We start from the raw sequence: 56246 nt of genomic DNA on the forward strand, positions 1-56246 counted from the left end.
CCGCCACCGCGCGCGGCGGGTCGCAGGCAGACGCGGTGCGGCATCCGCCAGCCACCACTGCGCGAATGCCGATGCCGATGCCCGCCTGACCAGGCGGAGCGGCGCGGGCTTCCCGCCAGAACCCCTGACCGACGCATGTGCTTCCGGGACTTCGGTCCCCGGCGGGCAGCGTGCGTCCGGTCGGGGCGCCGCGCACCCACACCACGAAGCCGGCTACCCAGAACAAACGCAGACCGGCTGCAAGGAGGAGACTTCCATGCTGTGCAAATGCTTTGCTTCAAGACGGGCCCTGCAAGGCGCCCTGCCCCTGCTGCTGTGCCAGGCGCTGACCGCGCAGGCGCAGACGAGTGCCGGGGCCGAAACCACGCTGGCCGTGGCGCCGGTGCCGCAGGTCACGGCTACCGTGCCGCCGGCCGAGGCCGCATCGCCCGCGCCGCTGAGCGCCAACCTGACGCTGACATCGCAATACGTATCGCGCGGTTTCCGCCAGACCTGGGGCAAGCCTGCGGTGCAGGGCGGCATCGACTACGCCCACCCCAGCGGCTTCTCCGCGGGTACGTGGATGTCGAGCATCAGCGACAAGTTCATCGAGGGCGGCACCGTCGAATGGGATCTGTATGCCGGCTACACCGGCACCGTCGGCGATTTCACCTATGCCGGGCAGGTCTACTACTACCTGTACCCGGGCGCGAAGCTGCAGTACGCGCAGACCAGGTACAACTACGGCGAGGCCGTCGCGTCGCTGACGTACAAGTGGTTCAACGTCAAGTACTGGCTGACCTATACGCCCGACTACTTTGGCTACAACAGCGCCTCGCTGCTCGCCGGCAACGACCTGCACAGCCGCGGCTCGGGCTACCTGGATATCAACGGCACCTTCGACCTGGGCCACGGCGTCTCGCTGCTGCTGCACTACGGCCAGGAGCGCGTGCGCAACTTTTCCGCCTACAGCTTCCGCGACGTGCGCGTGGCATTGTCCAAGGCCTTCGAGGGCGGCTGGACCGTGACCGGCGCCTATACCCGCGGCTGGGGGCGCACCGACGTCTACGACAAGTACACCACCGGGGCGCTGGATTCGTCCGGCAACCCTTCCGTTTCCAACCCGCTGAAAAGCACGTTCCTGGTCTCGCTGACCAAGACGTTCTGACGGCAATCTTCAACCGCTGTTTTACCGCTTCCTACCACCATGGCCTCCCTGGGTCTTACCGACGCGACCGGACTTGTCGGCGTTGCCGCCTACGTTGCCGCGCATTTTGCCGTGCAGGTCCTGCACAAATCCCCGACCGGCAGGCTGGCCGTCGTCCTCAACGTGATCGGGCCGAGCTGCATCCTGGTCTCGCTGACCGGCGCCTTCAACCTGGCCTCGTTCCTGACCCAGTGCTTCTGGCTGGGGCTGACGCTGGTGGGCTGGTGGCGCAACCGGCGGGCAGGGCATGCGGTGGTGGAAACGCTGGGCGGGCCGCGCCCGGGACAGCCAGCGCAGCAGTAAGGAAGAGGCGGCCGGGACGCTTTGCAACGCGATACAAATCTTCCGTTGCCTTGGCTCCCAGCCGTTTCTATACTCACCTCGAAACACCCTTGGTAACATAATTAACTACTGGTGAATCGACGAGATACCGGAAAGCCTGAGACCCCGTAACGGGCCGCATGGCAACCCGGGATGACAACAGGAGACAAGGATGAGAAACGCCCCCAGAATCCCCGCCAGACATTCCCGACCGTCGTAACCCCGGCAGGCAGTACCGCAACGTACCCACCCAGACCGCAGACGGCAGACCGTGACGGAGCGCAGCTCCAGATAAACGGCAACCCGGGAAGCAAGGAGACATCGTGTATTCACAGAAAGACGTGCTGTCGATCGGCGCGCAGGCGCCGCTCGCCCCCGCCCAACCACAGCAGCAAACCCAATCGCATGAACTGCAGCGCACCCTGACCTGGAAGGATGCCTTCTGGGTCACCAGCGGCGTGCCAGCGGGCGTGCTCTTCACCATCGGCGGCGTGTCCGCCACCATCGGCAACCCGGCCTGGGTGATCTGGATCCTCGCCATCCTGGTCGGCTTTGCGCAGTGCTTCGTCTATGCGGAGATCTCGGGCCTGTATCCGCACAAGTCCGGCGGCGCCTCGGTGTACGGCGCGCTCGGCTGGGTGCGCTACAGCAAGTTCGTCGCACCGGTCTCGGTGTGGTGCAACTGGGTAGCCTGGTCGCCGATGCTGGCGCTGGGCACCAGCCTCGCCGCCGGCTACATGCTGAGCGCGCTGTTCCCGCCCGACTCGGTCATCAACACCTGGCAGCTGACGCTGCTGGACCTGGGCGTTGTCAGCAAGGGCCTGACGCTGCGGGTGAACTCCATCTTCATCCTGGCCACCGCCTTTCTGCTGATCACCTTCAAGCTGCAGCACAGCGGCGCCTCGGCCGCGGCCACCACGCAGCGCATCCTGGGCATTGCCTCGCTGACGCCGCTGGTGCTGATCGCGCTGGTGCCGATGTTCACCGGCGACATGCCGTCCACCAGCTTCCTGCCGCTGCTGCCGCTGACCCATGACGCGGCCGGCGCGCCGGTGCTGGGCGGCTGGAACGCCGCCGGCATCAGCACCGCCATGGGCGCCATGTTCCTGGCCTGCTGGTCGACCTTCGGCTTCGAGACCGCAGTGTGCTACACGCGTGAGTTCAAGGATCCGCAGAAGGACACCTTCAAGGCGATCTTCTGGTCCGGCGTGCTGTGCCTGTTCATGTTCATCGCGGTGCCGATCGCCTTCCAGGGCTCGCTGGGCCTGTCGGGCATGCTGGAACCGGCCATCGTCGACGGCTCCGGCGTGGGCGCGGCCATGGCCAGGTTCGTCGGCGGCGGCGCGGTGGTGTTCAACGTGATCGTGGTGATGCTGGTGCTGGCGATCCTGCTGATCGTGATGACCTCGATGATGGGTTCGTCGCGCACGCTGTACCAGGCCTCGCTCGACGGCTGGCTGCCGCGCTACCTCTCGCACGTGAACGAGCACGGCTCGCCCACGCGCGCCATGTGGACGGACCTGGTGTTCAACCTATTCCTGCTGCTGATGTCGAACTACATGGCGGTGCTGTCGATCAGCAACGTCTGCTACATGATCTTCGTGTTCCTGAACCTGCAGTCGGGCTGGATCCACCGCATGGACCGCCCGGACTGGGCCCGGCCCTACAAGTGCAAGAACTGGCTGCTGGCACTGGGCGCGTTCTTCGGCTTCTTCGACCTGGCATTCGTCGGTGCCGGCGCCAACTTCCAGGGCGAGCACACACTGCGCAACGGCCTGATCGCCGCGCTGCTGATCGTGCCGGTGTTCGTCTACCGCCACTACATCCAGGACAAGGGCCGCTTCCCCGAGTCGATGCGCCGCGACATGGAGCTGCCCAATGCGCGCGCTGGCGCGCTGCCCTACGTGGCGCTGATCGTCGGCGGGCTGGTGGTGTGGATCGCTGCCAAGCTGACGGTGATCACCTGACGGCTCCGGCAGGCCGGCCCGGTGCCGGCCTGACCCCCTTCCCGATTTCCCTGCTTTTCCTGAATTCCGAGGTACCGCCATGACTGACACGCTCCGCGTGCGCGTCGGCCGCGTCGAGCCGCTGGCCGCCGGCATCAAGCGCTTCACCCTGCAACCCTGCGAAGGCGGCGCGCTGCCCGCCTTCGACAGCGGCAGCCACGTGGTCGTCCATATGGACGGCGGCCGGCTGCGCAACGCCTATTCGCTGACCAGCACGCTGGGCGAGCCCGGCCACTACCAGATCGCGGTGCGGCTGGAAGAGGCTTCGCGCGGCGGCTCGCGCTATATGCACGAGCAGGTCAGCGAAGGCGACGAACTGCATATCGGCGCTCCCGGCAACCTGTTCAGCCTGGACCACGGCGCCCGCCGCCACCTGCTGATCGCCGGCGGCATCGGCATCACGCCCTTCATGACGCATATCCAGGCGCTGGCCGCGCGCGGCGCGGCGTTCGAACTGCACTACTGCTTCCGCAACGCCCAGTCCGCCGCCTTCCTGGACGTGCTGCCCGCCACGCTGCAGCCCGGCCAGCTTCACCTGTACGAGAGCGACAGCGGCACCATGCTCGACCTCGCCGCGCTGATCGCCGCGCAGCCTGCCGACACGCACGTCTATGTCTGCGGCCCGGTGCCGCTGAACGACGCCGTGGTCAACGCCGCGCGCGCCGCGGGCTGGGACGCGGGGCGCATCCACTTCGAGCAGTTCCGCAACGAGGTCGACGCCACCGGCGGCGCCTTCGAGGCCGTGCTGCAGAAGAGCGGGCTGACGCTGCAGGTCGGCGCCGACGAACCGCTGCTGCGCGCCATCGAGAAGGCGGGTATCAAGGTGGACTGCATGTGCCGCGAAGGCATCTGCGGCTCCTGCGAGACCGCCATCGTCGAAGGGCAGGCCGATCACCGCGACCAGTACCTGTCGGATGCCGAAAAGGCCGCGCAGAAGACGATGATGCTGTGCGTGTCGCGCTGCAAGGGCCAGCGGCTGGTGCTGGACCTCTGAGCATACCGCGGTCATTCGCAACCTTTTGGTTGCATTTCCCCGTCCGGTCTCCTAACATGCCACCACGAAGTTGCCTATTCATGCGTGAACAAGGAGACCGGACATGGCTTCATCCACCGACCGCATCGAGCGCAGCGTCCTGCTGGCCGCCCCCATCGAACGCGTCTGGCACGCGCTGGCCGACGCCGACACCTTCGGCAGCTGGTTTGGCGTGAAATTCGACGGCGTGACCTTCGCACCCGGTCAGCGGGCCGTGGGCAGCATCACCTATCCCGGCTATGAATACCTGAAGTTCGACGTAGAGGTCGAACGCATGGAGCCGCCCCGGCTGTTGTCCTGGCGCTGGCATCCGGCGCCAATGGAGCGCGGCCGCGACTATTCGGCCGAACCGCCCACGCTGGTGGTGTTCGAGCTGAAGGAAGCCGAAGGCGGCACGCTGCTGACCGTGGTCGAATCCGGCTTCGACCAGATCCCGCCCGAACGCCGCATGGAGGCCTTCCGCATGAACAGCGGCGGCTGGGACGGGCAAATGGAAAATGTCCGGAAGCATGTCAGCGGCGCAGCCTGAAACCTCCCCCGCGCTGGAACTGCGCGATGCCGCGACCGTCTTCGCCGCGCTTGGCGACGAAACCCGGCTGCGGCTGGTGGCAGCGCTGTGCGCGGGCGGCACGATGTCGATCGCGCAGCTGACCGCGGGCAGCGCCATGACGCGCCAGGCGGTCACCAAGCACCTGCAGGTGCTGGCGCAGGCCGGGCTGGTGCGCGACAGCCGCGCCGGCCGCGAGCGCCTGTGGCAGTTCGAGCCCGGCCAGGTCGAAGCCGCGCGCCGGTCGCTGGAAGCGATCGGGCGGCAATGGGATTTCGCGCTGGCGAAGCTGAAGCTGGCGGTGGAGACCAGTCACTAGCTGACAACGTTGATTGCGCAGCCGGTTTGCTCCCCTCTCCCGCCTGCGGGAGAGGGGCAGAGGGTGGGGGAAGGCGCTGGCAAACCACCGGCTGTACTCCGTGGATGCTCCGGCCCTCACCCTAGCCCTCTCCCGCAAGCGGGAGAGGGAGCAAACAAGTGGTTCTACTCCCGCTCGCTGACCATGGACACCCTTTCACTCGCCGCTATACTGGGAGCCCCGCCCATCACAGCGAGAGGAAGCGCGCAGTGGCTGACCATGATCTGTCCAGGCTGAAAATCGACCGCGGCGCCGCCGCGGCCGGCGCCAGCATCCGCCCCCGGCGCAGGTGGCTGCGCTACGCAGTGATCACGCTGGCCGTGCTGGCCCTGGCCGGCATCGCCATGAAGCTGGCCGGGCCGCGGGCGGTGCAGACCGTCACCGTCACCTCCGCCTATCCCACGCAGAATTTCACCGTGCTCAATGCCACCGGCTATGTCGTGCCGCAGCGCAAGGCGGCGGTCGCGTCCAAGGCGCAGGGCCGGCTGGAATGGCTGGGCGTGCTGGAGGGCTCGCATGTGAAGAAGGACGAGATCATCGCACGGCTGGAGAGCAAGGACGTCGCCGCCTCGTTCGCGCAGGCGCAGGCACAGGTCCAGGTGGCGCAGGCCAACCTGGCACTGCAGCAGGCCGAACTGAAGGACGCCGAGGTGAACCTGCGCCGCTCGAAGATCCTGATCGTGCCGAACGCCATCTCTCGCACCCAGTATGACGCCGACGTGGCGCGCTTTGACAAGGCGCGGGCCTCGGTAAACAGTTCGCGTGCGTCGATCGCCTCGGCCCAGGCCAATGCCCGCGCGGCCGAGGTCGCGGTGGAGCAGACCGTGGTGCGCGCGCCCTTCGATGGCGTGGTGCTGGTCAAGCATGCCAACGTGGGCGACAACATCACCCCCTTCTCCGCCGCCGCCGACACCAAGGGCGCGATCGTGACCATCGCCGACATGGAGACGCTGGAGGTGGAAGCCGATGTCGCCGAATCCAATATCGGCAAGATCCGCGCCGCCCAGCCGTGCGAGCTGCTGCTGGATGCGCTGCCGGGATTGCGGCTGGCGGGGCAGGTGTCGCGCATCGTGCCGACGGTGGACCGCTCCAAGGCCACCGTGCTGGTCAAGGTGCGCTTTGTCGACCGCGATGCGCGCGTGCTGCCGGACATGAGCGCCAAGATCGCCTTCCTGTCGCGCGCAGCCTCGGCGCAGGACCGCCAGCCGGTGGTGGCGGTGCAGCCCGCCGCCGTGGTCACGCGCCAGGGCCGGGAGCTGGCCTATGTTGTGAAGGACGGCCGTGCGCATGAGGTGCAGGTCAAGACCGGCGCCAAGCTGGGCGAACTGGTGGCCGTGCAGGGCGTCAAGCCCGGCGACGTGCTGGTGCTTTCGCCGGCCGACAATCTCGGCGACGGCGACCGCATCACCGTGGCCAAGCCGTAGAGAGGACCGCATGAGCGCAGCACCGCTGGTGCAGATCAGCCACGTCGCCAAATCCTACCGGCGCGGCGTGCAGACCGTTCCGGTGCTGACCGATATCTCGCTCGATATCGGCGAAGGCGAATTTGTTGCGCTGATGGGGCCGTCCGGCTCGGGCAAGAGCACGCTGCTGAACCTGATCGCCGGCATCGACCGGCCCGACAGCGGCACGCTGCACGTGGCGGGGCTGGACATCACGCGGCTGCCGGAAGCCGAGCTGGCCGACTGGCGCGCCGCCAACGTCGGCTTTATCTTCCAGTTCTACAACCTGATGCCGGTGCTGACCGCGTTCGAGAACGTGGAGCTGCCGCTGATGCTGACCAGCCTGCCGCGCGCGGAGCGGCGCGCGCGCGTGGAACTGGTGCTGGGCATGGTCAATCTGGCCGACCGCATGAGCCACTACCCGTCGGAGCTGTCGGGCGGCCAGCAGCAGCGCGTGGCGATCGCGCGCGCGCTGATCACCGACCCCGCGCTGATCGTCGCCGACGAGCCCACCGGCGACCTCGACCGCACCTCCGCCGCCGAGATCCTGGCGATGATGCAGCGGCTCAATGCCGATGCCGGCAAGACCATCATCATGGTCACGCACGATGCGCACGCCGCCGCAGCGGCGGGGTCGCTGGTGCACCTGGAGAAGGGGGAGCTGATCCGTGGCGAGATTGCCTAGATCGTCATGTACGCACTCAAGCTGATCACCCGCAATGCACTGCGGCACAAGTTGCGCACCGCGCTGACGGTGTTCGGGCTGGTGATCGCGGTGCTGGCGTTCGGGCTGCTGCAGACGGTGATCGACGCCTGGTATGCGGGCGCGTCTGCGGCGTCCAGCGCGCGTCTGGTGACGCGCAATGCGATCTCGCTGGTGTTTCCGCTGCCGCTGAGCTATGAAAGCCGCATCAAGGGCGTCGACGGCGTGGCCTCGGTGGCGCGCTCCAACTGGTTCGGTGGCGTCTATCGTGATCCCAAGAACTTCTTCGCGCAGTTCGCGGTATCTGACAACTACCTCGACCTCTACCCGGAATTCATCGTGCCCGACCAGCAGCGCGCCGACTACCAGCGCGACCGCAAGGGCGCGCTGGTCGGGCGCCAGCTGGCCGACCAGTTCGGCTTCAAGCTCGGCGACGTGGTCCCGATCAAGGGTACCATCTACCCCGGCACCTGGGAGTTCGTGGTGCGCGGCATCATGGAGGGGCGCGACGAGAGCACTATCACGCGCCAGATGGTGTTCCACTGGGAATACCTGAACGAGACCGTGCGCAAGCGCACCCCGCGCCAGGCCGACCAGGTCGGCGTCTTTGTGCTGGGCGTGGACAACCCCGACAACACCGCCGCGATCTCGCGCAATGTCGATGCGGTGTTCCGCAATTCGCTGGCAGAAACGCTGACTGAGACCGAGCAGGCCTTCCAGCTGGGCTTTGTCGCCATGTCCAACCAGATCATCGCGGCGATCCGCGTGGTGTCCTACGTGGTGATCGTGATCATCATGGCGGTGATGGCCAACGCCATGGCGATGAGCGCACGCGAGCGCACCGTGGAATACGCCACGCTCAAGGCGCTGGGCTTCGGCCCCGGCTTCCTGGCGCTGCTGGTGTTCGGCGAGTCGCTGGCGATCTGCGTGGCCGGCGGCGCGCTCGGCATGCTGGCGACGCCGCCGGTGGCAAGCGCCTTCAAGCAGGCCGTGGGCGGCGTGTTCCCGGTCTTCACCGTGTCGCCCCAGACCATGCAGCTGCAGGCGGCCTGCGCGCTGGCGGTGGGCGTGTTTGCCGGCATCGTGCCGGCGGTGCAGGCTGCGCGCGTGCGCATCGTCGAGGGCCTGCGGGCCATCGGCTAGCGCACGGAGGCTGACGTGGCGATCCCGCTGACCTATATCGCGCGCAACCTGTGGGCCAGGCGCCTGACCACCGCCCTGACCGCGGGCGGGCTGGCGCTGGTGGTCTTTGTTTTTGCCACCATGCTGATGCTGGACGCCGGCCTGAAGAAGACCCTGGTCACCACCGGCGAGCAGAACAACGTGGTAGTGATCCGCAAGGGTGCCGAGACCGAGATCCAGAGCGCGGTCGCCCGCGACCAGGCCAGCATCATGGAGATGCACCCGGCCGTGGCCATGAGCGGCGCGGGCCGGCCGCTGGCCTCGCGCGAGGCGGTGGTGCTGATCTCGCTCACCAAGACCAGCACCGGGCAGCCGTCCAACGTGGTGATCCGCGGCATCTCGCCGCCGGGCATGGACCTGCGCCCGCAGGTGCGGCTGGTGGCCGGGCGCATGTTCCGGCCGGGCTCGTCCGAAATCATCGTCGGTAGCAGCATCGCCAGCGGCTTTGCCGGGGTGCAGATCGGCGAGCACCTGCGCTTTGCCCAGCGCGACTGGACCGTGGTCGGCCACTTCGACGCCGGCGGCAGCGGCTTCGACTCCGAGATCTGGGGCGACGTGGACCAGCTGATGCAGTCGTTCCGGCGCAATGCGTATTCGTCGATGGTGGTGCGGCTGGCGGATACGGCGCTGTTCGACCGCTTTCGCGCCGATATCGACGTCGACCCGCGGCTGGCGGACGAGGCCAAGCGCGAGCAGACCTTCTACAGCGACCAGTCCAAGGCGCTGTCCAGCTTTATCAATATCCTGGGCTTCACGCTGTCCACCATCTTCTCGGTCGCGGCGATGATCGGCGCCATGATCACCATGTACGCCTCGGTGGCCAACCGCGTGGCGGAGATCGGCACGCTGCGCGCGCTGGGCTTCAAGCGCGTCAACGTGCTGGCCGCCTTCCTGATCGAAGCCGCGCTGCTCGGGCTGGTGGGCGGTATCGCGGGGCTGGCATGCGCCGCGCTGATGCAGTTCGCCTCGTTCTCGACCACCAACTTTCAGACCTTCGCGGATCTTTCGTTCCGCTTCATCCTGACCCCGGCCATCGCGCTGCAGACGCTGGCGTTCTCGATGGTGATGGGGCTGGCAGGCGGCTTCCTGCCGGCGGTGCGCGCGGCGCGGATGAATATCGTGGACGCGTTGCGGGCGCGCTGAGCCGACGCCCGGGGCGGCCCCCGTCCCATCCTTTCCTTGCCTTATTCCACCCGCGCGTCTACAACCCGTAGTGATGCATCCTCCCCGTCAGGCACTGCCGGCGGCCAGTGCACCCCCGGCACGGCCAGCGGCGCCCGATGGCATTACCCCGCAACCCTCTCCGCCAGGACGGCCCGATGAACCTCGACCTGCTGAGTTCGCTGCTGACTGCCGTCGTGGTGCTGCTGATCGGCACGCTGGTCAACCGCAGCGTCGGCGTGCTGGCGCGCTACAACATTCCCGACCCTGTCACCGGCGGGCTGCTGTTCGCGATCCTCGCCTCCGTGGCGCTGGCGGCAGCGGACTTCCGCGTGGTAATCGATCCCGGCATGAAGCCGGTGCTGCTGCTGATGTTCTTCGGCGGCGTCGGGCTCTGCGCCGACCTGCGCATGCTCAAGCGCGGCGGCAAGGCGCTGGTGATCTTCCTGATCATCCTGCTGCCCTATATCTTGGTGCAGAACGTGGTAGGCGTGGCCATGGCCCGGACGCTGGACCTGCATCCCATCTTCGGGCTGGTGAGCGGATCGATCACGCTGGTGGGCGGCCACGGCACCGGTGCCGCCTATGCCGAGCGCTTTGCCGAGGTCAACAACCTGCAGGCGGTGATGGACCTGTCGATGACGGTGGCCACCATCGGCCTGATCGTGGGCGGCATCATCGGCGGCCCGGTGGCGCAATACCTGATCTCGCACTACAAGCTGCGCTCGACCGCGCGCGAGGCCGGCGACACCGAGGAAGAAGCCGCCGCCATCTCGCCCATCACCACCGTCGGTGCGCTGGCGGCGCTGGCCGGCATGCTGGCCGCGGTGATCGGCGGGCGCTGGATCGCCGCGCAGATGCCCGCTGGCCCCATCACCATCCCCGGCTTTCTGTGGTGCATGATGCTCGGCATCGCCATCCGCAACCTGCTGCCCTTTATCGGGCTGCGCTTTGACGACCGCGCCACCGACCTGATCACCAATGTCTGCCTGTCGCTGTTCCTGGTAATGACCATGATGGCACTGGACCTGGCCGAGGTGGCGCTGTCCGCAGGCCCCTTCCTGCTGATCATCGCCATGCAGGTGGTCTTCATCATTCTCTATGTGGTGCTGGTGTGCTTCCGCTTCATGGGGCGCGACTACGAGGCCGCGGTCACCTCGGCTGCCTTTATCGGCTTCAACATGGGATCGACCGCCACCGCCATGGCCAATATGCGCGCCATCACGTCCCGCTACGGGCCGGCACCCACCAGCTACCTGATCACGCCGCTGGCCGGCGCGTTCTTCGTCGACCTGATGAACGCCTTCGTGCTGACCATGCTGCTGGCATTGCCGCTGATCGGAGGCTGACATGCGCCGCGCCCTCCTCACCCTTCTCTTTGCCTTGCTGGCCAGCGCCTGGCTGGCAGGCTGCGGCGGCGGCCCGCCCGCCGACGGCATCCGCACCGGCATCAACGAGCGGCTGGCGCAGGCGCTGCCGCCGGGCACGGTGGAACTGGCCGGCCTGGACCGGCGCGGCTCGCAGGCCGACACCAAGGCCCCGGCCGGCGAGACCCGCCGCGTGGTGTATTTCGATGCGGAACTGAAACTGCTGCGCGACTACGACTTCGGCGCGTGGGACTCGCCCGGCGTGGCCGGGCTGGTGTCGGCACTGGGCGCGGGCCCGCGCGGCATCACCGGCATCACCAGCGGCGGCAACAAGGCCGGCGACATCATCCGCGCGCATGGCACGGCGCTGTACCGGCGCGACGCCGAGCGCTGGGTCGGCGTGCTGCCGGCCGGCTACCGCCCCGCGGAAGCCCCGGCCGTCGCCGCCGATGCGCAAAGGGGCCCGGCGGCGATCCTGGACGCGATGCGCAAGGTGATCGAGTCCGTGCAGAAGGATGCCTCGCCGGCACAGCGCGCCGTGATCGAGCAGGAACTGACCACCGCGCACGCCAACATCCGCGCGCGGCTGGCACGGGTCAACGAGGGCTATGCCATTGCCGCCGGCGCCGAACACGGCCAGTACCTGCGCTTTGCGAAGGCGCTGGTGGACGGGGCGCGCGTGCGCGCGATCCCACTGGTCACGCACGGCGGAGAAGAGAACCTGCGGCTGCTGCGCGCCGGCAAGGTCTCGGTGGCGCTGGCGCAGGGCGATGCGGCGCTGGAAGCCTACGAGGGCAAGGGCGCGTTTGCCGCCGACGGCCCGCAAGCCTCGCTGCGCGCCATCGGCAGCCTCTACCCCGAGCCCGTGCACGTGCTGGTGCGCGACGCCGATCCCGCCCGCTCGGTATCCGAGCTGCGCGGCAAGCGCATCGCCGTGGGCGAGCGCGGCTCAGCCTCGCGCGTGACCGCGCTGCGCGTGCTGGCAGCGCACGGCCTGACCGACAAGGACTTCAAGGCCGAGGAAGTCGGGCTGAGCACCGGGCTGGTGGCGCTGCGCCAGAACCAGGTCGACGCGGTGATCCAGGTGATCGGCGTGCCGGCCGACAGCATCCGCGACGCGCTGGGCGAAATGCCGCTGCGGCTGCTGCCGCTGGATGAACGGGTCATCACCGCGATGGTTGGGCAGAAAGCGGGCTATTTCAGCGCCACCATCGCGCCGGGCACCTATCCCGGCCTGCACACGCCGGTACGCACCATCGCCACGGCGGCGATCCTGGTGACCGGGCCGGACCTGTCCGATACCGAAGTGGCCGAGCTGACGCGGCTGGTCTACCGCCACGGGCGCGACTTTGTCGCCCGCGGCAGCGCCCAGGGCGCACAGATCGCCGTGGCAACGGCGCGTGAAGGGCTGATGATCCCGCAGCACCTGGCGGCGGCCAAGGCGCTGGACGCGCTGGCGACACCCGGCGGGACGCCCGCCAAGCCCGGCGGAATGCCCGCGAAGCCCGTTGAAACGCCTGCGGCTTCGGGCACCCGGACGCAGTGAGGCCCGGCGCTGGCCGCCGATCAGCCCGGCGCGCTCGACAAGCCTTCGGCCAGCCGGCAGCGCCGGTCCAGGAAATCGCTGGCGTGGCCGTTGCTGCCAGCCGCCGTGTCGACGGGCTGGTCGATCACGACAAAGCCTGCCCCGCCCTGCCGTTCCTGCACATAGGTGACAAAGATGCCACGGTCCGGTGGCGCTGCGGCGGCGCTCCCCCTGGTGCCGTCACGCACAAGCTGGAAAGGGTCGACCGCCAGCCGCGGCGCGCCGGCCGGCACAAAGATCGCGCGCACCGGCTTGCCCTCGAGCCGCAGCGCAGTCCAGCCGGTGCCGATCGGCCCGGCCGCGCCATTGACCACGGCGCGCGCGGCCGCGCTGATGCAATCGAGATGGATATGCAGCTGGTCCTGGCTGCGCGAGGCGCGGGAATTGATCGCCAGGCCCAGCATGTCGTCAGGCACGGCCTTGCCAAGCGAGCGGCCAACGATGCCGCGCGCGGCCCAGCCGAAGGCCCAGGGGTTGGCGCCTGCGCCGTCCCAGGCTTTGGCATCGTCGATGCCGGTCACCGTCCGTGCCGGGATCACCAGGTAATGCGACTTGCCAATCGCGTCCTTGTAGAGCACCAGTCCCTGGGACCGGTCCACTTGCGCGCAATCGGGATGCGCCGCCGCAGTATTGCCAAGGCAGCGCTGCTGCACGTTGCGCCACAAGCCATCGCGACCGCCCGACAGGAAGCCGACGACGTTTTCGGCGGTGCAGCCGGCCAGGGCCAGGATGGCCGCCAGCCACAACGCGGGGGCACCGCGCCAACCGCGTGCCGGCTTCAGCGCCGGCACGAAACTCCGTAGAAAGTCCCGGCGCGTGGATTAGACACCACATAGGCGTGGCGCTGCGCCCAGAACTGCGCGGTACGGAAGGCCTCGGCCTCGCGCTCGCTCCAGTCCGTTGCAAGCAACGGCAGAGCCTCGGCATCGGTGGTGAGATAGACGCGCGCCTGATAGCGGGCGGATTGCAGCGTGCCGGTACGGATGGTGCGGATCGTGACGTGGAGGGTCATAGGCAGCTTCTCGACAAGGCGACTACCAAATCATAACCACTTCCGTGTGTTGGATTGGTGAAACCGTTGCGAATGTGCTAAGGCACCACAGATCTGTCAGGATCCGGCCCCGGCATCGACTTACCCGCATCCTCATGCCTTCGGGAGAAAAACATGCCGGCCAACCCGCTCCGCAAGCCCGCCATCCTTGTGCTGACCCATCTTGCCGCGCTGGCCGTGGGCTTTGGTGCGGGCATCTATGTCTTGCCGATCCTGACGGAACAGGCCGGGGCCAGTGCCGAGCAAGTGCAGATTGTGGCACAACAGTCGCGCTACACCGGCACCTTCCGCAAAGACCTGGCGGGGAGCGACGCGTTGCACTGGGCCAGCGGCCAGCTCCATGTTTCGCCGCACGCGCTTGCCTTTGAAGGCAGCGTTGCGCCGGGGCCGGATTATCGGATCTACCTGGCGCCGGAGTTTGTCGACAACAAGGAGGCCTTCCTTCGGATCAAGGACCGGTCGCTGCAGGTTGGTGAGCTGAAGACCTTTGGCAACTTCACCGTGGCGTTGCCGGCTGGCGTGGATCCGGCGCGGTATGGGGCGGTGGTGATCTGGTGTGAGAGGTTTGGGCAGTTTATTGGGGCGGCGGGGTATCAGTAGTCATCGCCAACAAAAACACCCCGCAACCAAGGGCGAGGACCAGAGAAAAAAGAGCCGATCAAACCAACCGGCCCAACGAACCCCGCAATGCAATCCGCAGGTGTCGATATGACAGTTAATCGCCCACCCATGCAGGCATCACCCCCTGCCAGGCGGGCATCAGGCGATTACGCTCAGAAGCGATGACGCAGGCCAACGGTAGCACCAGTCTGGTTCTCACCAGCCACCACCGTACCAACCCCATTCAAGCCCAGCGCCGAACCCGACTTGTTCTTCGAGTAGCCAACATTCAGGTACACATCCGTACGCTTGGACAGCGAGTAGTCCGCCGACAGCACGAACATCCACGGATCCGCATCGCTATTGCGGGTGTCGTTGTAGTAGGCCGCGCCGGTAAGCTGGAAGGCAGGCGTGAAGCGGTACTGCGCGCCAGCCCAGTACACGTTGCTGCGGGTCGAAGCGGCGCTGGCGCTCGACACGCCGTCGTCCTTCAGCCAGCGGTAGCCGGCAAACACCTTGGCGTCGCCGAAGGCATAGGCGGTACCCACCGCGGCGCGCTTGGCGGCACGGTCCTGCAGCGCCACGGTGGCGCCCTGGTACTGGTCGTAAGCCGCGCCGACCGAGAAGCCGCCCGCGGCGTACGACAGGCCGCCGCCGAAGTTGCGCGCGACCTTGGGCTCGCCCGGGACTTCGCCGTTGTTGTCGCGGCCGAAGCTGTAGAAGCCGGTGGCGGTCAGGCCGCCGAACTTGCCGGTGTACTTGATGGCGTTGTCGGCGCGGCCGTTGAAGGCCGAGTCAACGCTGTTCAGCGAGTAGCGCGGGCCCACGCCCATCGGGTCGAAGGCGCCGAACAGGTCGTACAGCGAATTCTGCTGGCGGCCCAGCGTGACCGCGCCCCAGCCGCCCTGCAGGCCGACGTAGGCCTGGCGGCCGAACAGGCGGTTGCCCTGGCCCGAGGTGCCGGTATCGATGTCGAACCCGCTCTCCAGCACGAAGATACCCTTCAGGTCGCCGCCCAGGTCTTCGGTGCCGCGCAGGCCCCAGCGCGAGCCGGACAAGTTGCCAGAGTTCAGGCGCGTTGCCGTACCCTGGGCGCCGTTGCTGCCCGGCACGTGGCTGATCACTTCGACGCCGGCATCGACGATGCCGTAAAGCGTAACGTTCGACGCGGACTGGGCCGACGCCACCCCGGATACGGCCGACGCAGCCGCTGCTGCCGTCATTGCAAGGAGAGCTTTCTTCACTGTAATTTCTCTGTGTTCTGTTTGAGGCACGACACCGCGCCGGACCCAGGCCGGGTCGGCAAGGCCAACCCGGTCCAGCCGGGCAACCCGGCAACGGCGCATCGTCCGCACAAGTTGCGGACTCGGCATTGTCGCGGCGCAATATGAAACCTTTGTGACCCATGCTTTGCAGCAGGAAGTGGCGGATAGCCGCAAATGGGGGTTTTCCCTGTAACCAAGGGGAACGTTTTGGTACGATGCATGCTTTTCCGACGACGGTAATGCCAGTGCCCCGTGCCGCCATGTGCCTGTGCCTCGACCGCTTCGCCTCATGAGGCTGGCTGAGATCAAGACCCGGCTTGCCCCGCTGCTCGCCTCGCTGCAGGCTTCATTGCCTGCCCCCCTCCAGCAACGCCTGTCAGGCATGGCCGCGCGCCTTGCACGCGCCGGCCTGACCCGGCCCGGGTCACTGCGCCCCACGCGGTGCGGCGTGCTGGCGGGCCTGGCCGCCATCCCGGCCGCCTTCCTGCTCTATGTGCTGGTCCTGATCCCGTTCACGCCGGGCATCAGCGATATCCGCAAGGCCAAGTCCGAGCAGCCGGCGCAGGTGCTGTCCGCCGACGGCAAGGAGCTGGCGGTGTTCAAGTGGGCCAACCGCGACTGGGTGCCGCTGTCGCAAATCTCGCCCAATGTGGTGGCTGCGCTGATCGCCACCGAAGACCATCGCTTCTACCAGCACCACGGGCTGGACTGGCGCCGGCTGGCCTCGGCCGCGGTGCATACCTTTTCCGGCGACCGCCAGGGCGGGTCCACCATCACCCAGCAGCTGGCACGCAACCTGTATCCCGATGAAATCGGCCGCGCGCCCACGCTGACGCGCAAGCTCAAGGAAGCCATCACCGCGCTGAAGATCGAGGCGCTCTATACCAAGGACGAGATCCTCGAGACCTATCTCAATACCGTGCCGTTCCTGTACAACGCGTTCGGCATCGAGATGGCGGCGCGCACGTACTTCGACCGCCCGGCCCGCTCGCTGGACGTGCTGCAGAGCGCCACGCTGATCGGCATGCTCAAGGGCAACAGCTACTACAACCCGGTACTCAACCCCGAGCGCGCGCTGGACCGGCGCAATATCGTGCTGGGCCAGATGGTCAAGCGCGGCAAGCTGGATGCGGCGCGCTACGAGCAGCTGAAGAAGCGCCCGCTGCGCATCGACTTCGAACGCCAGACCGAGCCGCCCGGCCCCGCGCCGCACTTCGCGCAGCAACTGCGCAAGTGGCTGATCGGCTGGGCCGACCGCAATGGCTACGACATCTACGCCGATGGGCTGGTGGTGCATACCACCATCGACGCCCGCCTGCAGGCCATGGCCACGCAGGCCGTGGTGCAGCAGGGCAACCGGCTGCAGGCTATCGCCAACGCGGCCTGGGCGCCGCGCGCGGGCTGGGCCGCCAACATGCCGCTGGTGCAGGCCTTCGTGCGCGAGACCCCGGAGTACCGTGCCGCCATCGCCGCCGGCACCGCGCCGGAAGAGGCGCTGCGCCATCTGATGTCCGACAATGCCTTCATGCGCGCGCTGCACCAGCAGAAGACGCGCATCCAGGCCGGCTTCCTGGCCATCGACCCGCGCAACGGCGAGATCCGCGCCTGGGTCGGCAGCCGCGACTACACCCAGGACGCGTTCGACCACGTGCAGCAGGCTCGCCGCCAGCCGGGCTCGACCTTCAAGCCCTTTGTCTACGGCGCGGCCTTTGAAGAAGGCAAGACCCCCGACGACACGCTGATGGACCAGCCGGTGGAAATCGAACTGGCCGGCGGCGAGGTCTGGCGCCCCACCGATGAAGGCCGCCCCACCGGCCGCGCCATGTCACTGCGCGACGGCCTGGTCTATTCGCGCAACACCATCACCGCCCAGCTCATGCACGAAGTGGGGCCGTCCCGCGTCGCGCGGCTGGCCCGCGACATGGGCGTGCGCGACAGCCAGCTCGACCTGGTGCCGTCGCTGGCGCTGGGCACCAGCCCGGTCACGCTCAAGGAGATGGTGGCCGCCTACGGCACCATCGCCAACGCCGGCGACTACATCGCGCCCACCATGGTGACGCGCATCGAAGACCGACAGGGCAATGTGCTGCAGGTATTCCGGCCGGCCCGCGCCGAGCACGCGCTGCCCGCCGCCACCACGCAAACCCTGCTCGACGTCATGCGCGACGTGATCGACCGCGGCACCGGCGCCAGCATCCGCTCGCGCTTCGGCATCCGCGCCGACGTGGCCGGCAAGACCGGCACCACCCAGGACAACGCCGACGGCTGGTTCATTCTGATGCATCCGGAACTGGTGGCGGGCGCCTGGGTCGGCTTCAACGACAGCCGCGTCACGCTGCGCAGCGACTACTGGGGCCAGGGTGCGCACAGCGCGCTGCCGATGGTGGGCGACTTCTACCAGCGCGCGCTGCGCTCACGCATCGTCGACGGCCGCGCGCGCTTTGCCGAGCACGAAGAGACCAGCCTGTTCGCATCGCTGGGCACGCAGCTGCGCGGCTGGTTCAACCAGCTGTTCACGCGCGACAAGGCCAGCGAGACCCCGGCGCCGCGCCCGGCACCGCGCCGTCCGGCGCTGCCCGCGCCGGAGGCCGAGGTCGCGCCGCCGGCCGGCACGGCGTCGTCTGCCGCGGGGGATGTCGGCCCGGATGATTCCAGCCTGGCGTTGGACCGGGGGGAGACGGTGATTGCGGTGCCGCCAGATTCTGCTATGGGCACCACTTCGGCAAGCGGAGTGGAAACGCCGGCAGCATCAGCAGCCACGGCGCCGCCTGGCACATCCGTGCGGCCTGCTTATCCGAGCGCGCCCACGGTTCCGGCCGCGCCTGCCAATGCGCCAGTGGCGCCTGCGCCCGCCTCGCCGCCAGTCGATGCCCCTGCGCCGGCAAACGGCACCCCGAACAATTCTGCGCCGGGCTGACGATTTCGCTATTCCCGCCTAGCGTGAGATTGGCGCCTATGCGCTGGCCTGAAGGCCTACTTCAGCCAGTTTTCGCAGCGCAATCCGTCCACGCGAGAAAACTCCCCGATATTGTCGGTCACTAGCACGGCACCCAGCGATAGAGCGTGCGCCGCGATCAGCATGTCATTGGCGCCAATCACCCGTCCGCTGCGTTCCAGTCCTGCGCGCAACTCGCCGTAGCAAGCGTCAGCATCGCCGCCCAGCGGCAAGACACCCAAGCCAGCCAAAGCCTGGCCGACACGTTGGCTCAGCGCCGGAGAGCCTTTCTTGGCAGCTCCGAATCGGAGTTCGGCCGCCACAATGATGGAAGTGCACAGACTGTCAGGCTCGAGCGCGGCAATACGAGCGGCACAGGGTCCGCGGGTATTGCGAATCGCGTCGGAAATGATGTTCGTATCGAGCAGGAACAAGGACATCAGAGGTCGACATCCTCGGCAGGCAGGTTATCGATCGTCGGCCAATCGACGTCGATAGGCTCCCATTGCGCCAGCAAGGAACGCAATGGCATTGCAGCAACCGGCTCGATGATGAGGTGATTCCCTTCGCGGCGCAGAATGGCTTCCTCCCCCGGCAGTTCGAACTCGCGCGGAATCCGGATCGCCTGATTGCGGCCATTGCGAAACAGCCTGACATGGCGGATTTCATCTGTCGTGGTCATCGGGAACTCCTCAGCATATGCCAAAGCATATGCCAAATTGGAGGCAAGTGCAATCAGCCAACTCCTCGTTAGATCATCACTTTTCCCTTAAACCTGGCCCTTGTACTGACATCGGATCCAGTTGCCACGCCATTTACACCAACCCGATATCCCGCCCCCGGACCCCCGGAAACACCTGCGCCAACCGCGCGTCATCCAGCCCGTACAACCTGCGGAAGACCCCGCCCAGCACCGCCCGGTACTCATTGCGCACCGGCCAGTCGCGGTTCTGGTTGAGCGTGGCCTGTTCCACCGCCACCTGCTCGCCAGCAATGCGGCCGCCGCGCACCGCGCCGCCCGCAGCCCAGTAGACCGTGCCGTGGCCGTGGTCGGTGCCGCGCGTGCCGTTCTCGCGGAAGGTGCGGCCGAACTCGGACAGCACCACCACGGTGGTCTTGTCCCATACAGGATCCATCTCGGCGGCGAAAGCAGACAGGCCGCGGCCGAGGTTGTCGAGCAGGCCGGCCAGCTGCCCCTGCGCGCCGCCCTGGTTGACGTGGGTGTCCCAGCCGCCCACGTCGATAAAGCCGAGGTTGAAGCGCTCGCGCATCAGCCCGGCCATGCGCCGGGCCTCGACCTCGAAACCGCGCGCGCTGAGCGAGCGGCGGTTGGCGGCCTGCATTTCCTGCATGCGCGTGACCATGGTGCCGGCGTCGTTGCCCGACATTCCGGGCTGCGGCTGCGCCTGGCGCGCCACCGTTTCGCGTAACTCGAAGCCTTCATCGATCAGCGACTCAAAGCGGGTTCCGCTGTACATCTGCGCCAGCAGCTTCGCCTGGCGCGCATCGAACGGGGTGCGGCCGCTGCCCTTGAGCGAGACATTGGGCACATCGCGCGGGCCGGACAGCACCATCGGCAGGCCGTCGGTGAAGGCCACTGGCGCAGCCTGCCCGCCCATGGCCTGCGCCAGGCGGTTCAGGAAGCCGCTGCCGCGCAGCGAGGCCACGGCCTTGCGGTCCTCGCCCTCGCCGGGCAAGCCGGCCTCGATCCCGTCCTGGGTCTCGAAGTGGCTGCGCGACAGGTCGTGCGTGCCGGCGAACGGCACGAAGGCCAGCTGGCCGCGCTGCCACAACGGCAGCATCGTCGCGGCCAATGCCGGGTGCAGCGCCCAGTCGCCGATGCCACGCGCGGTGCTGTCGGCCGCAAAAGCCGGCGCCAACGCCACCGCCGCGTTGGGGTCAGCGTCCGCACCGGCCACGGGCGGGCGCCGGATGGCGATATTGGGCCGCGCGGCATAATAGAAATCGCTGCCCGCCGGCACCAGCACGCTGGCGGCGTCATAGCCGCCGCGCAGGAACACCAGCAGGAAGCGCGCATCGGCCTGCGCCGGCAGCGCATAGACGCGCGAGGCGATGGCGGGCAGCGCCAGCCCCAGCGTGGCGCCGCCCATCGTTTTCAGCCATTGTCGGCGTTCCATGGTCCGCTCCCTGTCAGCGCTGCATCCACTCGGGCGAACCGAGCAGCACGGTATTCCATTCGGCCTGCGATTCGGCCTGGGCCAGCGCGGCGCGCGTGGCGGGGCCAAGGGTGGCTTCGATGGTGTCGTAGTACAGCTTGTTGCCGATCATCGGGAAGCGCGCGCCGCGCGGCCTCGCGCTATCGCCGGCAAACAGTCCCGCCGGCCCCGAGCCGATCGCGCGGGCGATCTCGAAGCGCCGCACCATCTGGCCCGAGCTGGCCCACGCGCTTTCCGACGACGGATAGCCGTCCGGCGCCACGTGGCCGTAGAGCGGCTCGCCAAGCTGGTTCAGCCAGTTCATCACCGGGCGCAGGTTGGCCACGGGACGGCCTTCATAGGCGAGCCGCATCGACGACACCACATAGACCATCGGATCCTTGAACTTGCGCGTGGGCGCGGCCAGTTGCCGGTCCAGTTCCGGCGCCAGGAACAAGGTGCGCAGCACCGCGGCGATATCGCCATCGGTGCGCGTGAAGGTCTGCGCCATGCGCTCGACCAGCGCCGGCGGCGGGTTGTCGGCGATGAAATAGGCCGCCAGCTTGGCGCTGATATAGCGCGCGGTGGCCGGCTCGCGCGCCAGGATCGACACCGCTCGCGCCACTTCGTCGAAACCGGCCGGCTCGATGCGCTGGCCCAGCAGCGTCTTCGCGCCGAAGTCGTGGCGCGCGGGGTTGAATTCGAACAGGCCCTCACTGCGATACAGCCCCGCGCGCGCCGGCGGCAGCCGCGGCGGCGGCGTGCCGCGCAGGTTGACGCCCACGCCGGTCAGCACGCGCGCCAGCTCCTGCACGTCCTGCTGGGTGTAGCGGGAGCCGCTGGGGCCGCCGGAGACGCCCATGGTATGCAGCTCCATCAGCTCGCGCGCGTAGTTCTCGTTGATGCGGTTGGCGCTGCTCTGGGCATTGTCGAGGTAGACCAGCATGGCCGGCGCGGTCACGTTGGCCATCAGCAGGTCGCGGAAGCGACCGAGCGCGTGCGGGCGGATGGCGCGTTCCTCGTAGTCGGCCAGCAGCAGCCGGACCTGGCCCTTGCCCGAGTAGACGTTGAAATGGTTCATCCAGAACCACGTCATCTGCTCGCGCAGCTGCGCCGGCGAGTACAGCGCGCGCAGCAGGTGGCGCCGCGTGGCATCGGCCACGATCTCGCGGCCCTGCGCGTTCAGCACCTGGCGGGCCTGCTGCTTGCTGTCGTCGTCGGGCAGCGCGTCGATGCGCTGGCGGGCGTCGCGCGCGGCCTGGATCTGCGCGGCGGCGTCGGCCTGCAGGTTGGGCAAGGCTGTGATGGCGGCTGCCAGTTCGGGTGGATCGGCCAGCGGCAGCGTCAGTTGCTGGTCGAGGAAGCCCTTGCGGCCCAGCCTGCGCAGGTCGTCAAGGGTGGCCTGGTCAGCGCCATAGGTGACGGTGTTGAGCCAGCGCAGGTCGGTGGCGGCGGTGCTGCCGCCAGCCTCGGCCGGCACCTGTGCACAGGCGGCCAGGCACGCGGCCAGTGCCAGTGCCGCGGCGGCGCGCCAGGGGGCGAGCCCGCCACGGCGGGGTTGTCTCGAATGCTGCGCCGGATTCATGCCCGCCTCCTCGCCTTTTTCGATCAGACCATCACTATGTTACGTGGCAAGCGCGCATCGGTTGACCCGGAGGCGCTGCGGGAGTGTTACCAATGCTTTCAGCATGCCGATTGCCGGATTTGCCAAGACAGCGGCGCGCGGCCTGGCTAGCCTTGCGCTTTGCCCATCCGATCCCGCCCAGCGGAAACGCCTGCTTGAATGTCGCGCCCCCTGTCCGCTGCCGCCTGGCTGCCCACTGTTGCCTTTGTCCTGATCTGGTCCACCGGCTTTATCGTCGGCAAGGCCATCGTGCCGCTGGCCGATACCAGCCTGTTCCTGCTGGGCCGCTTTGCCGTGGCGGGGCTGATGTTCGTGGCGTGGTCGCTGGCCGCGCGCGCGGCCTGGCCGCCGCTGCGCGAGGCGCCGCGCCACCTGCTGGCCGGCGCGCTGATGCAGGGCATCTACCTGTGCGCCGGCTACGGCGCCGTGGCCAGGGGCCTGCCGCCGGCGATCATGGCCCTGCTGGGCGCGCTGCAGCCGCTGCTGACCGCGCTGCTTGCCATTCCCCTGCTGAAAGAGCTACCTTCCAGGCGGACGTGGCAGGGCCTGGCGCTGGGTGCGCTCGGCGTCGCGCTGGTGGTCGCCCCGGCGGTGCAGGCCGGCATGCACCCGGCCGCGCCGGCCCTGTCGCCCTGGATCGTGCTACTGGGCGTGCTGGCCATTGTCTCCATCACCATGGGAACCCTCTTGCAGAAATCCGCCATTGCCGCCTGTGACCTGCGCGCCAGCTCCGCGTGGCAGAACCTGGGCGCCATGCTGGTAGCCACCGCGATGGTGGGGATCCAGGCCGCCGACGCGCCGTTACACTGGCATGGTGGCGTGGCGCTGTGGGCCGCGCTGGCGTGGGCGGCTATCGGCCTGTCGGGCGCCGGCACCTGGCTGCTGGTCAGCCTGGTGCGGCGCGGCCACGCCGCCAATGCCGCGGCGCTGATGTTCCTGGCGCCGCCGCTGGCCGCGCTGCAGGCCTGGCTGCTGTTCGGCGAACGGCTCGATGCGGTGCAGGCACTGGGCATGGCGGTGGCCGGGGCGGGCGTCTGGCTGTGCCAGACCCCTGGCAGGTTGCGGCATGCCCAAGCCCGCTGAACCCCACGCCTCGCCGCTGGTCGAGCACCGGCGCTACCGCCCGCAGCCGGACGGCCACCAGCACGGCTACCACCAGTTGCTGTTCGGCCTGGCCGGCGCCACCGAACTGGAGATCGACGGCCACGTCTATCGCGTGGATGACCGCACCGGCCTGATCGTGCCAGCCGGCAGTCATCATGAATTCCTGGGCTTCGACGGTAACCTGCAACTGGTGGCGGACTTCCCGGCGCGCTCGGTGGCGCTGCCCGCGCGGCTGATGGCGCGCCCGCGCACGTTTTCGCTGGACGGCGCCTTCGGCAGCCGCGTGCGCGCGCTGGCGGCGTGGCGCGCCGCTGCGGCAGCGCGCGGGCCGCAGACCGACTGGCAGCTGGCGGCCACGCTGGCCGCGGCGCTGGCGGACTGCCTCGGCATGCCCGGCGACGGGCAGGTGTTCCCGCTGATGGCCGTGGATGCCTACCTGCGCGCCAACCTGGCCTCGCCCCTGCGCGTGGCGGAAATCGCCGGGCATTTCGGCTGGAGCGTGCGGCGCTTCCAGACCCTGTTTGCCGAGGCCTTCGGCGATACCCCGCACCGCTACCAGACCCGGCTGCGGCTGGACCGCGCGCTGCAGCTGCTGACGCAATCCACGCTGCCGCTGGCCGAGATCGCGCTGGCGTCAGGCTACCCGGACCAGACCACCTTCACGCGCAGCTTCACGCGGCGCTTCGGACAGCCGCCCGGGGCGTGGCGGGCGGTCGCACGCGGCTAGCCTGCCTGCGCGGTAGGCGATTCCGGCACCGGACTAACCGTGGTGACCCTCTCGCGTCGAGGCGAGTTAGAGGGCGGCGCAGGTTGAACGTGCGGCGTATAAGGCTTCCGCCCCTTGCGAGATCCGAGCGCTTAGCGCCGCATTGATCTGCGTCAGACTTAGATCATGCAGGGAAGCTATTGTGTCAATGAGGGCCCCGCGAGTCCCGATATCGTATCGGACTCAACGGTCTGCTTGCCCAGTTTCCCAGGAGGGCGCCATGGCCACCCCACTCGTCACCTCGCTTCCGACTTCACCTTCCGCCGCGCTTTCCACCCCGAGCCCGACACCGCTTGCCGCCTGGCATACCGACCATATCCATTTCGCCTCAATGCTCGACCTGCTGGAAAAGCAGGTCAGCACCTTCCATCAGGGAGAGCAGCCCGACTACGGCCTGATGGCCACGATCATCCACTACATGCGCAACTATGGCGATTGTGTGCACCACCCCCGTGAGGATGTTGCCTACGCGCTGCTCGTGGACCGGGATCCCGGCACGCGGATCATCATCAGCCGGTTACTGCAGGAACATCGCGTGATCGCCACGGTCGGCGCGGAATTGCTCGACCGCCTGCGTGAAGCCCAGAGCGAAGTGGTCACCTCGCGAGCGGCACTCGAAGCGGCCGCCGCCATGTACCTGGTGTACTACCGCAACCATCTCTCCACCGAGGAGAAACAGGTCATGCCGCGCGCCGCCCGGTTCCTGACCGAAGCGGACTGGGCGGAGGTCGCCGCCATCGATCCGGCCAGTGCCGATCCGCTATTCGGCGCCAATGTGGAGAAACGCTTCGCGACCTTGCGCAAACAGATCGACAGCGAAGCGAACGCGTCCATGCGCTGAACGTCGGTGGCTGCGCGGCACTGCCGGGCCTCGGCTCAGAACTTATGCCTGCGGCGCGAGGGCACATGCCGGCCGCCGTCAGCAAGCGATCGGCGAACGGGATCCGGGCGTCTTCGCCAAGCCGTGCAGCCAACAGCACTCCGCGCCATGCTCATTGTCGTTGCCTACGGAACCGGTCTATCCTACAATACTTAGGCTCCTAATAATATGACTGGAGGCATGATGGCAGCGCACAATCCAATGTACTGGCATGACGGTCTACTGATCGGTCATTCCGCTATTGACGACGAACATCGACGGTTTGCGGCACTCATCCAGTCGTTGCGCGTAGCGCCTGTTGAGCGCCTGGCGCAGATGCTGGAGGAACTGCTGCAACTGGCACGAGCGCATTTCCTGCACGAGGACAGCCTTATGGAGGCAACGGCCTTTCCGCCGCGCAAGTGCCACATCGGCGAACATGCAGCCGTGCTGGCCTCGATATCCGGCGTGCAGGCAAGGCTCGTACGCGGGGAGGTGGCGGTTGCGCGCCGGCTGGCTGAAGAACTGGAGCACTGGTTCCCCGCACATGTCCAGCATCTGGATTCGGCGCTGGCGCACTGGATCTGCAAGCAGCACGCCGGCGCCAAGCCGGTCGTCCTGCGCAGGAACCTGGAAGCCCGTCCCGCCGCGGAGCCTGCGTAAAGCACAGACAAGCCGTGGCAGAATACGCCTTTGCCCTTGCTTCCCGCCCTTATGTCGAAAGCCTCTGCAGTCAGAGAACAGGAAATCGCCCAGCGCGTCCTGCGCCGCTGGCACGACGACGTGCCCAATGATCGCCTTGCGCATCTTGTGAAAGACGCGACGCGGGTCTTCCTGCGCGCGCTGCAGCACCGGCTCTCCCAGCATGACGTGCAGCTTGGCCACTGGACCTTCCTGCGCATTCTCTGGGAACGCGACGGCATCACCAAGCGTGAGCTCAGCATTGAAGCAGGCGTGATGGAGCCGACCACATTCGCGGCCTTGCAAGCCATGGAGGCGCTCGGCTATGTCACGCTGGAGCGCCGGCCGACCAATCGCAAGAACATCTATGTGTTCCTCACGCCATTGGGCAAGCGGCTGCGCAAGACGCTGGTACCGTTGGCCGAAGAGGTCAATGCGGTGGCGGTCCAGCATCTCGCCACGGAAGAAGTCGCCACCACGCGCCGCGCCCTGCTGGTGATGATCGACAACCTGACCCGCGACCAGCAAGGTATCGAGCAAGCGTAAGCGACTGCACGGGGAGGACTGCGGCTGGCAGTCCTGTTTTCCCCAACACATCTCCAGCCGCCCCCCTCCTCCCTCCCGCTCTCAATCTTCCAGGCTGCGACCTGCTTCGCAGCCGGCACGTATTCGCCTTTCCGCCGAGCATCTGGCAAGCCGATGCCTTGCTTCCCGTCCGTCCGCGCATTGCGCACGTGACTGTGACAGCGCACGCCCTCTTTTCATTAGCCTCCTAAGTATTTTCCCTTGGTTTTCCCAATCCCGCCTTGCCACCGATGTTTGCTCTGATTATTCTTAGGCCACTAAGTATTTTTCAAGCAAAGCCAGAACGCCAGACCGGCCAGCGCCGGAGATGCGCTGGCCAGGAGCCCCCAAATGATGACGAAGGAAGAAAACGATCTGTTGTGCCGTGTAGAAGGCGATGCGCCGATGGGGCAGCTGATGCGCCGGCATTGGACGCCGGTCTGCCTGCTCGAGGAGGTGACGGAGCCCGATGGCGCGCCGGTGAAGGCGCGCGTGTTCGGCGAAGACCTGGTCGTGTTCCGCGACAGCGACGGCCGCGTCGGGGTGATGGACGAGTACTGCCCGCACCGCAGGGCATCACTGGTCTTCGGCCGCAACGAGGACGGCGGCCTGCGCTGCCTTTATCACGGCTGGAAGATGGATGTGGAGGGCAACGTGCTGGAGATGGTCTCCGAGCCCGCATCCAGCGGCATGGCAGAGAAGGTCAAGCACAAGGCCTATCCGGTCAAGGAATGGGGCGGCATGGTCTGGGCATACATGGGACCGGCGGACGCGGTGCCGGAATTCGTGCCGCCACGCTGGGCGCCGACCGAGGACACCCGCGTCAGCATCGCCAAGGTGCTGCTGCCTTGCAACTGGGCCCAGGTGCTGGAGGGTGCGATCGATTCCGCGCACAGCTCGAGCCTGCACAGCTCGGACATGGTGCCGGCGCGCGTGGACTGCGCCAAGGCAACCGACAGCCTGTGGCTGCGCCCTTCGACCGACAAGGCGCCGCGGCTGCAGGTGCAGCGCGGCGGCTACGGGTTCCGCTACGCCGCCATCCGCAGGCCGATCCAGCAGGCGCAGACGCATGACTATGTGCGCTCCACGGTCTTCGTCGCGCCGGCAACCGCGCTGATCCCGCCGAACAACCTCTACAACGTCGCCAACATCAATGTGCCGATGGACGACACCAACACGGCGTTCTACTTCATCGCCTGGGGCCATCCGGCGCAGACTCCTGAAACGGAGACGTGGCGCAAGTTCCTGCGCCAGACCGTCGGCGTGGACCTGGACGCGTACTACCGCCCGCTGCGCAACATCGACAACCGCTTCTGGCAGGACCGCCAGGCGATGAAGGCGGGCAACTTCACCGGGATTGCCGGCTTCCCGAACCAGGACGTCGCGATGTGGCTGACGATGGGCCCGATCGCCGACCGCAGCCATGACCGGCTGGGCGCGAGCGATCTCGCCATCGTCGAGTTCCGCAAGCAGATGCTGGATGCCGTCCGGGCGTTCCAGCAAGGCGGCGAAGCGATCGGCACGGGTGCCAATGCGATTCCCGCCGACGTCTGCGCGTTCCAGGCGGTGGTGCCGAAGTCCGATGACTGGCGTACGTTCAACGTGCAATACGTCTGGGCCGGCGGACCCGAACTGCCCGAGCTGGAGCCGTCGTACTCCGTCACGGCGTGAGGAGCACATCCCCCGCTGACCGCCACCCGCATTCCCCCGAGCCCCCACTCCATCACCGATGACCAAACTCCGCCTCTCCGTCGCCATGGGCGACTATGACCGTACCCGCGCGCTACTCGATGGCCGCGTCCAGATCGACGGCGTCGATCCCGTCTACATGACGCTCAACCCGGAGGAAATGTTCTTCCGCGCCATGCGCAGCCAGGACTTCGATATCAGCGAGCTGTCGTTCTCGAGCTACCTGGTCAAGCATGCGCGCGGCGACTGTCCGTACATCGCGGTGCCCGTCTTTCTCTCGCGGGCGTTCCGCCACACCTCCATCTACGTGCGCAAGGATCGTATCGGGCGTCCCCAGGACCTGAAGGGCTGCCGCATCGGCATTCCGGAGTACCAGCTCACCGCGATCGTGTGGGCGCGCGCGGTCCTGCAGGACGACTTTGGCATCCACCCGTCCGATGTGACCTGGGTACGCGGCGGCATCGATACGCCGGGGCGTCCGGAAAAGGTGAAGCTGCAGCTTCCCGCCGATGTCCGCGTGGAGGCCGCGCCCGAAGGCCGCACCATCTCCGAGCTGCTGGACAGCGGTGAGATCGACGGCTTTATCGCGCCGCGGCCCCCGGGCGCGGCGGCGCTGCGCAACGAGAACGTGGGCTGGCTCTTCGACGATCCGACCGCCGAGGCGAAAGACTACTTCCGGCGCACCGCCGTGTTTCCCATCATGCATGTGGTGGGCATCCGCAAGACCCTCGCCGAGGCGCAGCCGTGGTTGCCGGGCGCCGTCTTCAAGGCGTTCAGCCAGTCCAAGGCCCACGCGCTGGCGCAGCTGTCCGATACGTCCGCGACCAAGGTGACGATGCCGTTCGTGGAAGAGATGCTGAAGGCCGCCCGCGAGACGCTGGGCGAGGACTACTGGTCGTACGGCGTGCAGGCAAACCTGCGCACGCTGGAGACGTTCTCCCGCCATCACCATGGCCAGGGCCTGTCCGAGCGGCTGGTGCCGGTGGAGGAGATGTTCCACCCCGCCACCTACGAGTCCTACAGCATCTGACAAACGCGCGGGCGGGGCCATGCCGCGCCCGCGCACCTCCAGGAGCAAAGATGTTCGAGTACAACGAAACCCTTGAGCAGGCCCTGCGACGCAACGTCGACGACGCGCTGCGCGAGGACATCGGGCGCGCCGACTGGACGGCGCAGCTCGTGCCGGCGGCCAGGCGCGTGCAGGCGCGCGTGGTGGCGAAGGAAAACGCTGTGATCGCGGGCCAGCCGTGGTTCGACGCATGCGTGGCGCGGCTCGATCCGGACGCCCTGATCGCATGGCGGATTGCCGAGGGCGACGCCGTGCTGGCCGGCTCCGAGGTCTGCCGCATCACCGGTGACGCGCGGGCGCTGCTGTCCGCGGAGCGCCCTGCGCTGAATTTCCTGCAGACGCTGTCCGGCGTCGCCACCGTGACGCGCCGCTACATCGAGCGGATCGCCGGGGTGTCGCCCAATCCGAACGGCTGCGCGATGCTCGACACGCGCAAGACGCTGCCTGGCCTGCGCCTGGCCCAGAAGTACGCCGTCCGCGTGGGCGGCGGCGCCAACCATCGCCTGGGGCTGTGGGACGGCATCCTGATCAAGGAGAACCATATCGCCGCGGCCGGGGGCGTGCGCGAGGCGCTCGAACGCGCGGCGCAGCTCGGCGCCGATGTGCCGGCGCAGATCGAAGTGGAAGACCTGGAGGAGCTGGCGGCGGCACTGGCCGCCGGGGCCACCAGCATCCTGCTGGACGACTTCAGCCTCGACGACATGCGTCGCGCCTGTGCGCTGAACGCCGGGCGGGCGCAGCTGGAGGTCTCCGGTGGCGTCGACCTCAAATCGCTGCAGGCCATCGCCGCCACCGGCGTGGACCGGATCTCCAGCGGCAAGCTGACCAAGGACGTGCGCGCGATCGACCTGTCGATGCGCATCGTCGACTGACAGGAATGCGCATCATGACTACCACACCGCTCCATCCCGAGCCCCACGCAGATACGCCGATGCTGCTGCGCATCGCGCGCATCCAGGACGCCGCGCAAGGCATCCGCAGCTTTGAGTTCGTGCAGGCGGACGGCACCGAGCTGCCTCCGTTCACGCCGGGCTCTCACATCAAGGTGCAGGTGCCCAACGGCATGCTGCGCAAGTACTCGCTATGCAACGACCCCGCCGAGCGTCACCGCTACATGATCACCGTGAAGCGCGACGAACAGGGACAGGGTGGCTCGAAGAGCCTGTGCGACGATGCCAGCGAAGGCGACCTGATCCCGGTCGGCTTGCCCGACAATGCCTTCCCGCTGCTGGAGGACGCCAAGGCATTCGTCTTCATCGCCGGAGGCATCGGCATCACGCCGATTCTGTCGATGATCCGCAGCTTTGGCGAGCTTTCCACCGCAAAATGGCGGCTCTATTACTTCACGCGCTCGCCCGAGAGCACCGCCTTCCTGGACGAACTGCAGGCGCCCGAACTCAAGGGAAAGGTGAAGATCCACCACGATTTCGGCGATCCCGCCAAGGCCTTCGATCTGTGGCCGGTGCTCGAGCGTCCGAGCGACACCCACATCTACTGCTGCGGTCCGCGCGGCCTGATGGAGGCGGTGCGCGACATGTCGGGGCACTGGCCCGCCACCCGGATCCACTTCGAAAGCTTCAACGAGGGCGGCGGCGTGCGTGCCGACGACAAGCCGTTCGACGTGGTGCTCAGCCGCAGCGGGCAACGCTACGAAGTGCCGGTCGGCGCGAGCATCCTGAACGTGCTGCGCCAGCATGGCTGCAATGTGCCATCGTCCTGCGAGAGCGGCACTTGCGGCACATGCCGTACCGGGCTGGTCTCGGGCGAGGCGGACCATCGCGACATGGTGCTGATGCCGGAGGAGATGGACCACCAGGTGATGATCTGCGTCTCGCGGGCAAAGTGCGCCGAACTGGTGATCGACCTATGAGCGCCAACGCAACCCGGCAAGTGCGCCTGGGCGTGGTCGGGCTCGGCCGGGCCTTCTCGCTGATGCTGCCTACGTTCCTCGCGGATCAGCGCGTGCGCCTCGCCGCCGCCTGCGATCCCCGCGAGGCGGCACGCGTGCAGTTCGCGCGCGATTTCAATGCGCCCGTCTATGAGGACCTGGCGGCCATGGCGGCGTCGCCAGACCTTGACGCCATCTACATCGCGAGCCCTCATCAGTACCATGCTGCGCACGCGTGCCTGGCGGCGGAAAGCGGCAAGCACCTGCTCGTGGAGAAGCCGATGGCGATCTCGCTCGCGGAGTGCGACCGGATCATCGCGGCTTGCGAGCGCGGCGGCGTACGGATAATCGTGGGGCATTGCCACAGCTTCGATTCGCCATACCTGCACGCGCGGCAACTAATCGCGTCAGGGCGCTTCGGCGCAGTGCGCATGATTCACGCGCTGAACTACACCGACTTCCTGTATCGCCCGCGGCGCCCCGAGGAATTGCAGACGGAGGCCGGTGGCGGCGTGGTGTTCAGCCAGGCCGCGCACCAGGTCGACGTGGTGCGCTTGCTGGCAGGCGCGCCCGCCACACGTGTGCGGGCGACACTGGGCAGATGGGACCCGGCCCGGCCGACCGAGGGCGCCTATAGCGCCATGCTCTGGTTCGAGGACGGTGCCTACGCGTCGCTGACCTACAGCGGCTATGGCCGTTTCGACACGGACCCGTGGAACGGCGGCTTCAGCGAAATGGGATTCGCCACGCGCGAGGAGGACTACGGCCGCGCACGGCGCAAGCTGGCGTCGATCGGCTCGGCGCAGGCGGAGGCGCGCCTGAAGACGGATGGCACCTACGGCGGCCCGTCGTGGCAGGCCCCGGCCGGCACGGAACGCGCGCTCGCCAACCAGCACTTCGGGCCGGTCATCGTGAGTTGCGAACATGCCGATATCCGGCCGATGCCGGACGGCATCTGGATCTACGCCGACACGCAGCGCGAGCACATCCCCCTGCCGGCACCGGCGGTGCCCCGCTTCGAGGTCATCGACGAACTGGTCGACGCCGTCATCCATGGCCGCGACCCGCTCCATGACGGCGCGTGGGCGCGGTCCACGCTCGAGGTCTGCCTGGCGATGCTGACCTCGGCGCGCGAGGATCGGGACGTCACGCTCACGCGCCAGGCGAGGGCTTCGCCATATCCTGTCGACGTATCACCGGTCGCCTGAACCCATGGCTCGCCCAAGACCACCATCCGGGTAACCCCCGCGCAGCGAGCCCACGAATGCCGTCGTCAGAACGGCATCGCCAAGGGTCGCCGCATGCACTACGATCGTAAAGTGGAGACAACACATGAACCGCCCCCAAATCCGCCTAGCACGACGCAGGCTTTGCCTCAGCCTGGGCCTCGGCCTCACCGCAGCATTCGTTCCCGCATTGGCCATGGCCAGCACCGATGCCTGGCCCACCAAGCCCATCCGCTTTATCGTTCCCTACGCGCCCGGAGGCTTGCCTGACACCGTTGCGCGCGTTTTGTCCCAGCAACTCACCCAGCGCCTGGGCAAGCCGGTGGTCGTTGACAACCGGCCCGGCGCCAATGGCGTGGTCGCCGCCCAGGCGCTCATGACGAGCCCTGCCGACGGCTACACGTTCCTGGTGACCGACGGCTCGATGATGTCCATCAATCCGGCGATTTACAAAAACCTGTCGTATGAACCCAAGCGCGACTTCGTACCCGTCTCGCTTGCCGCCAGGTCCCCGCTCTTCCTCGCCGTCAATGCACGCGTTCCAGCCAACTCACTCAACGATTTCGTCGCGCTGGCAAAATCCAAATCTGGCACGCTCAACTATGGATCTTCCGGCATCGGCAGCACCCATCACCTGTCGATGGAAGCACTGAAAACCGCGCTCAAGCTGGATATCAAGCACGTACCGTTTCGTGGCTCCGGCCAGTCCGTTCCGGCTTTGATCGGGGACCAGGTCCAGGTGGTGTTTGCTGCCTTGCCGTCGCTGTCAGGCTTCGTCAAATCGGGCCAGGTCAAGATTCTCGGCACCAACTCCCTGCAGCGCTCCGCTCTTGCGCCTAAGATTCCGGCAATCTCCGAGGTGGTGCCAGGATACGACTTCGCTGTGACGGTCGGGTTGCTTGCCGCAAAGGGAACCTCGGACGCCGTGGTCAAGAAAATGGCCGACGCGGTTTCCGAGGCAGTCAAAATGCCCGAGGTGGTCTCGCAGTTCCACGTTGCCGGTATCGAACCCGTGGGAGGATCCAGTGCGGACTACGCGAAGGTCATTGCCGACGAGGCGGCTCGCTATGCGCAGACCATCAAGGTTGCGCATGTCGTGGCCGAGTAAGTAGCAAAGTCCATCCGACGCTATTCCTGAGCCTGATGACCAGGCTCAGGATTCACGCCTGCCGAGCGCTCTCGACAACACACCAGCCTCTGCAATCAGGAGCAGACGGCGCTGTGGCTACAGCGGCGCCGTTTTTCGATGGCGCGGATCGCGTCGCTGGATCGATCCGTATTTTCGGACCGAGTGTCTGTGTCACGCAGAGCGCCACCGTTTCGCCTGTGCTCTGCCAAAGATGCCGAAGGAAGGCTGCGCGACGTCGGCGATCTGATGTGCCGCCCATTGATCCCAAAGTGGAGAAAGCGTCTAATCATCCAGAGACAGGGACCTGAAGTGACGAGGTCTATATGCACTGCACAAACTGCGGTTCCGAGAACCCTCCTGACGCTAGGTTCTGCAAGGATTGCGGATCGCGACTGGGCCGACGCTGCCCGCACTGTGGCCACGACTCGGGTTCGGCCGACAGGTTTTGTACCGCATGCGGCGCATCGCTGATCTTACCGACTGTCGGCCCTTCTGATGGAAATCAGCCGACGACGGCGCCCGCTCCCATCGACTACACCCCACGCCACCTGGTCGAACGAATCCTGGCGCAGCAGGCGGCGATGGAAGCCAGGGGCGCGACCGCCGGCGAGCGCAAGACCATCACGGCGCTGTTCGCCGACATGGCGGGCTCCACGGCGCTGATCCACGACTTGGACCCGGAAGAAGCACGCCGACTGATCGATCCCGTGATCGCCCTGATGATGGAGGCCGTGCACCACTACGAAGGCTATGTCGCCAAGTCGCTGGGCGACGGCATACTGGCCCTGTTCGGTGCGCCCATCGCGCATGAAGATCACCCGCAGCGCGCGCTGTATGCGGCGCTGCGGATGCAGGAAGCGATGCGCCGCCACAGCGACCGCATCCGCCTGGAGCAAGGCATACCGCTCCAGATCCGGGTGGGCATCCACACCGGTGAGGTGGTGGTGCGGTCCATCCGCCGGGACGACCTGCATACCGACTACGATCCGGTAGGACACACGATCAACATCGCCTCGCGGATGGAAAGCATCGCCACGCCGTCTTCCATTCTGGTCAGCGAGGCGACCTGCAAGCTGACCGAGGGGTATTTCGACTTCAAGGCCCTGGGCGCGACCCAGGTGAAGGGCGTTCGGGAACCGCTTGCCGTGTATGAGGTGCTGCGCCTGGGCGTGTTGCGCACACGTCTGCAGGTGGCGCAACACCGCGGCCTGGCGCGGTTTGTAGGCCGCGAGGGCGAGCTGGCGCAATTGCGTGACGCGCTGGAGCAGGCCAAGGCGGGACACGGGCAGATCGTGGGCGTGGTCGGCGAGGCCGGGGTCGGCAAGTCACGGCTGTTCCACGAGTTCAAGGTGCTGTCGCAGCGAGGCTGCATGGTGCTGGAGACCTTCTCGGTGTCGCACGGCAAGTCGTTCGCGTACCTGCCACTGATCGACCTGGTGAAGAATTATTTTCAGATCGAGCCGCTCGATGATGAGCGCAGGTGCCGCGAGAAGGTCGCTGGCAGGATGCTGATGCTGGACCGCACACTGGAAGAGCTGCTGCCTTACCTGCTCTTCCTGCTCGGCATCAGCGAGCCGGGTTCGGCATTACCGAACATGGATCCCCGCATCCGGCGCCAGCGCACGTTCGACGCGATCACGCGCCTGCTGGTCCGCGAGAGCCACAACCAGCCGCTCGAGTTGATCTTCGAGGACCTGCAATGGCTGGACAGCGAGACCGAGGCGTTCCTGGATGTCCTCGCCAGCCACCTGCCAGGTGCCAGGATCCTGCTGCTGCTCAACTATCGGCCCGAGTACCGGCATGGCCGGCACCAGCAGGACGCCTATACCGAGCTCCGGCTCGATTCGTTGGGCCAGGCCGAGGCCCAGGAACTGCTCGCCGCGCTGCTTGGCGACGATCCCGCGCTGATGCCGCTCAAGCGGCTCATCCTGGACAAGACCGAGGGCAATCCCTTCTTCATGGAGGAAGTGGTGCAGACCTTGTCCGAGGAGAAGGCCCTGCTCGGCGAACCTGGCCACTACCGCATCGAGCAGACCCCTATCGCGCTGCATATTCCCACCACGGTCCAGGGCGTGCTGGCTGCCCGCATCGACCGGCTGCCCCGCCCCGAGAAGGACTTGCTGCAGAGCCTTGCCGTGATCGGCAAGGAGTTTTCCCTGAGCCTGATCCAGCGCGTGGTCTCCCAGCCGGAGGAACAATTGCAGCCGCTGCTGGCCAGGCTGGAGGCCGGCGAATTCATCTACGAGCGGCCTGCATTCCCGGATACGGAGTACATGTTCAAGCATGCGCTGACCCAGGAAGTCGCCGGCAGCTCGCTGCTGACCGAAGAGCGCACCGCGCTGCACCAACGCACGGCGCAGGCGATCGAAGCCCTGTTCCGGCATCAGCTGAAGGATCACTACAGCGAGCTGGCCCGGCACTACAGCCTGAGCGGCAACGAACCGAAGGCCGTCGAGTACCTGCAGTGTACCGGCCAGCAGTCGGTACAGCGCTCCGCGTACCACGAAGCGATCCGCCACCTGAATGCCGCGCTGGAATTGCTCCAGCGCCAGCCCGATTCGCCCGAACGCGCACGCCAGGAACTCACGCTGCGCCTTGCCATCGGGCCGGCGCTGATCGCCGCCAGGGGCTTTGCCTCGTCCGAGGTCGAAGCCACTTACAGCCGTGCCCTGGCGCTGTGCGGCGAGGTCGGGGAGACCCCACAGCTCTTTCCCACGCTAGTCGGTTTGCGCACGTATTTCTCCCTGCGCGCCGAGCATCGCAAGGCTTACAAGCTGGGCAAGCAACTGCTTGCGCAGGCCAGGAAGACGCAGGACCCGGAGCTCTTGGGCGAGGCCCATGTCTCGCTCGCCACGACCTTGTATTACTGTGGAAAATTCAGGACCTCCGATGGCCACCTGCGAGATGCGCTCGCCCTCTACGGCGCCGAACCGGATCATGTCCACGTGAATATGCATGGCGTCGATCCGGAGTCACGGGCGCTATCCTTTTCGGCATTGGTCCTGTGGAATCTCGGCTATCCGGACCAGGCCTGCAAGCGAGCACAGAATTCGCTCACGCTGGCCCGGCAGCTGTCCCATCCCTTCAGTCTCGCGCATTCCCTCTGCCTGGCGGCCGAGCTGCACCAGTTCCGCTGCGACCCAAGGCTCACGCTGGAGTGCGCCGACGCGGCCATCGCGCTCTCAAGCGAGCAGGGCTTCCCCGTGTGGCTTGCCTGGTCGACCGTCCTGCGCGGTTGGGCGCTGGCCGAGCAAGGGCAGCATGAGGAAGGCATCGCGCAGATGCGCCAGGGGCTGGCGGCGTACCACGCCACCGGTGCGGCGCTGGGACATTCGCACTTCCAGGAACTGCTGGCGCAAATCTACGCACGCATGGGACAGGTCGATTCAGCTCTGGACGCGCTAGCCGAAGCGGAAGACGCGGTGCAAAGGACCGGGGAGCACTATTGCGAAGCTGAGTGGCATCGGATCAAGGGCGAGATGATCCTTCATGGCTGCCGTTCCGATGGCCTTCTGCCTGAAGATGACGCGCAAGCGTGTTTTCACCAGGCGATCGCGGTAGCCCGCAGGCAGCATGCCAGGTCGCTGGAGTTGCGGGCCTCACTAAGCCTTGTGCGGCTCTGGCTGCACCAGGGCAGGCCCGAGCCGGCCAGGCAACTGCTTGACCAGATCCGCAGCGCGTTTACCGAGGGGCTGGACAGCGCGGACATGCGCGACGTCGTGGCAGCATGCCGTTGATGACCATGACTGCGACTGCTGCGGCAACGGTACCGCCGCCGCATGACCGGCAACGTCCCGCTGTCGCTCCGTCACGCTCTGATGACATGCGGCACCAGGCGTGGATCTATCAGGATACTCAGCGCTGGGTAGCCGACGGGTCGGCCAGCGCCGTCAACGGGCCCTGCATCCGGTAGAACGCCTTGTCCGCGGCGGTGAAGAATGCCATGGAGCGGCCGCGCACGAAGTCGTCGACATGCACCACGGTCGCGCCATCAGCTTCCTGCCACGAGATCGCATACACGCCCTCCGAGATTTCCTGCCACGCGCAACGGGCCTCGCCAGTCGCTCCGGCGTAGGGGCCGGCGACGATCGCGTAGTGGATCGACTCGCCATCCTCGGAGTAGATGTTGTGCGCCGACAGGCCGTCATAGTCGACGCGGAAGCTGCGCCCGGCGAAGAGCGGCTTCTGGGGAGTGGAATTCGTGTTCATCGGATGGCTACCGGATTGATGTTGACCTGCATGGCGAACGGCAGGGTCGCCGCCAGGGAGATTTTCGCCAGTGTTTTCATTCTGAATCTCCTGATTTCCACTCAGGCCGCCTTGGCGGCCAGTGCGGGATAGTCGGTCAGCCCGCGTGCGCCACCACCAAACAGCGTGTCGCGGTCGTGGGGGTTGAGCGTCGCGCCAGCGCGCAGGCGCTCCGGCAGGTCGGGGTTGGCAACGAACGGCCGGCCGAAGGCAATCAGATCGGCCCATCCCTCGTTCAGCGCGGCTTGCGCACGTTCCGCGGTGTACTTGCCGGCGTAGATCAGCGTGCCCCGATACACCTCGCGCAGCCGCTGCTTGAATGCGGCGGGCATATGCGGTGCATCGTCCCAGTCGGCCTCGGCGATATGGATGTAGCCCACGCCCAGCTCGCCGAGCAGCTTTGCCGCGGCAGCATAGGTGGTTTCCGGATCGGCGTCGACGCAGCCATTGAGCGTGGTCAGCGGCGCCAGGCGGATACCAACCCGGTCCTTGCTGCCCGTGCCCTCGATCAGCGCCTGCGTCACCTCGCCCAGGAAACGCAGGCGGTTTTCGAGCGGGCCGCCATATACGTCGGTACGGTTGTTGGCTTCCGAGTCGATGAACTGGTTGACCAGATAGCCGTTGGCCGCGTGCAGTTCCACACCGTCGAAGCCAGCCGCCATCGCGTTGCGCGCGGCCTGGCGGAATTCGTCGACGATGGCGTGGATCTCTTCCACCTTGAGCGCGCGCGGCTGGGATGCCTGCACGAAGCCCGGCTTGCCATCCTGTTCGGCAACGAACACGTTCACACCGTGCGCCTGGATGGCGGACGACGACACCGGCGCGTGGCCATCGAGCAGACTGATATGGCTCAGGCGGCCCACGTGCCAGAGCTGCGCGAAGATGCGCCCGCCCGCTTCATGCACGGCAGTGGTGACCTTGCGCCAACCGGCGACCTGCGCCGGCGTGTGGATGCCGGGCGTCCACGCATAGCCCTTGCCGAGCGGCGAAATCCAGGTGCCCTCGCTGACGATCAGGCCGGCACTGGCGCGTTGCGCGTAGTACTCGGCCATCAGTTCGTTCGGCACGTCGTCAGGCTGGCCTGCGCGCGAGCGCGTCATCGGCGGCATCACGATGCGGTTGGGCAGCGTGAGGGCACCCAGCGAATGCGGCTGGAACAGCGGATTGCGTGTATCGGGCATCATGGCCTCCTCAGTCCCAGGCCGGGGCCAGGCCCTCGGGGCTGACCTCGCGGCCGTTGCGCTCCAGCGCGGCGATCTGCGCCATGTCGTCGGCGTCGAGCTTCAGGTCGCGCGCCAGCAGGTTGCTGGCCAGGTTCTCGCGCTGGGTCGACGACGGAATCACCGCATAGCCGAGTTGCTGCGCCCATGCCAGCGCAACCTGCGCGACGGTGGCGTGGTGCTTGTTCGCGATCTGCGCCAGCACCGGGTCCTTCAGCACCTTGCCATAGGCCAGCGTCATGTACGACGTCACGGCGATGCCCTGCTCCTGCAGGAACGCGGTGAGCTTGTGGTTCTGCAGATAGGGGCTCAGTTCGATCTGGTTGGTGGCGATTTCGCCCTTGCCAACCGCATCGATCGCCTGCTTCGTCAGCGCGATATTGAAGTTGGAAACACCGATCTGCCGCGTCAGGCCCAGCGCCTTGGCTTCGGCCAGCGCCGCCATGTACTCGGGCAGTTCCACGCCATTGCCCGGCGCCGGCCAGTGGATCAGGGTCAGGTCGACGTAGTCGGTGCGCAGCTTGTCCAGGCTTTCGCGCAGGCTTGGCACAAGCTTGTCGGCGGCGTAGTTCGCCGTCCAGATCTTGGTGGTCACAAACAGTTCATCGCGCTTCACACCGGCCTCGGCGATCGCCTGGCCGACGTCGGCCTCGTTGCCATAGATCTGTGCCGTATCGACGGCGCGATAGCCCAGGTCCAGCGCGTTGCGCACCGAATCGATCACGGCCTGGCCGGTCAGGCGGAAAGTACCAACGCCAAACGAAGGAATGCTCATGGTGCAACTCCTATGAAGGAAATTCGAATGCACGCAGTTTGCCGCCCTTACCTTTGCGGATAAAGCCGTGTATAAGGGAAATTCATTTGATTTTAAATCAACAATGAAGACGACCATCGACGAACTGCTGGCCTTTGCTGCCGTGGTGGACACCGGCTCGATCACGGCGGCCGCCGAGCAGCTCAAGCTGACGGTCTCCGCCACCAGCCGCACCCTGGGCCGGCTGGAGGAGAAGCTGCAGACCACGCTTCTGCGGCGAACCACGCGGCGGCTGGAGTTGACCGAGGAAGGGGCGGCATTCCTGGAACACGCCCGCGCAATCGTGGCGATGGTCGACGAGGCGGAAGAGCAGATCGCGGCGCGTCGCATGCGGCCGGTTGGGCGCTTGCGGGTGGATGCGGCAACGCCGTTCATGCTGCATGTGATCGTGCCGCTACTGGAGGGCTTTTGCGCCAGCTACCCGGAAGTGGAACTGGAACTCAACTCGAACGAAGGCATCATCGACCTGATCGAAAAGCGGACCGATGTGGCGTTCCGCATCGGCCAGCTAAAGGACTCCACGCTGCACGCGCGCCCCATCGGCACCAGCCGAATCCGCATCCTTGCCAGTCCCGACTACCTGAAGCGCCACGGCACGCCCACCAAACCGGCGCAGCTCGCGCAGCATGCGCTGCTGGGCTTCACCCAGCCGGAATCGCTGAACGACTGGCCGCTGCGCGACGACGACGGCAGCGTGATGCATATCAAGCCAACCATCGCCTCGTCCAGCGGCGAGACCCTCAGGAGCCTGGCCCTGAACGGCCAGGGCATTGTCTGCCTGTCGGACTTCATGACGCGCGACGATCGGCAGGACGGGCGACTGGTGCAACTGTTTGCGAAACAGACCCTCGATGTGCGCCAGTCGATCAACGCGGTCTACTATCGCAACACCGCGTTGGCGTCCCGCATCACCTGCTTCGTCGAATATGTGGTCAAGGTGCTCGGCCAGAAGCCGTTCGAGAGCTAGTGGCACCGGTCCGTATCAGACGCGATCGACCGGCAGCGGCGCGTTCGCGGCCACCAGGTGCTGCTCACGCAGTTCGCGCCAGAAATCGGCGGGAATGACTTCCTTCAGCGCGGCCACGTCCTCGGCGATGCGCTCCGGCCGGCTCGCGCCCGGGATCACGGCCGCCACCACCGGGTTCGCCAGCACGAACTGCAGGGCCGCCGCCTTGATGCTGACGCCGTGGCGCTGCGCGACCGCTTTGATGCGCTCTACCCTGGCGATGATCTCGGGCGGCGCCTTCTGGTATTCGAAGTGCGCGCCTCCGGCCAGGATGCCGGAACTGTACGGACCACCGACGACAATCCCGGTCTTGCGTTCCGCCGCCTTCGGCATCAGGCGCTGCAACGCGCGCTCGTGCTCGAGCAGCGAATATCGGCCCGCGAGCAGGAATCCGTCCGGCTGCGCTTCGGCGAGATCCAGCGTCAGTTCGATCGGCTCGACGCGGTTCACGCCCAGGCCCCAGGCCTCGATCACGCCCTCCTCGCGCAGGCGGGTCAGCACGCGGAAGGCACCCTTGCGCGCGGTCTCAAAGTACGACAGCCATTCATCGCCATAGAAGTCCTGGGCAATGTCGTGGACCCACACAAAATCGAAGCGGTCGGTCTTCATCCGCTTGAGGCTGTCCTCGATGGAGCGCAGCGTGCCGTCGGCCGTGTAGTCGACGACGAGCTTGTTCGGGCGGCCAGCCGCAAACAGTCCGCTTTTTTCGCCCAAGGCCCGCGCACTGGCGTCCTCGACTTCGTCCAGGATCAGGCGGCCGACCTTGGTGCTGAGCACGAATTCGTCGCGCTTGTGTCGGGACAGCGCCTCACCCAGCCGGATTTCGGCCAGGCCCGCGCCATAGAACGGCGCCGTGTCGTAGTAGCGCACGCCTTGCGCCCAGGCCGCGTCCACGGTGGCCTGCGCTTCCGCTTCCAGGATGTCGCGGAACATGTTGCCCAGTGGCGCCGTACCAAAGCCGAGCACGCTGCCGGCCAGTTTGTCCTTGATGTCCATGACTGCTCCAATTGCAAAATATGTTTGGGGTGAAGGCAGTCTAGGGTTGCCAATTAAGTCTGTCCAAGACAAAATTTGCCGAACTTGAGTCCCAACAGGTCTTAAATGTTAGATATCCGCCAACTTCATTATTTCGTGGCCGTCGCCGAGGATGAGCACGTCGGACGTGCCGCCGAGCGGCTGCATATCTCCCAATCGCCACTTAGCCGGCAGATCGCCCAGCTTGAAGAGAAACTCGGGGTGACGCTGTTCGAGCGCTCGCAGCAACGAATCCGCCTGACCCGCGACGGCCGCACGTTCCTGGCCGAGACCCGCGCATTCCTGACGCATGCCAACCGGCTCGAATCGCTGGCGCGACGGCTTGGCCGCGGCGACGAAGGCGGGCTGTGCATCGGCTACCTGGAATATGCGATGCATTCGGGCGTGCTGCCGAATGCCTTGCGCGAACTGCGCGACAGCCGGCCTGCGGTGCATATCGCGCTGTACAACCAGCAGTCGGACGTTCAACTGGAGGGGCTGCGCCAGCGCAGCCTCGACATCGCACTCGTCTGCGAGCCGCCGCCACCTGACGATCCAGACCTCGAGGCTGCCCAGGTGCTCAATGATCCGATGCTGCTGGCGCTGCCCGAGGGGCATCCGCTGGCAGTGGCGCAACGGATCACCCCGGAAGATCTCGCTGCGCAGAAGTGGATCGGTGTCATGCACAGGGAAAGCGCGCTACGGCATGACACGTTCATCGCGGCTTGTGCGAAGGCCGGCTTCACGCCGACGATAACGATGGAGGCCACGGAACCGCTGGCGGCCCTTGGCCTGGTCGCCGCGGGACTCGGCGTCACCACGATCCAGCAAAGCCTGCGCCACCAAGCGCCGGCGGGTGTGGTACTGCACGATTTGTCGTGGCTCAACTATCGGACGCCTTTATGGGCGGCCTGGCACAAGATCAACCTGAGGCCCCTGGTGGAGATCTTTCGCAAGACGTTGGTACCGGCAAGCGGCGAGATACCCGATCTCACGCCGCAGGAGGCGGGCTGACGCTCCCTCTAAACATGCGCATTGTCATGCTGGCCTAGGCTTATCGAGCTGCCCGGCGGGCCGCAAACGGAGCGGCCGTGAATTCACCTACATGGGGACAGGCCCTATTCCCATGGCCCGGCACGAATGCTATCGTGCAGCGGCTTGCCGGTGCCACAGCACCCCGCATGCCGGCAAGGCGTCTACAGGATTGCGTACCCCCGATATGTCGAGACAGATTCCCCCACTCAACCCGCTCAGGGCGTTCGAAGTGGCTGCCCGGCATCTGAGCTTCACGCGGGCCGCGGAGGAATTATTCGTCACGCCGTCGGCAGTCAGCCACCAGATCAAGGCACTGGAAGAAAGCCTTGGCGTGCAGTTGTTTATCCGCGAGGCCAAGGCGCTGGTCCTGACACCCGCCGGCACCGCCTACCTGCCCAGCGTGCAGCTGGCCTTCAAGCAGCTCGCCGATGCCACGCACCGCCTGCATAGCAAGGACCGCCCCGCGCTGAAGGTCAACATGCCGCCCACGTTCGCGGTCAAATGGCTGATCCCGCGCATGGACCGCTTCATGAAGGCGCACCCGGATATCGACCTGAAGGTGTCCACCTCGAACCATCGCATCGACTTCGAGCGCGACGATTTCGACATGGCGATCCGCTATGGCCGCGGCGATTACCCCGGCCTGCACTGCGAGCTTTGCATGGCGGTCGAAGTCATCCCCGTGTGCAGCCCGGCGCTGCTGCAAGGTTCTCTGCCGCTCGAAACGCCGTCCGACCTGAAGCACCATACGCTGCTGCACGACGACAGCACGTATACGGACGTGAGCAACCCCGACTGGGCAATGTGGCTTGAGCACGCCGGCGTGACCGATGTCGATGCCAGCCGCGGGCCGTCGTTCTGGCCAAGCCACCTGGTCATCAACGCCGCGCTTAATGGCCTGGGCGTGGCGCTGGTCAAGAAGAACTGGATCGAGCAGGACCTGGCCGAAGGCCGGCTGGTGCGATTGTTCGAAGCGATCCGGCTGCCGGTCGAATTCTCTTACTTCGTGGTCTTCCCGAAGGAGAGGCTGGAGGATCGTCGCATCCGCAGCTTCACTGACTGGATCCGCGCGGAAGTGTCGGCGGACCAGCAGCAGCCGGCCCCCGTCTGAGCGCAGCTTGCGGGGCGCGTCCCGCAAGCTGCCCGTGCCCGCCGCACCGGACAGGCAAACAGCGCGGCTTCAGGCCACGGCCGGCATCGACGCCGTCTTCTTCTGCACGCGTGCGCGCAAACGCTCGACATCGACAATGAAGCGGCGATGCGTGCCGCTGCAAACCCGCTCCACCGCATCGTCGGCGGTCACGCTAAATGTGACACTGCGGCCGTCGACGGCCGTGATCTCGGCATGGATGCGCACCTCGCCGCCCAGCGGCGTGGCACCGGTGTGTTGCACCGAGACCTCCGCGCCGACCGAGCTTTCACCGTCATCGAGAAAGCCTTGCACGAAGTCGAGGCAAGTCTGCTCAATGTCGCGTACCAGCTCGGGCGTGGCGTAGATGCGCAGGCTTTCGCCGAGAAAATCTATGGTGCGCTGGCGGTCGACCGTCAGCGTGCGCGCGCAGGTCGCGCCCGGTTGCAATCCGTTCTTCATCAGGGGTTCCTTTCAGGTTTATGGACGAAGCCGCCCGGCCCGCCGCAGCGCGAGCCGGGCGGGTGGCGGATCCTTGTGATGCACTGCTACAGGCGATAGAAGCGCGCGGCGTTGTCGTGCCACAGCGCGCGCTGCTGTTCGGGTGAATAGACGGCGATGGCGGCGCGGAAGCCTGCGACGATGGTGTCGTAGCTCGCCACGAGGCTGTCCACGGGATAGTTGCTGGCGAACATGCAGCGCTCCGTGCCGAAGATGGCGATGGCATCGCGGATCACGGGCACGTTGTCGGCCTGCGTCCACGGCTTGCCCGGCAATCCCAGGCCAGAGATCTTCACGGCAACATTGGGTTGCCTGGCCAGCTCGGCCATCGCGGCGCGCCAGCCGGCCAGGCCGGCTTCACTGCGGTCAGCCGGCAACCCGGTATGGTTCAGGATCAGCTGCGTGCCCGGGAAATCCCGTGCCAGTGCTGCCGCCTGATCCATGTTCCACCACGGCGCCTGCAGGTCGAAGGACATGCCATGGCGAGCAAGCAAGGCATAGCCTCGCCGCCAGCGCTCATCGTCCATCGAGCCCGGCACGCCGCGCCGCGCGTCCTCGCGCCGCGCCGCGGTCACGGGCTTGTTGCGGATGCCGCGCATCATGGCGTAGGCGGCATGCCCCGCCAGCACTCCATCGACATCGCCTCGGTCAAGCTGGGCATGGCCGACAATCACCGTTGGCCGGCCTGTCTGCGCGGCGAGCTGCGTCAGCCACGCGGTCTCGTCGCCAGGATTGGCGCGCGCCCATTCGGCTTCCACGTGCACCGTCTTCACCGGCGCGCAGCCAGCCGTGTCACGGGCAAGATCCTCCGGAAGATAGTTCCTGCGCAGCGCCGAGTAATCGCCATAGCGGAAGTTCGGCACGGTTTCGTCCTGCAGCCACGGGTAAGGGTTGCGCGCCAGGTTCCAGAAATGCTGGTGTGCATCGATAAAAGGCTCGACGGGCGCCGCGCTCTCCGCAGGTGTGTCGCGCATGGGCCTACTCCCTGACGCTGATGCGGCTGGCGAGCTGCTTGAACTGCGCCGACTCCTTCACCATGGCGGCCTGCAGCGTCACGTCATCGGCATAGGTGTCGGTGCTGAAGTGCAGCTTCTCCAGCGTCTGGCGCATCACCGGCTCCTGCACGGATTTCGCAATCGCCGTCTTCAGTACCGCAATCACCTCGGGCGGCGTGCCCTTTGGCGCCGAGATGCCGCGCCAGATCCCCATCGACAGGTCGATATTGCGCTCCTTCAGCGTTGGCACGTTCTCGAAGCCGCCGACCCGCTTGTCCGCCATCACCGCCAGCACCTTGAGCTTGCCCGCGGCCACATGCGTGAAGACCTCCGCCGTACTGACCGTGACCGCATCGATATGCCCGCCCAGCAGCGCGAGCGTAGCGGGAGCGCCGCCGGCATAGGGAATGTGGTTGAATTTCGCGCCGGTCTTGTCCGCCAGCGCGGCGGCTGCCATATGCCACGCGGAGCCCTGCCCTGCGTTACCCACGCGGATATTGGCGTCCGGCTTGCGCGCATCGGCGACGAACTGCTCGATCGTGGTCCACGGCGCATCGGCCCGTACCGCCACGGCGGCCGGGTCCGCGTTCAGGCGAGCGACGGGGATCAGGTCCTGGTAAGTGAACTTGGCCAGCCCGAGGTAGTTCAGGAAGGTCAGCTCGCTGGACGACAGCACCAGCTTGTAGCCATCCGGCTTCGCGTGAACCACTTCGCCCAAGCCTACCGCGCCGGTGGCGCCCGGCTTGTTGATGACGACGATCGGCTGCGGCAGGTGCCTGGCGGCCGCGGCGGACAGCGCGCGCGCCACCACGTCCGCCCCGCCGCCTGCCTGCCACGGCACAATCAGTTCGATGCGCCGGCTAGGGTATGTTTCCGCACTCGCCGTGGCTGTACCGCCCAGCAGCCCCAGTACCACGGCCGCCGGCATCGCCCAGCGCCGCATTAGCGAACGTGACATCGTCATGGTTGTCTCCTGTCTTTTATCGGTATAGATGATGACCGCGGTGCGCTCAGGCGGCACCGCGTTCCAGTTCCTGTGCGCGGGCCGGTGCGCCGAACGCCCCCTGCGCACGCAGCCGCGTGACGGTGGCCGCGTCCAGGCCGAACTCGCCCAGCACCTCATCGGTATGCTGGCCCAGCAACGGCGCCGGATAGCGCACCTGCTGCGGCGTGCCGCTCAGCTTGACCGGGAACCCCAGCGCCTTGACCCGCCCTTCGACCGGGTGATCGATCTCCAGCACCATGTCCCGCGCCACCGCCTGTTCGCTGGCCAGCGCTTCGTCGTAGGTGAAGATCGGTGCCGCCGGCACACCAGCCGCCAGCAGCGCATCCACCCACTCCGCCGCCGGCTTGCGCGCGAATTCTGCCTCAATTTCAGGAATCAGCGCGGCGCGGTTGCGGATGCGGGCGGCGTTGTCGGTAAAGCGCGGATCGGCAAGCAGGTCGGGCCGCTCGATGACCTCGCACAGCGCGGCCCACAGCTTGGGGTTGGCCGCGCCGATGACAAAGTGCCGGTCGGCGGCGCGCACAGCCTGGTACGGCGCACTCATGCGGTTGGCGCTGCCGATCGGTACCGGCACGGCGCCGGTGCCCCAAAACTCGGCCGACTCCCATACCGACAACCCCAGCGCCGTCTCGAACAGCGACGCATCCACATATTGTCCCTGTCCGGTATGCTCGCGCCCCATCAGCGCGCTCAGGACGCCATAGGCAGTGAACAGCCCGGCCCCCAGGTCGGCGATCGGCACGCTAGCCTTGACCGGCGGCGCGTCCGGATGGCCCATCACGCTCATCACGCCTGACATGGCCTGCGCGATCAGGTCCAGCCCCGGGCGTCGCGACCACGGTCCGGTCTGGCCGAAGCCGGAGATGCTCGCGTAGACCAGGCGCGGGTTAATCTCGCGCAGCACCGCATAGTCGATCTTCAAACGAGCGGCCACGCCCGGGCGGTTGTTTTCCACCAGCACGTCGGCGCCGCGCACCAGTTCATAGAAAGCCTCCAGGCCGGCCGGGTTCTTCAGGTCAATCTCGACACTGCGCTTGTTACGGTTCAGCGCCAGGAAGCCGCCGCTGTCATCGCCCTTGAGCCGGAAACCCATTGACTTGCGGGTCTGGTCGCCGGCACCCGGCGCTTCGACCTTGATAACATCGGCGCCCATGTCGCCCAGCAGCATGCAGCAGAACGGACCCGCCATGATCTGGCTGACGTCCAGGACCTTGATTTTCGATAACGGCAAATTCATGGATACCACCTGAGGTTGAGGCAGCCGCATGGGAATGACGGTGCCACGGTGCTTGGAAAAAAGGTGCTTTCAACGGCCCACGAATTGCGGCCGGGTCTTGTCGATAAAGGCGCGGTGGCCGATACGGAAATCCTCGGTATCGAAGCAGACATAGGACTCGGCATGCTCTTCCGGACGCAGCGGCGTGGGGTCCGACAACCGGCGCACGAACTGCTTGTGCCAGCGCGCCACCAGCGGCGCGCCGGCGGCAATGCGGCGTGCTGTCGCGTAGGCTTCGTCAGGCACCGCCTCATCCGCCACCACTCGGTTGACGAGGCGCTTTTCCAGTGCCTCCGCAGCATCGAACACGCGGCCTTCCAGCACGATCTCCAGCGCGGTCGCCGGCCCCGCAAGCGCCACCAGCCCGCCCAGTTCGCCATACGACATCACCAGTCCGAGCCGGTTGACCGGCACGCCGAAGCGGCTTGACTCGCCGCAGATGCGCAGGTCGCACATCGAGGCGATCTCCAGCCCGCCGCCGACGCACGCGCCCTGGATCAGCGCGATGGTCGGGTGCCGGCATTCGGCGATGGCGCGCATGGTGGCGTTGGTGATCTCGCCATACTGCTGCGCCTGCGCCGCGTTGGCGCGCATGGTGTCGAACTCGGCGATGTCCGCGCCGGCGGCGAAGGCCTTGTCGCCGGCGCCGCGCAGCACCACGCAGCGCAGCGTGTCGTCGGCAGACAGGCCCTGAATGGCTTCGGTCAGGCCCTGCCACATGGATAGGTCCATGGCATTGAGCTTGTCCGGGTTATTCAGCGTGATGGTGGCGACCTGGGCGTCGCGCTCGATCAGGATCGGTTGTCTCATGGTTGTCGTTGGTGTGGAGGAGGCCCGGCATGTGCGGGCGGTGGTCCGGAATCCGGCTGGTCTGCGCCAGTCTAGGGCCCGCGTCGCGCGCCGCAAAACGAGAAAATCTCAGCGCCGTTTCAAGAAAAACTAGGCATTCGTTGCTGTGAATTTTTCTTGGGCTCCCTTCAAGTAAATCCACGTTGTTACCTGCGGGCCTTGTTTCTAGACTTCGTCACCAATGCAGCCGGCCCGCCTGCGGCGCCCGGCACACCACACACAGCACGGAGACAAGATGGCCCTCATCAACTACATCACCCAGATCCAGATCGACTTCGGCGCGATCGGGCTGCTGGCCCAGGAATGCGAACGCATCGGCATCACGCGCCCGCTGGTGGTCACCGACGCCGGCGTCAAGGCCGCGGGCATCGTCCAGCGCGTGCTGGAGCAGCTGCGCCCTGGCAGCGAAGCCGTGATCTACGACGGCACGCCGTCCAACCCGACCGAAGCCGCCATGCGCGAAGCCGTGCGCCTCTATGGCGACTACCGCTGCGACGGCATCATCGCGGTGGGCGGCGGCTCGCCCATCGACCTGGCCAAGGGCGTGGCAGTGTGCGCCACGCACGACGGCCCGCTGCGCCAGTTCGCCGCGATCGAAGGCGGCGTGGCGCGGATCACGCCTGCGACCGCGCCGGTGATCGCCATCCCCACCACTGCCGGCACCGGCAGCGAAGTCGGCCGCGGCGCGGTGCTGATCCTCGACGACGGCCGCAAAGTGGGCGTGCTGTCGCCTTACCTGGTGCCGCGCGTGGCGATCTGCGATCCCGAGCTGACCCTGGGCCTGCCGTCGATGCTGACCGCGGCCACCGGCATGGATGCCATCGCGCATTGCCTGGAGACCTTCATGGCGCCGGCCTTCAACCCGCCGGCCGACGGCATCGCGCTGGATGGCCTGCGCCGCGCCTGGCTACATATCGAACGCGCGCGGCGCGATCCACAGGACCGTGCCGCACGGCTGGCGATGATGAGCGCGTCGATGCAGGGCGCGTTGGCGTTCCAGAAAGGCCTGGGTTGCGTGCACAGCCTGAGCCATGCGCTCGGCGGGCTGATGCCAACGCTGCACCACGGCACCCTGAACGCGGTGCTGCTCCCGGCGGTGATCCGCTTCAATGCGGACGCGCCGTCGATGCAGGCAGAGGCCAAGCTGGAGCGCATCGCGCAGGCCATGGGCCTGCCCGACGCCGGCGCCATCGGCGCGGCCATCACGGACATGAACCAGCGCCTGGGCCTGCCGGCAGGCTTGCGGCAGATGGGTGTGGACCCTGCCCTGTTCCCCCGCGCGATCAACTACGCGCTGGCCGACCATTGCCACAAGACCAACCCGCGCGTGGCCAGCGCCGAAGACTACACGGCAATGCTGCAGGCCTCTCTGTAGATCGCGCGAAACACCCGCCCCCGCACGGGGCAGCACAGAGCCCGGCATACCCGACCGGGCCGCATGACAAACCAGGAGACACCATGAAACACGTTATCCCGCATATCGTGCTGGCGGCGCTATTGTCCGTCGCCGGCGTGGCCGCCGCGCAGACGCCCGTCAAGCTGCGCTTTGCCCATACCGTTCCGGAAACCGATTCGCAGCATCAGGCCGCGCTGGCCTTCAGCAAGAAGGTCAAGGAGCGCACGCAGGGCGGTGTCGAGATCCAGGTCTTTGCCAACAGCCAGCTCGGCAACGACACCACGCTGGTCACGGGCGTGCGCAGCGGCACCATCGACATCGGTGCCACCGGCAATCCCTTTGTCACCGGTCTGGTGCCGCGCCTGAACGTTCTCGACCTGCCCTACCAGTTCGAGGATGGCCCGTCGGCCTACAAGGTGCTGGACGGCGCGGTGGGCCGCTCGCTGCTCGACGAGCTGGGCGCGCACCGCATCAAGGGCCTGGCCTTCTGGGAAATCGGCTTCCGCAGCCTGGGTAACAACAAACGGCCCATCAACAAGGCCGAGGACATCCGCGGCCTGAAGATCCGCACCACGCCCAACCCTTCGCATATCAAGGCCTTCCAGCTGCTGGGTGCGAGCCCGCAGCCGATGCCGTTCGCCGAGGTCTTCGGCGCGTTGGAATCCGGTGCGGTGGACGGCCAGGAAAACCCGCCCACGCTGATGGTGTCGGCCAAGATGTACGAGGTGCAGAAGTACGTCTCGATGACGCGCCACGCCTATACGGCGCTGGTGGTGCTGATGAACAAGGCCAGGTTTGATTCGCTCAAGCCTGAGTACCAGAAGGTGCTGCTGGAAGAAGCCGCGGCCGCCGCCAACTACCAGCGCAAGCTCAACGCCGACAACGAAGCGGCCGCAATCGCCACGCTGCGCGCCAAGGGCGTGCAGGTCAACGAGCATCCCGACAACTCCGGCATCCGCAAGGTAGTGCGCGAGGAAACGCGCCAGCTGTTCGTGCAGAAGAACGGCGACGCCGTGCTGCGCGCCATGGACGCCCAGCGGTAGGAGGACGAGCCATGCCGGTGCTACCCACCGCCATCGTCGACGCCCACCACCACCTGTGGCGGCTCGGCACGGCGCGCTACCCCTGGCTGCAGGAAGGATACGACCCTGCCGCCTTCTTCCTTGGCGACTACGCCACGCTGCGGCAGGACTTCGATCCGTCGGACTACCTGCGGCAGTGGGACGGGCTGCACCTGGCCGCCAGCGTGCATGTCGAAGCCGAACGGCATGCCGACGAGTCGATGGCCGAGACCGCGTGGCTGCATCAGGTCCACGCGCGACACGGCTTTCCCAATGCAGTGGTGGCGCATGCCGATTTCAACAGTGACACGCTGGCGGCGCAATTGCGCGCGCACCAGGCCTTCCCGCTGGTGCGGAGCGTGCGGTGCAAGCCGCGCACCAGCCGCACCGCCGATGGCTGCGTGCGCGGGCAGCCGGGCACGCTACAGGATCCGCGCTGGCAGTCCGGCCTGCAGCGGCTGGCCGAGCATGGTCTGGCGTGGGACCTGCGCGTGCCCTGGTGGCACCTTGAGGAAGCCGCGGAGGCGATAGCGGCCGTGCCGGGACTGGCGGTGGTGGTCGAGCACACCGGCCTGCCGTGGGACCGCTCGGAAGCCGGCCTGGGCGGCTGGCGCCGCGGACTCACGGCGCTGTCCAGCCTGCCCGGCGTGCACCTGAAGCTGTCCGAGTTCGGCCTGCCCGGCGCGGCGTGGGACCGCGCCGGCAATGTCGGCGTGATCCAGCAGGCGCTGGAAATCTTCGGCTGGCAGCGCTGCATGTTCGCCAGCAATCTGCCGGTTTCCGGCCTGCGCGCATCGCTGCATGAAATCGTCAACACCGTGGCCGCGGGGCTGGAATGCCTGCCCGACGCCGCCGCCCAAGCGGTGTGGCACGACAACGCCATGCGCTTTTACCGGATCGAGGCGCCCGCAGCGAGCCTGCGCTGACGCCCGTCCAACCAGGAGTTCCAAATCATGAACCGCATTACGCTCCGCCTGGCCCAGGGCGCCATGGTCGCCATGATGGCCACCATGATCGTGCTGGTCTTCGGCAACGTGGTCCTGCGCTACGTCTTCAATTCCGGCATTGCCTTCTCTGAGGAAGCCTCGCGCTTCATCTTCATGTGGCTGACGCTGACCGGCGCGCTGCTGGTGATGCACGACAAGGCTCACCTCGGCATGTCCACGGTGGTCTCGCGACTGGGGGAAAACGGCCAGCGCGCCTGCCGCCTGCTGGCCGATGCAGGCGCGCTGGGCTGCTGCCTGCTGCTGGCGCACGGCGCCTGGCAGCTGGTGGCGATCGGCATGGACGACCGTGCCCCCGTCACCGGCGTGCCGCTGGGCGTGGTCTATGCCTGCCTGCTGGTATGCAGCGTCGGCATGGCGGCGATTCTTCTGCACGGGCTGTGGCGGCTGGTCAGCGGCCGCATGCCGCAGCATGAACTGGTGCCGCAGTCCGGCGCCACCGGCGAATGACCGCGAGGAGCCCATCATGACCATCTTTGTCTTTGTCGGCTCGCTGCTGGGCGCGATGTCGCTCGGCATGCCCATCGCCTTTGCGCTGCTCGCTTCTGGTGTCGCGCTGATGCTGCACCTGGGCAACTTCGATACGCAGATCCTCGCGCAGAACATGCTCGAGGGCGTCAACAACTATCCGCTGATGGCGGTGCCGTTCTTCATGCTGGCCGGCGAGCTGATGAACGCCGGCGGGCTGTCGCAACGGATCGTGCGCGTGGCGAATGCGGCGGTCGGGCACGTGCGCGGCGGGCTGGGCTACGTGGCGATCATCGCGGCCACGGTGGTGGCCAGCATCTCCGGCTCGGCGGTGGCCGATACCGCCGCCGTCGCCGCGCTGCTGATCCCGATGATGCGCAACGCCGGCTACAACGTGCCGCGCGCCGCGGGCCTGATCGCAGCGGGCGGCATCATTGCGCCGGTGATCCCGCCGTCGATCGCCATCGTCGTGTTCGGCGTGGTCGCGCAGGTCTCGATCACCAAGCTGTTCCTGGCCGGCATCGCGCCCGGCGCCATGATGGCGCTGACGCTCGCCGTCACCTGGCACTTCTGCGCGCGCAAGGAGAAGCTGGCGCCGGTGGAACCGTTCAGTGCGCGCCGCCTGGCCAAGGCCACGCTCGACGGCGTGTGGGCGCTGGTGCTGCCGGTGGTGATCATCGGCGGCATGAAGATCGGCGCCTTCACGCCGACCGAAGCCGCCGTGGTGGCGGTGGTCTACGCCATGGCGGTCGGCCGCTTCGTCTACGGCGAGCTGAAGCTGCGCGCGCTGCCGGATCTGATCGTCACCGCGGCCAAGACTTCCAGCACGGTGCTGTTCCTGGTGGCGTGCGCGCTGGTCTCGGCGTGGCTGATCACCATCGCCAACATCCCGGCACAGGTGACCGACCTGCTCGAGCCGTTCATCGACAACAAGATCCTGCTGATGTTCGTGATCATGGTCCTGGTGATCGTGGTCGGCACCGCGCTCGACCTGATGCCGACCGTGCTGATCATGACGCCGATCCTGATGCCGGTGATCACCAAGGCGGGCATCGACCCGGTGTACTTCGGCGTGATGTTCGTACTCAACAATGCCATCGGCCTGCTGACGCCGCCGGTCGGTACGGTGCTCAATGTGGTGGCCGGCACTTCCCGGTGCAGCCTGGACAGCGTGATCAGCGGCGTCTGGCCCTTCCTGCTGAGCCTGACCGCGCTGATGTTCCTGTTCGTGCTGTTCCCGCAGCTGATTCTCGTGCCGGCCGCATGGCTGCATTGAGGCCAACCGCGTGCCGCTTCCCTTCCTTGCAGGACACAAGATGTCATCCATCAACGAGATCGAGGACCTGCGTCGGCTCGCCCGGCAGCGGGTGCCGCGCATGTTTTATGAGTACGCCGACTCCGGTTCGTGGACCGAGTCCGCATCGAAGTCCATATGGACGGCGGCACATCGTGCTGCCGCCGCATCCGCCTGCTCCGTAATTTTCTTGCCGTAGCCACAAACCCAACCGCAAACAAACCAGACAGGAGACTACAGATGATCCTTCGCATAACCCTGCGCGCCCGCCAGGCGCTCGCCATCCTCGCAGCGGCCACCTCCGTTGGCGGCCTCGCCCTGATGCCCGCGCCAGCCGCGGCGCAGCCGGCGCCATCCGCCGAATGCAGGACGGCACTGGACGCCCGTGCCCAGAACCCGAACTACCCGCGCGAGAGCGTGCCGCGCTACATCAAGACCCCCACCGGCTACCTGCTAGTGCTGCGCATGGGCGACAACGTCTTCGAGCAGATCGAAGCCTTTGCCATCTGCGAGAAGGTGCCCAGCGCAAGCCTGTCCGCGATCGGCTTCGCCAACGTCACGTTCGGCTTCTGGGATGCCGCGAAGAAGCAGTTCAACCCGCGCACCTTCCGCAACGTGGAGATGGCCAGCATCGTCGGCAGCCTGGCCTGGAAAGAAGGCAAGCCGTCGATTCATGCACACGGCGTGGCCGGCGACAGCAGTTTCGACACGTACGGCGGCCACATCCTGTCGATGGAGGTCGGCACCGGATCGCTGGAAGTGACGGTGACGGCCTATCCGCAGCAACTGGAACGCGGCATCGACCCGAAGATCGGCGCAAACGTGCTGGGGCTGCGCGATAGCCACTGACGGGCACTTCGCACACGCGGACCCAGAAGTCAATCACGTCGCCGCCCGGACCGGCAATTCGAGCTGGGCGTTCAGTAAATGTCTCGATCGCAGGATTGGCTTCGACCATCATCCAGGTCCGGTAAACCTCATAGCTACCGAGGCTCAGCCGGCGTCCAGGCTTTGGGCTGAACAGCTCAATCGCGGAAGCTCAGGACTGCCGCGCGGCCTCGATCTCCTCCTTCAGGATCGGGATGGCGACCGACGTGTCAAGTTGAGCCGGAGGCGGGGGCCGCTCCCGTGCCAGTACGGCAGGACCATCGAGCCACACAATTGCGCGCAGGGGTATCGCCGCTCCCGTCGCCAGCAATCTTTCCTGATTTTCACGACGAATTCAGCAACAAATACCCCCGTTATCTGATTAACCTGCCCGCTATTTTCCGTTTGCGGCCCACCGCGGACGAGAAAATAGCTGCTCCCGCCGGCCCCACGAAGGCCGGCGCGGCCTTTCAGATGACACGGAGACAACGACACATGAGTGCAAGCGCAGAACATCTGCAACGCGGCCTGGGCGAACGCCATATCCGGCTGATGGCGCTGGGTTCGGCCATCGGCGTGGGCCTGTTCCTGGGCGCCGGCAATGCCATCAAGATGGCCGGCCCCGCCATCATGCTGGGCTACCTGATCGGCGGCGCGGTGATCTTCCTGATCATGCGCGCGCTGGGCGAGATGGCCGTGCACAACCCCGTGGCCGGCTCCTTCTGCCGCTACGCGCAGGACCACATGGGCCCGCTGGCGGGCTACCTGACCGGCTGGAACTACTGGTTCCTGTGGCTGGTGACCTGCGTGGCGGAAATCACCGCCGTGGCCATCTACATGGGCATGTGGTTCCCCGACGTGCCGCGCTGGATCTGGGCACTGGCCGCGCTGGCGGCGATGGGCTCGGTCAACCTGATGGCGGTCAAGGCCTATGGCGAGTTCGAGTTCTGGTTCGCCATGATCAAAATCGTCACCATCGTGCTGATGCTGTTCGGCGGCGGCGCGATGATCGTGTTCGGCTTTGGCAACGGCGGTGTCGCCACCGGCATCTCCAACCTGTGGGCGCACGGCGGCTTCATGCCCAACGGCGCCTCCGGCGTGCTGATGTCGCTGCAGATGGTGATGTTCGCCTACCTGGGCGTGGAGATGATCGGCCTGACCGCCGGCGAGGCGCGCAACCCGAAGAAGTCGATCCCGGACGCGATCAACTCGGTGTTCTGGCGCATCCTGATCTTCTACGTGGGCGCGCTGTTCGTGATCCTGGCACTGTACCCGTGGAACGAGATCGGCGCCCAGGGCAGCCCCTTCGTGCTGACCTTCGAGCGGCTGGGCATCAAGACCGCCGCCGGCATCATCAACTTCGTGGTGCTGACCGCGGCGCTGTCGTCGTGCAACGGCGGCATCTTCAGCACCGGACGCATGCTGTACAACCTGGCGCAGCAGGGCCAGGCGCCCAAGGCCTTTGCCAGGGTCGACCGCAATGGCGTGCCGCGCCGCGCACTGCTGGTGTCGATCGCCGCGCTGCTGTGCGGCGTTCTGCTCAATTACCTGGTGCCGGAGCAGGTC

54 protein-coding genes (2 of these 54 cut by a window edge) are annotated in these 56246 nt (G+C 66.8%); 38 read left to right on the forward strand and 16 right to left on the reverse strand.

Annotated elements, in window-relative coordinates:
- The 13 genes from betA to CNE_RS28360 all read left to right on the forward strand — a co-directional run.
- Nucleotides 1–89 carry the 3' portion of a choline dehydrogenase gene (gene betA / locus CNE_RS28300; protein ID WP_013953721.1) on the forward strand. It extends 1651 nt beyond the left edge of the window, so only the last 89 of its 1740 coding nucleotides appear in the window; its start codon lies beyond the left edge, outside the window; the stop codon is at nucleotides 87–89.
- A 167-nt stretch (nucleotides 90–256) separates the two neighbouring features.
- Entirely contained in the window at nucleotides 257–1147 is an 891-nt protein-coding gene (locus tag CNE_RS28305; protein ID WP_013953722.1) for a TorF family putative porin, read from the forward strand.
- Nucleotides 1148–1186: 39 nt separating this feature from the next.
- Nucleotides 1187–1489: a CBU_0592 family membrane protein gene (locus tag CNE_RS28310; protein WP_013953723.1), complete on the forward strand. Its 303-nt coding sequence runs from the start codon at nucleotides 1187–1189 to the stop codon at nucleotides 1487–1489.
- Nucleotides 1490–1851: 362 nt separating this feature from the next.
- Nucleotides 1852–3474: an APC family permease gene (locus CNE_RS28315; protein ID WP_404997176.1), complete on the forward strand. Its 1623-nt coding sequence runs from the start codon at nucleotides 1852–1854 to the stop codon at nucleotides 3472–3474.
- Between the two features lie 79 nt (nucleotides 3475–3553).
- Nucleotides 3554–4507, forward strand: a complete 954-nt coding sequence (locus tag CNE_RS28320; RefSeq protein WP_013953725.1) for a PDR/VanB family oxidoreductase — start codon at nucleotides 3554–3556, stop codon at nucleotides 4505–4507.
- Nucleotides 4508–4610: 103 nt separating this feature from the next.
- Complete coding sequence (locus tag CNE_RS28325; protein WP_013953726.1) at nucleotides 4611–5075, forward strand: SRPBCC family protein; 465 nt, start codon at nucleotides 4611–4613, stop codon at nucleotides 5073–5075.
- Nucleotides 5056–5412: an ArsR/SmtB family transcription factor gene (locus tag CNE_RS28330; protein WP_013953727.1), complete on the forward strand. Its 357-nt coding sequence runs from the start codon at nucleotides 5056–5058 to the stop codon at nucleotides 5410–5412. The genes CNE_RS28325 and CNE_RS28330 overlap by 20 nt, the downstream gene beginning before the upstream one ends.
- Before the next feature lie 248 nt (nucleotides 5413–5660).
- On the forward strand, nucleotides 5661–6875 hold the full coding sequence (locus CNE_RS28335; protein ID WP_041228712.1) for an efflux RND transporter periplasmic adaptor subunit: 1215 nt from the start codon (nucleotides 5661–5663) through the stop codon (nucleotides 6873–6875).
- A gap of 10 nt (nucleotides 6876–6885) precedes the next feature.
- A complete protein-coding gene (locus CNE_RS28340) occupies nucleotides 6886–7578 on the forward strand; it encodes an ABC transporter ATP-binding protein (RefSeq protein WP_013953729.1) in 693 nt (230 codons plus the stop codon).
- 6 nt (nucleotides 7579–7584) lie between these two features.
- Entirely contained in the window at nucleotides 7585–8739 is a 1155-nt protein-coding gene (locus CNE_RS28345; protein ID WP_013953730.1) for an ABC transporter permease, read from the forward strand.
- Between the two features lie 15 nt (nucleotides 8740–8754).
- On the forward strand, nucleotides 8755–9921 hold the full coding sequence (locus CNE_RS28350; RefSeq protein ID WP_013953731.1) for an ABC transporter permease: 1167 nt from the start codon (nucleotides 8755–8757) through the stop codon (nucleotides 9919–9921).
- Between the two features lie 176 nt (nucleotides 9922–10097).
- The gene (gene gltS, locus CNE_RS28355) at nucleotides 10098–11288 is read left to right on the forward strand and encodes a sodium/glutamate symporter (protein WP_013953732.1); all 1191 of its coding nucleotides are present in this window, start codon (nucleotides 10098–10100) and stop codon (nucleotides 11286–11288) included.
- Between the two features lies 1 nt (nucleotide 11289).
- Nucleotides 11290–12852, forward strand: coding sequence for a TAXI family TRAP transporter solute-binding subunit (locus tag CNE_RS28360; protein WP_013953733.1), 1563 nt, complete (start codon nucleotides 11290–11292; stop codon nucleotides 12850–12852).
- Between the two features lie 20 nt (nucleotides 12853–12872).
- Here the strand turns inward: CNE_RS28360 and CNE_RS28365 are convergent, their stop codons facing one another.
- Together CNE_RS28365 and CNE_RS28370 are read right to left on the reverse strand one after the other, a co-directional pair.
- Nucleotides 12873–13682 carry a CDP-diacylglycerol diphosphatase gene (locus tag CNE_RS28365; RefSeq protein ID WP_013953734.1) on the reverse strand — a complete coding sequence of 270 codons (810 nt, stop codon included), beginning with the start codon at nucleotides 13680–13682 and terminating at the stop codon, nucleotides 12873–12875.
- A complete protein-coding gene (locus CNE_RS28370) occupies nucleotides 13670–13903 on the reverse strand; it encodes a hypothetical protein (RefSeq protein ID WP_010810991.1) in 234 nt (77 codons plus the stop codon). Before CNE_RS28370 ends, CNE_RS28365 begins: the two co-directional genes overlap by 13 nt.
- 153 nt (nucleotides 13904–14056) lie before the next feature.
- On the opposite strand from CNE_RS28370, the gene CNE_RS28375 reads away from it, so the two are divergent.
- Nucleotides 14057–14542, forward strand: a complete 486-nt coding sequence (locus CNE_RS28375; protein ID WP_013953735.1) for a DM13 domain-containing protein — start codon at nucleotides 14057–14059, stop codon at nucleotides 14540–14542.
- A 173-nt stretch (nucleotides 14543–14715) separates the two neighbouring features.
- Here the strand turns inward: CNE_RS28375 and CNE_RS28380 are convergent, their stop codons facing one another.
- On the reverse strand, nucleotides 14716–15786 hold the full coding sequence (locus tag CNE_RS28380; protein WP_041228713.1) for a porin: 1071 nt from the start codon (nucleotides 15784–15786) through the stop codon (nucleotides 14716–14718).
- A 310-nt stretch (nucleotides 15787–16096) separates the two neighbouring features.
- Here CNE_RS28380 and CNE_RS28385 point away from each other — a divergent pair, with 310 nt between their 5' ends.
- Complete coding sequence (locus CNE_RS28385; protein ID WP_013953736.1) at nucleotides 16097–18724, forward strand: penicillin-binding protein 1A; 2628 nt, start codon at nucleotides 16097–16099, stop codon at nucleotides 18722–18724.
- 56 nt (nucleotides 18725–18780) lie between these two features.
- Here CNE_RS28385 and CNE_RS28390 read toward each other — a convergent pair whose 3' ends face one another.
- The 4 genes from CNE_RS28390 to CNE_RS28405 form a co-directional block, all read right to left on the reverse strand.
- Nucleotides 18781–19182 (reverse strand): type II toxin-antitoxin system VapC family toxin, encoded by a 402-nt coding sequence (locus CNE_RS28390; RefSeq protein ID WP_013953738.1) that lies wholly within the window; start codon nucleotides 19180–19182, stop codon nucleotides 18781–18783.
- Nucleotides 19182–19424: an antitoxin gene (locus CNE_RS28395; RefSeq protein WP_013953739.1), complete on the reverse strand. Its 243-nt coding sequence runs from the start codon at nucleotides 19422–19424 to the stop codon at nucleotides 19182–19184. The genes CNE_RS28390 and CNE_RS28395 overlap by 1 nt, the downstream gene beginning before the upstream one ends.
- A gap of 133 nt (nucleotides 19425–19557) precedes the next feature.
- Nucleotides 19558–20880: a DUF1501 domain-containing protein gene (locus CNE_RS28400; protein WP_013953740.1), complete on the reverse strand. Its 1323-nt coding sequence runs from the start codon at nucleotides 20878–20880 to the stop codon at nucleotides 19558–19560.
- Between the two features lie 13 nt (nucleotides 20881–20893).
- Nucleotides 20894–22483 carry a DUF1800 domain-containing protein gene (locus CNE_RS28405; protein WP_013953741.1) on the reverse strand — a complete coding sequence of 530 codons (1590 nt, stop codon included), beginning with the start codon at nucleotides 22481–22483 and terminating at the stop codon, nucleotides 20894–20896.
- 198 nt (nucleotides 22484–22681) lie between these two features.
- On the opposite strand from CNE_RS28405, the gene CNE_RS28410 reads away from it, so the two are divergent.
- From CNE_RS28410 to CNE_RS28465, 12 genes are all read left to right on the forward strand, one after another.
- Nucleotides 22682–23605: a DMT family transporter gene (locus CNE_RS28410; protein WP_013953743.1), complete on the forward strand. Its 924-nt coding sequence runs from the start codon at nucleotides 22682–22684 to the stop codon at nucleotides 23603–23605.
- Nucleotides 23589–24353, forward strand: coding sequence for an AraC family transcriptional regulator (locus CNE_RS28415; RefSeq protein WP_013953744.1), 765 nt, complete (start codon nucleotides 23589–23591; stop codon nucleotides 24351–24353). Before CNE_RS28410 ends, CNE_RS28415 begins: the two co-directional genes overlap by 17 nt.
- Nucleotides 24354–24612: 259 nt before the next feature.
- Nucleotides 24613–25233 carry a hemerythrin domain-containing protein gene (locus CNE_RS28420; protein WP_013953745.1) on the forward strand — a complete coding sequence of 207 codons (621 nt, stop codon included), beginning with the start codon at nucleotides 24613–24615 and terminating at the stop codon, nucleotides 25231–25233.
- A 219-nt stretch (nucleotides 25234–25452) separates the two neighbouring features.
- A complete protein-coding gene (locus CNE_RS28425) occupies nucleotides 25453–25914 on the forward strand; it encodes a bacteriohemerythrin (RefSeq protein ID WP_238553106.1) in 462 nt (153 codons plus the stop codon).
- A 51-nt stretch (nucleotides 25915–25965) separates the two neighbouring features.
- On the forward strand, nucleotides 25966–26478 hold the full coding sequence (locus tag CNE_RS28430) for a MarR family winged helix-turn-helix transcriptional regulator (RefSeq protein ID WP_013953747.1): 513 nt from the start codon (nucleotides 25966–25968) through the stop codon (nucleotides 26476–26478).
- Nucleotides 26479–26847: 369 nt separating this feature from the next.
- On the forward strand, nucleotides 26848–28167 hold the full coding sequence (locus CNE_RS28435) for a Rieske 2Fe-2S domain-containing protein (protein WP_013953748.1): 1320 nt from the start codon (nucleotides 26848–26850) through the stop codon (nucleotides 28165–28167).
- A gap of 58 nt (nucleotides 28168–28225) precedes the next feature.
- Nucleotides 28226–29215, forward strand: coding sequence for a 4,5-dihydroxyphthalate decarboxylase (locus tag CNE_RS28440; RefSeq protein WP_013953749.1), 990 nt, complete (start codon nucleotides 28226–28228; stop codon nucleotides 29213–29215).
- A 50-nt stretch (nucleotides 29216–29265) separates the two neighbouring features.
- Nucleotides 29266–30126: a carboxylating nicotinate-nucleotide diphosphorylase gene (gene nadC, locus CNE_RS28445; RefSeq protein ID WP_013953750.1), complete on the forward strand. Its 861-nt coding sequence runs from the start codon at nucleotides 29266–29268 to the stop codon at nucleotides 30124–30126.
- A gap of 14 nt (nucleotides 30127–30140) precedes the next feature.
- A complete protein-coding gene (locus CNE_RS28450; RefSeq protein ID WP_013953751.1) occupies nucleotides 30141–31124 on the forward strand; it encodes a PDR/VanB family oxidoreductase in 984 nt (327 codons plus the stop codon).
- The gene (locus CNE_RS28455; protein ID WP_013953752.1) at nucleotides 31121–32350 is read left to right on the forward strand and encodes a Gfo/Idh/MocA family oxidoreductase; all 1230 of its coding nucleotides are present in this window, start codon (nucleotides 31121–31123) and stop codon (nucleotides 32348–32350) included. Before CNE_RS28450 ends, CNE_RS28455 begins: the two co-directional genes overlap by 4 nt.
- A gap of 124 nt (nucleotides 32351–32474) precedes the next feature.
- Nucleotides 32475–33476: a Bug family tripartite tricarboxylate transporter substrate binding protein gene (locus tag CNE_RS28460; protein ID WP_013953753.1), complete on the forward strand. Its 1002-nt coding sequence runs from the start codon at nucleotides 32475–32477 to the stop codon at nucleotides 33474–33476.
- 344 nt (nucleotides 33477–33820) lie between these two features.
- On the forward strand, nucleotides 33821–37234 hold the full coding sequence (locus CNE_RS28465) for an adenylate/guanylate cyclase domain-containing protein (protein ID WP_013953754.1): 3414 nt from the start codon (nucleotides 33821–33823) through the stop codon (nucleotides 37232–37234).
- A 118-nt stretch (nucleotides 37235–37352) separates the two neighbouring features.
- Here the strand turns inward: CNE_RS28465 and CNE_RS28470 are convergent, their stop codons facing one another.
- The 3 genes from CNE_RS28470 to dkgB form a co-directional block, all read right to left on the reverse strand.
- Complete coding sequence (locus CNE_RS28470) at nucleotides 37353–37706, reverse strand: MoaF-related domain-containing protein (RefSeq protein ID WP_013953755.1); 354 nt, start codon at nucleotides 37704–37706, stop codon at nucleotides 37353–37355.
- A gap of 101 nt (nucleotides 37707–37807) precedes the next feature.
- Nucleotides 37808–38929 (reverse strand): alkene reductase, encoded by a 1122-nt coding sequence (locus tag CNE_RS28475; RefSeq protein WP_148271680.1) that lies wholly within the window; start codon nucleotides 38927–38929, stop codon nucleotides 37808–37810.
- A 7-nt stretch (nucleotides 38930–38936) separates the two neighbouring features.
- Nucleotides 38937–39740, reverse strand: a complete 804-nt coding sequence (gene dkgB / locus CNE_RS28480) for a 2,5-didehydrogluconate reductase DkgB (RefSeq protein WP_013953757.1) — start codon at nucleotides 39738–39740, stop codon at nucleotides 38937–38939.
- Between the two features lie 103 nt (nucleotides 39741–39843).
- Here dkgB and CNE_RS28485 point away from each other — a divergent pair, with 103 nt between their 5' ends.
- Nucleotides 39844–40746, forward strand: coding sequence for a LysR family transcriptional regulator (locus CNE_RS28485; RefSeq protein ID WP_013953758.1), 903 nt, complete (start codon nucleotides 39844–39846; stop codon nucleotides 40744–40746).
- 15 nt (nucleotides 40747–40761) lie between these two features.
- Here the strand turns inward: CNE_RS28485 and CNE_RS28490 are convergent, their stop codons facing one another.
- Nucleotides 40762–41781, reverse strand: a complete 1020-nt coding sequence (locus CNE_RS28490) for an aldo/keto reductase (protein WP_013953759.1) — start codon at nucleotides 41779–41781, stop codon at nucleotides 40762–40764.
- A gap of 105 nt (nucleotides 41782–41886) precedes the next feature.
- Here CNE_RS28490 and CNE_RS28495 point away from each other — a divergent pair, with 105 nt between their 5' ends.
- Nucleotides 41887–42813: a LysR substrate-binding domain-containing protein gene (locus CNE_RS28495; protein WP_013953760.1), complete on the forward strand. Its 927-nt coding sequence runs from the start codon at nucleotides 41887–41889 to the stop codon at nucleotides 42811–42813.
- A 205-nt stretch (nucleotides 42814–43018) separates the two neighbouring features.
- On the forward strand, nucleotides 43019–43945 hold the full coding sequence (locus CNE_RS28500; RefSeq protein ID WP_041228714.1) for a transcriptional regulator GcvA: 927 nt from the start codon (nucleotides 43019–43021) through the stop codon (nucleotides 43943–43945).
- A gap of 69 nt (nucleotides 43946–44014) precedes the next feature.
- Here the strand turns inward: CNE_RS28500 and CNE_RS28505 are convergent, their stop codons facing one another.
- The 5 genes from CNE_RS28505 to CNE_RS28525 form a co-directional block, all read right to left on the reverse strand.
- A complete protein-coding gene (locus tag CNE_RS28505; protein WP_013953762.1) occupies nucleotides 44015–44425 on the reverse strand; it encodes a thioesterase family protein in 411 nt (136 codons plus the stop codon).
- An 86-nt stretch (nucleotides 44426–44511) separates the two neighbouring features.
- On the reverse strand, nucleotides 44512–45438 hold the full coding sequence (locus CNE_RS28510; RefSeq protein ID WP_013953763.1) for an amidohydrolase family protein: 927 nt from the start codon (nucleotides 45436–45438) through the stop codon (nucleotides 44512–44514).
- A 4-nt stretch (nucleotides 45439–45442) separates the two neighbouring features.
- Nucleotides 45443–46423 (reverse strand): Bug family tripartite tricarboxylate transporter substrate binding protein, encoded by a 981-nt coding sequence (locus tag CNE_RS28515; RefSeq protein ID WP_013953764.1) that lies wholly within the window; start codon nucleotides 46421–46423, stop codon nucleotides 45443–45445.
- Nucleotides 46424–46469: 46 nt separating this feature from the next.
- On the reverse strand, nucleotides 46470–47702 hold the full coding sequence (locus CNE_RS28520; protein WP_013953765.1) for a CaiB/BaiF CoA transferase family protein: 1233 nt from the start codon (nucleotides 47700–47702) through the stop codon (nucleotides 46470–46472).
- Nucleotides 47703–47771: 69 nt separating this feature from the next.
- The gene (locus tag CNE_RS28525) at nucleotides 47772–48551 is read right to left on the reverse strand and encodes an enoyl-CoA hydratase-related protein (protein ID WP_013953766.1); all 780 of its coding nucleotides are present in this window, start codon (nucleotides 48549–48551) and stop codon (nucleotides 47772–47774) included.
- Nucleotides 48552–48825: 274 nt separating this feature from the next.
- Between CNE_RS28525 and CNE_RS28530 the strand changes: the two genes are divergently transcribed.
- The 8 genes from CNE_RS28530 to CNE_RS28560 all read left to right on the forward strand — a co-directional run.
- Nucleotides 48826–49965 carry an iron-containing alcohol dehydrogenase gene (locus CNE_RS28530; protein WP_013953767.1) on the forward strand — a complete coding sequence of 380 codons (1140 nt, stop codon included), beginning with the start codon at nucleotides 48826–48828 and terminating at the stop codon, nucleotides 49963–49965.
- Between the two features lie 83 nt (nucleotides 49966–50048).
- Nucleotides 50049–51029: a DctP family TRAP transporter solute-binding subunit gene (locus CNE_RS28535; protein ID WP_013953768.1), complete on the forward strand. Its 981-nt coding sequence runs from the start codon at nucleotides 50049–50051 to the stop codon at nucleotides 51027–51029.
- Between the two features lie 11 nt (nucleotides 51030–51040).
- On the forward strand, nucleotides 51041–51973 hold the full coding sequence (locus CNE_RS28540) for an amidohydrolase family protein (protein ID WP_013953769.1): 933 nt from the start codon (nucleotides 51041–51043) through the stop codon (nucleotides 51971–51973).
- A 27-nt stretch (nucleotides 51974–52000) separates the two neighbouring features.
- The gene (locus CNE_RS28545; protein ID WP_013953770.1) at nucleotides 52001–52501 is read left to right on the forward strand and encodes a TRAP transporter small permease; all 501 of its coding nucleotides are present in this window, start codon (nucleotides 52001–52003) and stop codon (nucleotides 52499–52501) included.
- Between the two features lie 16 nt (nucleotides 52502–52517).
- Entirely contained in the window at nucleotides 52518–53795 is a 1278-nt protein-coding gene (locus CNE_RS28550) for a TRAP transporter large permease (protein WP_013953771.1), read from the forward strand.
- A gap of 40 nt (nucleotides 53796–53835) precedes the next feature.
- Complete coding sequence (locus CNE_RS41585; protein ID WP_153953306.1) at nucleotides 53836–54012, forward strand: hypothetical protein; 177 nt, start codon at nucleotides 53836–53838, stop codon at nucleotides 54010–54012.
- Between the two features lie 41 nt (nucleotides 54013–54053).
- Entirely contained in the window at nucleotides 54054–54662 is a 609-nt protein-coding gene (locus CNE_RS28555) for a PPC domain-containing DNA-binding protein (RefSeq protein ID WP_013953773.1), read from the forward strand.
- Between the two features lie 513 nt (nucleotides 54663–55175).
- A protein-coding gene (locus tag CNE_RS28560) for an amino acid permease (protein ID WP_013953774.1) crosses the window boundary here: on the forward strand, nucleotides 55176–56246 show its 5' portion. Its footprint extends 309 nt past the window's final position; 1071 of the gene's 1380 nt are visible here — the first part of the coding sequence; it begins with the start codon at nucleotides 55176–55178; the stop codon falls past the right edge of the window.

Source organism: Cupriavidus necator N-1, from assembly GCF_000219215.1.
GTDB lineage: Bacteria > Pseudomonadota > Gammaproteobacteria > Burkholderiales > Burkholderiaceae > Cupriavidus > Cupriavidus necator.

Excerpts from the sequence above, each read along its gene's own strand:
- CNE_RS28305 (WP_013953722.1), top strand. The coding sequence starts at position 257 with ATGCTGTGCAAATGCTTTGCTTCAAGACGGGCCCTGCAAGGCGCCCTG.
- CNE_RS28310 (WP_013953723.1), top strand. The coding sequence starts at position 1,187 with ATGGCCTCCCTGGGTCTTACCGACGCGACCGGACTTGTCGGCGTTGCC.
- CNE_RS28320 (WP_013953725.1), top strand. The coding sequence starts at position 3,554 with ATGACTGACACGCTCCGCGTGCGCGTCGGCCGCGTCGAGCCGCTGGCC.
- CNE_RS28325 (WP_013953726.1), top strand. The coding sequence starts at position 4,611 with ATGGCTTCATCCACCGACCGCATCGAGCGCAGCGTCCTGCTGGCCGCC.
- CNE_RS28330 (WP_013953727.1), top strand. The coding sequence starts at position 5,056 with ATGTCAGCGGCGCAGCCTGAAACCTCCCCCGCGCTGGAACTGCGCGAT.
- CNE_RS28340 (WP_013953729.1), top strand. The coding sequence starts at position 6,886 with ATGAGCGCAGCACCGCTGGTGCAGATCAGCCACGTCGCCAAATCCTAC.
- CNE_RS28345 (WP_013953730.1), top strand. The coding sequence starts at position 7,585 with ATGTACGCACTCAAGCTGATCACCCGCAATGCACTGCGGCACAAGTTG.
- gltS (WP_013953732.1), top strand. The coding sequence starts at position 10,098 with ATGAACCTCGACCTGCTGAGTTCGCTGCTGACTGCCGTCGTGGTGCTG.
- CNE_RS28360 (WP_013953733.1), top strand. The coding sequence starts at position 11,290 with ATGCGCCGCGCCCTCCTCACCCTTCTCTTTGCCTTGCTGGCCAGCGCC.
- CNE_RS28370 (WP_010810991.1), bottom strand. The coding sequence starts at position 13,903 with ATGACCCTCCACGTCACGATCCGCACCATCCGTACCGGCACGCTGCAA.
- CNE_RS28375 (WP_013953735.1), top strand. The coding sequence starts at position 14,057 with ATGCCGGCCAACCCGCTCCGCAAGCCCGCCATCCTTGTGCTGACCCAT.
- CNE_RS28385 (WP_013953736.1), top strand. The coding sequence starts at position 16,097 with ATGAGGCTGGCTGAGATCAAGACCCGGCTTGCCCCGCTGCTCGCCTCG.
- CNE_RS28390 (WP_013953738.1), bottom strand. The coding sequence starts at position 19,182 with ATGTCCTTGTTCCTGCTCGATACGAACATCATTTCCGACGCGATTCGC.
- CNE_RS28395 (WP_013953739.1), bottom strand. The coding sequence starts at position 19,424 with ATGACCACGACAGATGAAATCCGCCATGTCAGGCTGTTTCGCAATGGC.
- CNE_RS28400 (WP_013953740.1), bottom strand. The coding sequence starts at position 20,880 with ATGGAACGCCGACAATGGCTGAAAACGATGGGCGGCGCCACGCTGGGG.
- CNE_RS28405 (WP_013953741.1), bottom strand. The coding sequence starts at position 22,483 with ATGAATCCGGCGCAGCATTCGAGACAACCCCGCCGTGGCGGGCTCGCC.
- CNE_RS28410 (WP_013953743.1), top strand. The coding sequence starts at position 22,682 with ATGTCGCGCCCCCTGTCCGCTGCCGCCTGGCTGCCCACTGTTGCCTTT.
- CNE_RS28415 (WP_013953744.1), top strand. The coding sequence starts at position 23,589 with ATGCCCAAGCCCGCTGAACCCCACGCCTCGCCGCTGGTCGAGCACCGG.
- CNE_RS28420 (WP_013953745.1), top strand. The coding sequence starts at position 24,613 with ATGGCCACCCCACTCGTCACCTCGCTTCCGACTTCACCTTCCGCCGCG.
- CNE_RS28425 (WP_238553106.1), top strand. The coding sequence starts at position 25,453 with ATGATGGCAGCGCACAATCCAATGTACTGGCATGACGGTCTACTGATC.
- CNE_RS28430 (WP_013953747.1), top strand. The coding sequence starts at position 25,966 with ATGTCGAAAGCCTCTGCAGTCAGAGAACAGGAAATCGCCCAGCGCGTC.
- CNE_RS28435 (WP_013953748.1), top strand. The coding sequence starts at position 26,848 with ATGATGACGAAGGAAGAAAACGATCTGTTGTGCCGTGTAGAAGGCGAT.
- CNE_RS28440 (WP_013953749.1), top strand. The coding sequence starts at position 28,226 with ATGACCAAACTCCGCCTCTCCGTCGCCATGGGCGACTATGACCGTACC.
- nadC (WP_013953750.1), top strand. The coding sequence starts at position 29,266 with ATGTTCGAGTACAACGAAACCCTTGAGCAGGCCCTGCGACGCAACGTC.
- CNE_RS28450 (WP_013953751.1), top strand. The coding sequence starts at position 30,141 with ATGACTACCACACCGCTCCATCCCGAGCCCCACGCAGATACGCCGATG.
- CNE_RS28455 (WP_013953752.1), top strand. The coding sequence starts at position 31,121 with ATGAGCGCCAACGCAACCCGGCAAGTGCGCCTGGGCGTGGTCGGGCTC.
- CNE_RS28460 (WP_013953753.1), top strand. The coding sequence starts at position 32,475 with ATGAACCGCCCCCAAATCCGCCTAGCACGACGCAGGCTTTGCCTCAGC.
- CNE_RS28465 (WP_013953754.1), top strand. The coding sequence starts at position 33,821 with ATGCACTGCACAAACTGCGGTTCCGAGAACCCTCCTGACGCTAGGTTC.
- CNE_RS28470 (WP_013953755.1), bottom strand. The coding sequence starts at position 37,706 with ATGAACACGAATTCCACTCCCCAGAAGCCGCTCTTCGCCGGGCGCAGC.
- CNE_RS28475 (WP_148271680.1), bottom strand. The coding sequence starts at position 38,929 with ATGATGCCCGATACACGCAATCCGCTGTTCCAGCCGCATTCGCTGGGT.
- dkgB (WP_013953757.1), bottom strand. The coding sequence starts at position 39,740 with ATGAGCATTCCTTCGTTTGGCGTTGGTACTTTCCGCCTGACCGGCCAG.
- CNE_RS28485 (WP_013953758.1), top strand. The coding sequence starts at position 39,844 with ATGAAGACGACCATCGACGAACTGCTGGCCTTTGCTGCCGTGGTGGAC.
- CNE_RS28490 (WP_013953759.1), bottom strand. The coding sequence starts at position 41,781 with ATGGACATCAAGGACAAACTGGCCGGCAGCGTGCTCGGCTTTGGTACG.
- CNE_RS28495 (WP_013953760.1), top strand. The coding sequence starts at position 41,887 with ATGTTAGATATCCGCCAACTTCATTATTTCGTGGCCGTCGCCGAGGAT.
- CNE_RS28500 (WP_041228714.1), top strand. The coding sequence starts at position 43,019 with ATGTCGAGACAGATTCCCCCACTCAACCCGCTCAGGGCGTTCGAAGTG.
- CNE_RS28505 (WP_013953762.1), bottom strand. The coding sequence starts at position 44,425 with ATGAAGAACGGATTGCAACCGGGCGCGACCTGCGCGCGCACGCTGACG.
- CNE_RS28510 (WP_013953763.1), bottom strand. The coding sequence starts at position 45,438 with ATGCGCGACACACCTGCGGAGAGCGCGGCGCCCGTCGAGCCTTTTATC.
- CNE_RS28515 (WP_013953764.1), bottom strand. The coding sequence starts at position 46,423 with ATGACGATGTCACGTTCGCTAATGCGGCGCTGGGCGATGCCGGCGGCC.
- CNE_RS28520 (WP_013953765.1), bottom strand. The coding sequence starts at position 47,702 with ATGAATTTGCCGTTATCGAAAATCAAGGTCCTGGACGTCAGCCAGATC.
- CNE_RS28525 (WP_013953766.1), bottom strand. The coding sequence starts at position 48,551 with ATGAGACAACCGATCCTGATCGAGCGCGACGCCCAGGTCGCCACCATC.
- CNE_RS28530 (WP_013953767.1), top strand. The coding sequence starts at position 48,826 with ATGGCCCTCATCAACTACATCACCCAGATCCAGATCGACTTCGGCGCG.
- CNE_RS28535 (WP_013953768.1), top strand. The coding sequence starts at position 50,049 with ATGAAACACGTTATCCCGCATATCGTGCTGGCGGCGCTATTGTCCGTC.
- CNE_RS28540 (WP_013953769.1), top strand. The coding sequence starts at position 51,041 with ATGCCGGTGCTACCCACCGCCATCGTCGACGCCCACCACCACCTGTGG.
- CNE_RS28545 (WP_013953770.1), top strand. The coding sequence starts at position 52,001 with ATGAACCGCATTACGCTCCGCCTGGCCCAGGGCGCCATGGTCGCCATG.
- CNE_RS28550 (WP_013953771.1), top strand. The coding sequence starts at position 52,518 with ATGACCATCTTTGTCTTTGTCGGCTCGCTGCTGGGCGCGATGTCGCTC.
- CNE_RS41585 (WP_153953306.1), top strand. The coding sequence starts at position 53,836 with ATGTCATCCATCAACGAGATCGAGGACCTGCGTCGGCTCGCCCGGCAG.
- CNE_RS28555 (WP_013953773.1), top strand. The coding sequence starts at position 54,054 with ATGATCCTTCGCATAACCCTGCGCGCCCGCCAGGCGCTCGCCATCCTC.